49 protein-coding genes, 1 tRNA gene, 1 pseudogene and 2 riboswitches (1 of these 53 running past the window's edge) are annotated in these 57,671 nt (G+C 45.4%); of the genes and pseudogenes, 16 read left to right on the top strand and 35 right to left on the bottom strand.

Features of this window, described 5'->3' with window-relative positions:
* The 10 genes from NIE88_RS15550 to NIE88_RS15505 form a co-directional block, all read right to left on the bottom strand.
* A protein-coding gene (locus tag NIE88_RS15550) for a GW domain-containing glycosaminoglycan-binding protein (protein ID WP_253063495.1) crosses the window boundary here: on the bottom strand, positions 1-438 show its beginning. It extends 1,896 nt beyond the left edge of the window; the window shows 438 of its 2,334 coding nt (coding positions 1-438); the start codon lies at positions 436-438; its stop codon lies beyond the left edge, outside the window.
* Positions 439-733: 295 nt separating this feature from the next.
* A complete protein-coding gene (locus NIE88_RS15545) occupies positions 734-2,074 on the bottom strand; it encodes a C1 family peptidase (protein ID WP_253063493.1) in 1,341 nt (446 codons plus the stop codon).
* A gap of 112 nt (positions 2,075-2,186) precedes the next feature.
* Positions 2,187-3,182: a 5-oxoprolinase subunit C family protein gene (locus NIE88_RS15540; protein WP_253063491.1), complete on the bottom strand. Its 996-nt coding sequence runs from the start codon at positions 3,180-3,182 to the stop codon at positions 2,187-2,189.
* The gene (gene pxpB, locus NIE88_RS15535) at positions 3,173-3,898 is read right to left on the bottom strand and encodes a 5-oxoprolinase subunit PxpB (protein WP_253063489.1); all 726 of its coding nucleotides are present in this window, start codon (positions 3,896-3,898) and stop codon (positions 3,173-3,175) included. Before pxpB ends, NIE88_RS15540 begins: the two co-directional genes overlap by 10 nt.
* Before the next feature lie 67 nt (positions 3,899-3,965).
* A complete protein-coding gene (locus NIE88_RS15530; RefSeq protein ID WP_253063487.1) occupies positions 3,966-4,766 on the bottom strand; it encodes a putative hydro-lyase in 801 nt (266 codons plus the stop codon).
* Between the two features lie 5 nt (positions 4,767-4,771).
* Positions 4,772-5,545, bottom strand: coding sequence for a LamB/YcsF family protein (locus NIE88_RS15525; RefSeq protein WP_253063485.1), 774 nt, complete (start codon positions 5,543-5,545; stop codon positions 4,772-4,774).
* A 36-nt stretch (positions 5,546-5,581) separates the two neighbouring features.
* Positions 5,582-6,739, bottom strand: coding sequence for an NRAMP family divalent metal transporter (locus NIE88_RS15520; protein WP_253063524.1), 1,158 nt, complete (start codon positions 6,737-6,739; stop codon positions 5,582-5,584).
* 200 nt (positions 6,740-6,939) lie between these two features.
* On the bottom strand, positions 6,940-7,683 hold the full coding sequence (locus tag NIE88_RS15515; protein WP_253063523.1) for an amino acid ABC transporter ATP-binding protein: 744 nt from the start codon (positions 7,681-7,683) through the stop codon (positions 6,940-6,942).
* Between the two features lie 21 nt (positions 7,684-7,704).
* Complete coding sequence (locus tag NIE88_RS15510; RefSeq protein ID WP_253063483.1) at positions 7,705-8,397, bottom strand: amino acid ABC transporter permease; 693 nt, start codon at positions 8,395-8,397, stop codon at positions 7,705-7,707.
* Complete coding sequence (locus NIE88_RS15505) at positions 8,398-9,192, bottom strand: transporter substrate-binding domain-containing protein (protein WP_253063481.1); 795 nt, start codon at positions 9,190-9,192, stop codon at positions 8,398-8,400.
* Positions 9,193-9,457: 265 nt separating this feature from the next.
* Here NIE88_RS15505 and rpiA point away from each other — a divergent pair, with 265 nt between their 5' ends.
* From rpiA to NIE88_RS15485, 4 genes are all read left to right on the top strand, one after another.
* A complete protein-coding gene (gene rpiA / locus NIE88_RS15500; RefSeq protein ID WP_253063522.1) occupies positions 9,458-10,165 on the top strand; it encodes a ribose 5-phosphate isomerase A in 708 nt (235 codons plus the stop codon).
* A complete protein-coding gene (locus tag NIE88_RS15495) occupies positions 10,162-11,130 on the top strand; it encodes a Gfo/Idh/MocA family protein (protein ID WP_253063479.1) in 969 nt (322 codons plus the stop codon). The genes rpiA and NIE88_RS15495 overlap by 4 nt, the downstream gene beginning before the upstream one ends.
* Positions 11,131-11,265: 135 nt before the next feature.
* On the top strand, positions 11,266-12,762 hold the full coding sequence (locus NIE88_RS15490) for an aldehyde dehydrogenase family protein (RefSeq protein ID WP_253063478.1): 1,497 nt from the start codon (positions 11,266-11,268) through the stop codon (positions 12,760-12,762).
* Between the two features lie 201 nt (positions 12,763-12,963).
* Positions 12,964-13,068, top strand: a riboswitch (SAM riboswitch).
* 121 nt (positions 13,069-13,189) lie between these two features.
* Positions 13,190-14,494, top strand: coding sequence for an O-acetylhomoserine aminocarboxypropyltransferase/cysteine synthase family protein (locus NIE88_RS15485; protein ID WP_253063477.1), 1,305 nt, complete (start codon positions 13,190-13,192; stop codon positions 14,492-14,494).
* Between the two features lie 142 nt (positions 14,495-14,636).
* On the opposite strand, the gene NIE88_RS15480 is transcribed toward NIE88_RS15485, so the two are convergent.
* The 9 genes from NIE88_RS15480 to proV form a co-directional block, all read right to left on the bottom strand.
* Positions 14,637-15,839 (bottom strand): NAD(P)/FAD-dependent oxidoreductase, encoded by a 1,203-nt coding sequence (locus NIE88_RS15480; protein WP_253063476.1) that lies wholly within the window; start codon positions 15,837-15,839, stop codon positions 14,637-14,639.
* 170 nt (positions 15,840-16,009) lie between these two features.
* Positions 16,010-16,081, bottom strand: a tRNA-Glu gene (locus NIE88_RS15475).
* A gap of 108 nt (positions 16,082-16,189) precedes the next feature.
* A complete protein-coding gene (deoC, locus tag NIE88_RS15470; RefSeq protein ID WP_253063475.1) occupies positions 16,190-16,843 on the bottom strand; it encodes a deoxyribose-phosphate aldolase in 654 nt (217 codons plus the stop codon).
* A gap of 15 nt (positions 16,844-16,858) precedes the next feature.
* Entirely contained in the window at positions 16,859-18,157 is a 1,299-nt protein-coding gene (locus NIE88_RS15465; protein ID WP_253063474.1) for a pyrimidine-nucleoside phosphorylase, read from the bottom strand.
* Between the two features lie 16 nt (positions 18,158-18,173).
* The gene (locus tag NIE88_RS15460) at positions 18,174-19,367 is read right to left on the bottom strand and encodes a phosphopentomutase (RefSeq protein WP_253063473.1); all 1,194 of its coding nucleotides are present in this window, start codon (positions 19,365-19,367) and stop codon (positions 18,174-18,176) included.
* Between the two features lie 245 nt (positions 19,368-19,612).
* Positions 19,613-20,566, bottom strand: coding sequence for a ketopantoate reductase family protein (locus NIE88_RS15455; protein ID WP_253063472.1), 954 nt, complete (start codon positions 20,564-20,566; stop codon positions 19,613-19,615).
* A gap of 898 nt (positions 20,567-21,464) precedes the next feature.
* A complete protein-coding gene (locus NIE88_RS15450) occupies positions 21,465-22,325 on the bottom strand; it encodes a glycine betaine ABC transporter substrate-binding protein (protein ID WP_253063521.1) in 861 nt (286 codons plus the stop codon).
* A 25-nt stretch (positions 22,326-22,350) separates the two neighbouring features.
* Positions 22,351-23,199: an ABC transporter permease gene (locus NIE88_RS15445; protein WP_253063471.1), complete on the bottom strand. Its 849-nt coding sequence runs from the start codon at positions 23,197-23,199 to the stop codon at positions 22,351-22,353.
* The gene (gene proV, locus NIE88_RS15440) at positions 23,196-24,401 is read right to left on the bottom strand and encodes a glycine betaine/L-proline ABC transporter ATP-binding protein ProV (RefSeq protein WP_253063470.1); all 1,206 of its coding nucleotides are present in this window, start codon (positions 24,399-24,401) and stop codon (positions 23,196-23,198) included. Before proV ends, NIE88_RS15445 begins: the two co-directional genes overlap by 4 nt.
* Positions 24,402-24,732: 331 nt before the next feature.
* On the opposite strand from proV, the gene NIE88_RS15435 reads away from it, so the two are divergent.
* Positions 24,733-25,281 carry a GbsR/MarR family transcriptional regulator gene (locus NIE88_RS15435; RefSeq protein ID WP_253063469.1) on the top strand — a complete coding sequence of 183 codons (549 nt, stop codon included), beginning with the start codon at positions 24,733-24,735 and terminating at the stop codon, positions 25,279-25,281.
* 377 nt (positions 25,282-25,658) lie between these two features.
* Here the strand turns inward: NIE88_RS15435 and NIE88_RS15430 are convergent, their stop codons facing one another.
* Both NIE88_RS15430 and NIE88_RS15425 read right to left on the bottom strand, forming a co-directional pair.
* A complete protein-coding gene (locus NIE88_RS15430) occupies positions 25,659-26,684 on the bottom strand; it encodes an NAD(P)-dependent oxidoreductase (protein WP_253063467.1) in 1,026 nt (341 codons plus the stop codon).
* A gap of 525 nt (positions 26,685-27,209) precedes the next feature.
* Positions 27,210-27,980: an outer membrane protein assembly factor BamD gene (locus NIE88_RS15425; protein ID WP_253063465.1), complete on the bottom strand. Its 771-nt coding sequence runs from the start codon at positions 27,978-27,980 to the stop codon at positions 27,210-27,212.
* 184 nt (positions 27,981-28,164) lie between these two features.
* Here NIE88_RS15425 and NIE88_RS15420 point away from each other — a divergent pair, with 184 nt between their 5' ends.
* On the top strand, positions 28,165-29,040 hold the full coding sequence (locus tag NIE88_RS15420) for an SDR family oxidoreductase (RefSeq protein ID WP_253063518.1): 876 nt from the start codon (positions 28,165-28,167) through the stop codon (positions 29,038-29,040).
* A 248-nt stretch (positions 29,041-29,288) separates the two neighbouring features.
* A riboswitch (SAM riboswitch) is annotated at positions 29,289-29,391 on the bottom strand.
* A gap of 72 nt (positions 29,392-29,463) precedes the next feature.
* On the opposite strand, the gene NIE88_RS15415 is transcribed toward NIE88_RS15420, so the two are convergent.
* Positions 29,464-30,648: a pyridoxal phosphate-dependent aminotransferase gene (locus NIE88_RS15415; protein WP_253063463.1), complete on the bottom strand. Its 1,185-nt coding sequence runs from the start codon at positions 30,646-30,648 to the stop codon at positions 29,464-29,466.
* A gap of 233 nt (positions 30,649-30,881) precedes the next feature.
* Between NIE88_RS15415 and NIE88_RS15410 the strand changes: the two genes are divergently transcribed.
* Both NIE88_RS15410 and NIE88_RS15405 read left to right on the top strand, forming a co-directional pair.
* The gene (locus NIE88_RS15410; protein WP_253063461.1) at positions 30,882-32,468 is read left to right on the top strand and encodes an amidohydrolase; all 1,587 of its coding nucleotides are present in this window, start codon (positions 30,882-30,884) and stop codon (positions 32,466-32,468) included.
* Positions 32,469-32,510: 42 nt separating this feature from the next.
* A complete protein-coding gene (locus tag NIE88_RS15405; RefSeq protein WP_253063459.1) occupies positions 32,511-32,873 on the top strand; it encodes a DUF4181 domain-containing protein in 363 nt (120 codons plus the stop codon).
* Between the two features lie 5 nt (positions 32,874-32,878).
* On the opposite strand, the gene NIE88_RS15400 is transcribed toward NIE88_RS15405, so the two are convergent.
* Genes NIE88_RS15400 through NIE88_RS15385 form a run of 4 tightly spaced genes read right to left on the bottom strand, consistent with a single transcriptional unit; the run spans position 32,879 to position 35,562 of the window.
* The gene (locus NIE88_RS15400) at positions 32,879-33,391 is read right to left on the bottom strand and encodes a DNA-deoxyinosine glycosylase (protein ID WP_253063458.1); all 513 of its coding nucleotides are present in this window, start codon (positions 33,389-33,391) and stop codon (positions 32,879-32,881) included.
* Between the two features lie 23 nt (positions 33,392-33,414).
* Positions 33,415-34,140, bottom strand: a complete 726-nt coding sequence (locus tag NIE88_RS15395; RefSeq protein WP_253063457.1) for a bactofilin family protein — start codon at positions 34,138-34,140, stop codon at positions 33,415-33,417.
* A gap of 28 nt (positions 34,141-34,168) precedes the next feature.
* Positions 34,169-34,897: a hypothetical protein gene (locus NIE88_RS15390; RefSeq protein ID WP_253063456.1), complete on the bottom strand. Its 729-nt coding sequence runs from the start codon at positions 34,895-34,897 to the stop codon at positions 34,169-34,171.
* Entirely contained in the window at positions 34,894-35,562 is a 669-nt protein-coding gene (locus NIE88_RS15385; protein ID WP_253063455.1) for a YhbD family protein, read from the bottom strand. Before NIE88_RS15385 ends, NIE88_RS15390 begins: the two co-directional genes overlap by 4 nt.
* Before the next feature lie 191 nt (positions 35,563-35,753).
* Here NIE88_RS15385 and NIE88_RS15380 point away from each other — a divergent pair, with 191 nt between their 5' ends.
* Together NIE88_RS15380 and NIE88_RS15375 are read left to right on the top strand one after the other, a co-directional pair.
* Positions 35,754-37,103 carry an amino acid permease gene (locus NIE88_RS15380; protein ID WP_253063454.1) on the top strand — a complete coding sequence of 450 codons (1,350 nt, stop codon included), beginning with the start codon at positions 35,754-35,756 and terminating at the stop codon, positions 37,101-37,103.
* Between the two features lie 189 nt (positions 37,104-37,292).
* Positions 37,293-38,273, top strand: a complete 981-nt coding sequence (locus NIE88_RS15375; RefSeq protein ID WP_309247046.1) for a LacI family DNA-binding transcriptional regulator — start codon at positions 37,293-37,295, stop codon at positions 38,271-38,273.
* A gap of 23 nt (positions 38,274-38,296) precedes the next feature.
* Here the strand turns inward: NIE88_RS15375 and NIE88_RS15370 are convergent, their stop codons facing one another.
* The 3 genes and pseudogenes from NIE88_RS15370 to NIE88_RS15360 all read right to left on the bottom strand — a co-directional run bounded on the left by NIE88_RS15370 (position 38,297) and on the right by NIE88_RS15360 (position 41,491).
* Positions 38,297-39,538, bottom strand: coding sequence for a DUF2075 domain-containing protein (locus tag NIE88_RS15370; RefSeq protein WP_253063452.1), 1,242 nt, complete (start codon positions 39,536-39,538; stop codon positions 38,297-38,299).
* Positions 39,539-39,672: 134 nt separating this feature from the next.
* Positions 39,673-40,626 (bottom strand): annotated as a pseudogene (gene msrA, locus NIE88_RS15365) (peptide-methionine (S)-S-oxide reductase MsrA).
* A gap of 142 nt (positions 40,627-40,768) precedes the next feature.
* Positions 40,769-41,491: an LbetaH domain-containing protein gene (locus NIE88_RS15360; RefSeq protein WP_253063451.1), complete on the bottom strand. Its 723-nt coding sequence runs from the start codon at positions 41,489-41,491 to the stop codon at positions 40,769-40,771.
* A 383-nt stretch (positions 41,492-41,874) separates the two neighbouring features.
* On the opposite strand from NIE88_RS15360, the gene NIE88_RS15355 reads away from it, so the two are divergent.
* A complete protein-coding gene (locus NIE88_RS15355) occupies positions 41,875-42,996 on the top strand; it encodes an ROK family transcriptional regulator (RefSeq protein WP_253063450.1) in 1,122 nt (373 codons plus the stop codon).
* Between the two features lie 399 nt (positions 42,997-43,395).
* A complete protein-coding gene (locus tag NIE88_RS15350) occupies positions 43,396-45,780 on the top strand; it encodes a phosphoketolase family protein (protein WP_253063448.1) in 2,385 nt (794 codons plus the stop codon).
* 123 nt (positions 45,781-45,903) lie between these two features.
* Here the strand turns inward: NIE88_RS15350 and NIE88_RS15345 are convergent, their stop codons facing one another.
* The 3 genes from NIE88_RS15345 to NIE88_RS15335 are packed head-to-tail and all read right to left on the bottom strand — an operon-like array spanning position 45,904 to position 50,379.
* A complete protein-coding gene (locus NIE88_RS15345) occupies positions 45,904-47,526 on the bottom strand; it encodes a glycoside hydrolase family 13 protein (RefSeq protein ID WP_253063446.1) in 1,623 nt (540 codons plus the stop codon).
* An 11-nt stretch (positions 47,527-47,537) separates the two neighbouring features.
* Positions 47,538-48,401, bottom strand: a complete 864-nt coding sequence (locus NIE88_RS15340; protein ID WP_290446525.1) for an ROK family protein — start codon at positions 48,399-48,401, stop codon at positions 47,538-47,540.
* Between the two features lie 31 nt (positions 48,402-48,432).
* Positions 48,433-50,379 carry a sucrose-specific PTS transporter subunit IIBC gene (locus tag NIE88_RS15335; RefSeq protein WP_253063444.1) on the bottom strand — a complete coding sequence of 649 codons (1,947 nt, stop codon included), beginning with the start codon at positions 50,377-50,379 and terminating at the stop codon, positions 48,433-48,435.
* Between the two features lie 308 nt (positions 50,380-50,687).
* On the opposite strand from NIE88_RS15335, the gene NIE88_RS15330 reads away from it, so the two are divergent.
* Both NIE88_RS15330 and NIE88_RS15325 read left to right on the top strand, forming a co-directional pair.
* Entirely contained in the window at positions 50,688-52,196 is a 1,509-nt protein-coding gene (locus tag NIE88_RS15330; RefSeq protein WP_253063442.1) for a sucrose-6-phosphate hydrolase, read from the top strand.
* On the top strand, positions 52,177-53,169 hold the full coding sequence (locus tag NIE88_RS15325; RefSeq protein WP_253063440.1) for a LacI family DNA-binding transcriptional regulator: 993 nt from the start codon (positions 52,177-52,179) through the stop codon (positions 53,167-53,169). The genes NIE88_RS15330 and NIE88_RS15325 overlap by 20 nt, the downstream gene beginning before the upstream one ends.
* A gap of 23 nt (positions 53,170-53,192) precedes the next feature.
* On the opposite strand, the gene NIE88_RS15320 is transcribed toward NIE88_RS15325, so the two are convergent.
* Complete coding sequence (locus tag NIE88_RS15320; protein WP_253063438.1) at positions 53,193-53,357, bottom strand: hypothetical protein; 165 nt, start codon at positions 53,355-53,357, stop codon at positions 53,193-53,195.
* Between the two features lie 188 nt (positions 53,358-53,545).
* On the opposite strand from NIE88_RS15320, the gene NIE88_RS15315 reads away from it, so the two are divergent.
* Positions 53,546-54,070, top strand: coding sequence for a GNAT family N-acetyltransferase (locus NIE88_RS15315; protein ID WP_253063436.1), 525 nt, complete (start codon positions 53,546-53,548; stop codon positions 54,068-54,070).
* Between the two features lie 304 nt (positions 54,071-54,374).
* Here NIE88_RS15315 and NIE88_RS15310 read toward each other — a convergent pair whose 3' ends face one another.
* Both NIE88_RS15310 and NIE88_RS15305 read right to left on the bottom strand, forming a co-directional pair.
* Positions 54,375-55,190 (bottom strand): ABC transporter permease, encoded by an 816-nt coding sequence (locus NIE88_RS15310; RefSeq protein ID WP_253063434.1) that lies wholly within the window; start codon positions 55,188-55,190, stop codon positions 54,375-54,377.
* Positions 55,187-56,203, bottom strand: a complete 1,017-nt coding sequence (locus NIE88_RS15305) for an ATP-binding cassette domain-containing protein (protein ID WP_253063432.1) — start codon at positions 56,201-56,203, stop codon at positions 55,187-55,189. Before NIE88_RS15305 ends, NIE88_RS15310 begins: the two co-directional genes overlap by 4 nt.
* Positions 56,204-56,669: 466 nt before the next feature.
* On the opposite strand from NIE88_RS15305, the gene NIE88_RS15300 reads away from it, so the two are divergent.
* Positions 56,670-57,614, top strand: coding sequence for an aldo/keto reductase family protein (locus NIE88_RS15300; RefSeq protein ID WP_253063430.1), 945 nt, complete (start codon positions 56,670-56,672; stop codon positions 57,612-57,614).
* Positions 57,615-57,671 lie beyond the last annotated feature (57 nt).

Genomic DNA, 57,671 nt, shown 5'->3' with positions numbered 1-57,671 from the left:
TTTGTAATTCACATGATACATCTTATAGTTCAAATTGCTATCGGTTGTAATCTTTTTATTAATCGCTATCTTCCAAATACGCTGTTTGGACGCATCTCGACTTGAGTAGAGATAGGAGGTTTTGCGAATATACCGGGTCTTTGTCGTTCGCTTCGTCCACAAATTGGAGCGATACACATAACCGCTAAGTCCTCCATATGTAATCTTTACCATCTTACTTGATCGCTTGCTCGTCGTCTTCAATTTCGCGTTAATCGGTACATAACGTATAAACTGTTTGGACTTACCGGATGTCGTGTACAATTTTGAAGTCTTATGAACATAGTATGTATAAGATTTCTTTGCCTGCGCGGGATAATAAGATAAAAGGCTTAAAAGCATAACAACGACAAGCATGATTGAAAATTGCGTGTACTGAATGCGAGATTGACCGTTCACTGTGATAAACTCCTTTCGAGGTACCTGCTCCATGACGAGTGAGGTAAAAATGAGGAAGAACATTTAAACTGCATCTGTTCTATGTAAATTTTATGTTAATTTAAACTTACGATTAAGTATAACGCTATTACTGGACTTCAAACAATAGAATTTGCCTATTTTTCTCATCATTTTATTTTCAACGATTAAAAGCTGCGTCTTGCTCTTTATTACATTTTTGATCCGCTGCGTTCAAGCTGTGCACACAAAAAAGCATCTTTCAAAATCAGAAAGATGCTTTTTTAATATTAGGTTCTTATTGCATGACTGCAAGGGCACCCATCGGATCCCAAGGCTTCAGTTCAATCGGTTCTTGTTCAAAAGCTGCCTTTAATTCATCAGAAAGATATTTCTTATTGATCACGACTTGATAGGTATATTCATCCATCCACCGGTCGCTCATGACAAAGTAGCCTTTTGTGCCCCATTTCTCGCCCCAGCTGTTCTCCACTTTCCAGCGGTTCGGTTTGCCGTCAACAAGATTCACCCCGGTCAATACCATCGCATGCGTCAGACAGCTATGCTTGTAATCAAGTCGTTCCGCTTTCGTCATTTTAAATTTCGTACCGAATGCCGCATCAAAATCAAACAACGACGTGTCCATGATACCCTGTGTATTGTCCGAATATTGACCGACATCACAGCCGAACCATACGGATTCGTTCGCTTTGATCTGGCTGACAGCGAGTGACTTCAGCGTCTCCATATCAACATTCAGATATTTAATTTTATGGCCTCCGACCACGGTGCCGAGATACTGCACGGTATAGGTTTTCTTGTACGGTTTATCCTGGGTCGGAGCGTTAATAACGGCAACATAGTCATTCAGATCAAGTCCAATATATTTCTTGAAAAATTCTTGAGGCGTGATACCAAGGTCTCTGTGAAACTTCTTATCTTCGTCTCTATATTCAAAATCAAAAACTTTTGGCGGTTCGCCAAGAGAGAATGCGAGAATACGATAGATATCGCCCAGCATTTCCGTTTTCACTGCTTCAAGTGCATCCCTTGATTTTCCATCCGCACTCATTACGCGCAGGATGCCGGCATCCTCGCGCAGCCTGGCATTCAATAGCTGATTCAATACAGGTGTCCGGCTGCTCTGAAATGTTTCCGGCATCGCCTGCTTCGGCACCACACCGTACTTCTCAATAATCGCCACAAGCATATCCCATTGACCGCCGTCCTGCTGCGGTGTATCCATCAGCCAGGAAACCAGCCGCCCATCCAATGGCTCCGCAGCCGTATTCAAAATGCTTTCAAGAAAATAATTCGCCTTTTCAAATTTATCCCAGAAGAGCGTATAATTTTGTGAGAGTTCAAAGTCTTTAATATGAAACGCATCGCTGAATTTATGACGGAATGTATTTAGCGCGGCAAACATCCAGCATCTGCCGCTTTGCTTCTGATCGGTGACTTTGCCTGTCTCGATTTCTTCTGAAAATACCGGATTCATCGACACAACCGCATCGCCGTTTAAAGTCGCTGCTTTGATTCCGTTCTTCATGATCGCGTCCTGCATCACTTTGTTTTCAGCAGCACTACGGACTTTGTCTGAAAATGTGTCAATCATTGATGTCGAGATTTCTTTTGTCACATCCATGTCCCCCTTATAAATAAACCATAACAAACCTATTATAGGTCTAAAAGGGAGCCACGCAAAGAGCCACGCATGTTCATGTTATCTTTTTTGACACAATTCTATCCATTCAGCGCGTAAGTTTATCTAATTGTCCAGTAATCATGTTCCGAAGTAATTCAAGGCTTCTCGTCTGCCGCACGAGTTGTTGCTCCGCTTCTTTGTTCGAAATTAACTGAAAACGCAGCTTGCTTCTGGGCGGCAACTGAGAAAGCAGCGGCAGATCCACCGATGCTACTTGAGCAATTCTTGGATAACCGCCGGTCGATTGGTGATCGGTCATCAAGATAATCGGCTTGCCGTTTCTTGGCACTTGAATGGATCCGCTTGTTACTGCTTCCGAATACAGTTCGAGAGATTCATCAAGAGCTAATTCCGCACCTTCCAATCGATAGCCCATCCGATCTGAAGATGCAGTAATCTGATAGTCGGTGTTCAGAAATGTATGTCTGCTCTCTTCGGAGAATCGAGGCCATAAAATATCCGGCAGAACACGAATGACCTGAATCCCTTGATAAGTTCTCCGCATTGCAGCGAACCATCTGATCACAGACTTCTTTTCAGCCAATGAAGCAATGATACGTTTTGCTCTTTCAGAAGTTTCACCGACCGGAATTCGGTCATGCTCTTCCAACAAACGGCCCTTAAAACCTCCTTGACCGGCCCTTTCATAGGTTGATCGGCTGCCGAACCACAAAGGTGTGTTCACACCTCCGGATACAGCCAGATAACCTCTGCTCCCATAGGCTAGACCCCCGATGGTCAGAATTTGCCCTTCACGCGCGAGACACGGCCTTCCAATTCCGATTTCCTGTCCGTCGAGACTTGGATGGCAGACGGCTCCTGTCACAGCAAACAAGGTGTCTTCCGAAAAAAGAATACTGGGTCCGAGAAACGAATATTCAATAACCGCAGCCGATTCACCATTGCCAACCAGCCAGTTTGCCAGTTTTGCCGAAGGCGGGTCCATTACTCCGCCGACAATGATCCCGAATCGCTGATATCCGAACCTCCCCAGGTCCTGCACAGCAGAGGCAAACCCTTTTCGAATCAAAATCAGCCCCATAATGAGTGCTCCTCCTTAATACGTATGTACTCTTGCCTCGAGATCGGATCGAATTTTACTAGATCTCCGGCAGCGAGTAAGGTTGGCGGATCCGATTGTGGGGTGAAGAGGGGCAGCGGCGTTCTCCCGATAATCTGCCATCCTCCCGGAGAATCAAGTGGATAAGCACCTGTCTGTTTCCCGGCAATGCCGACTGATCCGGCAGCGATCTTCAATCGCGGAGTCGCCCTTCTTGGCGTAGCAAGTTCCTCGGGTAATCCGCCCAAGAATGGAAAGCCCGGAGCGAAACCAAGCATGTAAACCAGATAGTCCGGCGCAGAGTGCATGTCAATAACTTCATGGACACTCAAGCCATGAAGTTCGGCCACTTCGGCCAAATCCGGTCCGAAATTTCCCCCGTAACATACCGGTATATGCACCGTACGCCTATGCATTTTATGATTAATGTCTCCGTTCACACGCTTTGCCATGTTCGCTAAATAATTGATGACGTGCTGCTGTGCTGTGACTGCATGATAATTCACACCCAGTACCTTCACCGGATCATAATAAAAAACGACATTCGTGTATGAAGGTACATATTCAATAAAGCCCGCAAAAGGTGCCTGATCAAATTGCTCTGTAAATTGATTGATTTTCATTTGGATTTCAGGCGCGATTTGATTGCCAAAAATAACACGAACTGCTTGATCACCAAATGGCTCAATAGTTCTCATGATGCTGCCCCTTTAATAAAGAAACTTGCCGGATCGGCAAGTTTACACAATTTTTCATCATTACCATTCACAAAATACTGAATGCGGTATCCTTTTGATCGGTAATAAACATGTGCCCGGGTGCATGCGTTATAGCTATGTCCGGTCTGGAATCCATTACTGCCGCTTGCGGGGTCACCCCGCAAGCCCAAAAGACGGGAATTTCACCCTCGCGAATCGTAACGGCATCACCAAAATCAGGATGAGCAAGATCCCGAATACCTAATTTCTCCGGGTTTCCAAAATGAATTGGTGCGCCATGAACGGAAGGGTAACGACTTGTCACTTGAATTGCCCGGATGGCCTGTCGTTCTGTCATTGGGCGCATACTTACCACTACGGGTCCGCTGAAAATTCCTGCGGATTTGCAGGGGATATTCGTCCGGTACATCGGCACATTACGTTGTTCCTCTATCTGGCGGACCGGTATGCCATTTTCCAGCAGTGCCTGTTCGAAGCTAAAGCTGCAGCCAATGAGAAAGGAGACAAAATCATCTCTCCAATAGGCGCGGATATCCGTCAGCTCCTTGCTCAGTATTCCTTTACTATAGATACGATATCGAGGTATATCCGTCCGTATATCCGCATGATCCGCCATCGATTCAACGATCGGGTCTCCCGTATCCAGTACTTCCAGCAGAGGACAGGGCTGAGGGTTGCGCTGGCAGAACAACAGGAAGTCATAAGCATAATCTGCCGGAAGTATCACCAGATTTGCCTGTGTATGACCATTAGCAAGGCCGCTTGTCGGTTGATCCCATTGCCCCTTACGAATCATGTGCCGTACCTCCGACGGTGATTCTTGGGCGAGTGTTGCATAATCAATCATTCTGTTCATCTCCCAAATGATTCATGCCAAGCACCAATTTTAATCCCGCAACGCTGCAGTTCTTTTCGTATCGTCGCAACAAATGCCAATGCCTCGGTTCCATCTCCATGGACACAGATGGTTTCCGCACGTACTTTTGTTTTCTCTCCGACAGGTGTTGTCACTGTTCCCTCTTGAAGCATCTGCATCACCTGCTTCAGTGCCTGATCCGTATTGGTAATCAATGCATTCGGAAGCGATCTTGGGGTCAGTGAGCCATCCGGCTGATAGGTTCGGTCAGCATAAGCTTCATAAATAACATGAAGTCCTGCCTTCTCGCCGGCTGCTGTCAAAAAGGTTCCATCCATTCCAAATAAAAGCAGATCGGGATTCACATCGGCAACGGCTTGAACGACTGCCTTTGCATATTCTTCCTGGTCAGAAGCCATGTGATACAATGCGCCATGCGGCTTCACATGATTCACGCTAACGTTCTGTGCCTTGGCTACTGCCTGCAATGCACCAACCTGATATACAATCATGTCATAGACCTCCGACGGAGTGACCTTCATTTCCCGTCTTCCGAATCCCTCAAGATCCGGAAGACCCGGGTGTGCACCAATCGCCACGCCATTCTTTTTCGCGCGCGAGACCGTTCGATGCATTTCGGAAAAATCACCTGCATGAAAACCACACGCGACATTAGCAGATGAAATGAGCGGCAGTACTTGTTCATCGTTTCCAATGACATAATGACCAAAGCTTTCTCCTAAATCGCAGTTCAGATCAACTTGATCCATTGAAAATCATTCCTTTTATTCATATATCTTAATATCTCAAAATAAAGAAGAAAATCCCTTAATCATGGATTGAATACCCGCATAGGCCATAAACACAACAATGATCCATCCAAAAAATGTGAGCCAAAGAGGATGTTTATAAAATTCACCCATTATTTTCTTCTTCATTACAGCAACGAGCAAAATAGCCAAAGCAATTGGGAGGATTAATCCGTTAATGGCACCTACCATAACTAAAACCTTGGCAGGGCTGCCGATAAAATAAAAAATAGCCGTTGAAAAAACAATGAAGAAAATAATTAAGTAAGGCCGTATTTTATGATAGAGATTCGTTTTATCCTCTTGTTTAGAGTAATCCAAAAATGATACTGATGTAAAGGTAGAGCCTAATGTCGATGTCATTCCGGCTGCAAACAAGATTAAACCGAAGAACTTATAACCGAAATCTCCGGCCGCAGAACTGAAAATGCTCGCCGCAGGATTAAGCGGGTTAAGCTTATATCCTTCCGCAATGACAGCTAGAGCTGCGAGAAAAAGCAGAATGCGGATGATCGATGCAACGCCAATTCCCGTCAAGGCGCCGCCATTTATGTACCGAATGCTTTCTTTTCCTTTTAACCCGCCTTCCAGCAATCTGTGCCCGCCGGAGAAAGATATGTAGCCGCCGACTGTTCCGCCGACAATCGTCACAATCGAATAGAAATCAATGTGCGAAGGTGCAAAGGTATGAAGCGCTGCCTGCCCGACCGGAGGTGAACTGATTGCAACAATAAAAATAATGAGCAGAACCTTTACTGCAGCCAATATCTGTACCGTGCGATCCATAACGATCAGGGCATTGCGGACAAGGAAAATAATTAGCGCAATTGCGCCCCCAATTAATGCGCCGTTCTCCGGAGAAATACCAAATAAGACATTAAATCCGAGACCGACACCGCCGATATTTCCGATATTAAACGTCAGTCCGCCAATAACAATTAGAGCAGTTAGCAGATAGCCCAGACCAGGCAGCAATTCATTAGCGATCTGCTGCGCTTTTTTCCCGGAAACACAAATAATGCGCCAAATGTTTAACTGAACACCGATATCAACCAAAATACAAACCAATATTGCGAAACCGAAATCAGCACCAAGCTGAGACGTAAAAGCAGCCGTCTGGGTCAGAAACCCTGGTCCGACGGCCGACATCGCCATAAGAAATGCAGCACCCATTGCAACGTTAAATGCCTGATTCTCCTTTATCAATGCTTCTCCTCCTCAAGAAACTCAATGATAAAGTTGAGTATACAGCCCACCGAAATATTTTTCAAATTAATTATTTTCTGTAAATTAACGGCACAAAAATAGCAAACTCGATTCGTTTCCCTCGAGTTCGCTTGTAGCTTGCTGACTTCCTACACTCGCTGTAAAATTCGACTGAGAAAACGGCGCGTCCGTTCGTGTTTCGGATGCTGAAACAGCTGATCCGGATTTCCTTTCTCTAAAATAACACCCTGATCAATGAAAACAACCTCATCGGCAACTTCCTGAGCAAACTTCAGTTCATGCGTAACGATAACCATCGTCCACCCGTTTGCCGCCAAATCTCTCATGACCTTCAGCACGTCTGCAACAAGCTCAGGATCAAGCGCCGAGGTCGGTTCATCAAATAAGAGCAGCTTTGGTTTCAGCGCGACGGCGCGCGCGATACCCACACGCTGCTGCTGTCCGCCGGAAAGTTGAAAAGGGTATTGATTCTGATAATCGAACAGCCCAACATCATCCAAAATTTTTCTCGCTTCATCAATCGCTTGATTCTTGAGAACCTTTTGCACAATGACCGGACCTTCGATCACATTTTCCAGTACAGTTTTATGCGGGAACAAATTGTGGGCTTGAAACACCATTGCCGATTGAATCCGAATCTCACGAACCTCTTTTTTCGATAACCTTTTGCCGAAATCCGCGTGTATTCCGTTGATTTCAAGTGTGCCTTGTTCAGGAAGCTCCAGCAGATTCAAACTGCGCAGCAATGTCGTTTTACCAGAGCCTGAGGGTCCGATCATGACGAGCACCTTTCCCTCATCAAGGGACAAATCAACGCCTTTTAAAATTCGGCTTTCGCCAAATGATTTGTGAATATCCTTAGCCTGAAGCAGCATGCTTCTGTCTCCTTCCATTTAATGCCTTGCCACATAGCGATCAAGCCTATTTTCAATGTGTCCCTGAATCATAGAAAGAATGAAGCAGAAGATCCAATAAACAAGCGCCGCCTCTGAATAAAGCAGCAGAAAATCATAACTTGTAGCCGTAATTTCCTGCGCGCGCCGGAAAAGCTCCGTTACCGTAATCGTCGATGCAAGCGATGTGTCCTTCACTAAGCTGATAAATGTGTTGGACAGCGGAGGCACAGAAACACGCGCCGCCTGCGGAAGAATAATCCGGCACATCACCTGAGCATCATTCATACCAAGCGTATACCCTGCTTCCCACTGTCCCTGAGGCACAGAGAGAATCGATGCGCGGATCGTTTCCGCCGCATAGCCGCCCACATTCATCGACAGCGCGACAACAGCTCCGACAAACGGACTGACTTCAATGCCAAGATCCGGAAGCCCATAAAAAATAATCGCCAGCTGAACAAGGAGCGGCGTGCCGCGAATAATCGAAATGTAGACACGGGCAGCCCCTTGCGCTACGTTCACTTTGGACAGACGCAGAAGCGCCATTAGCATAGCAAGTGCAAGACCAAAAATAAATGATATGATTGCAAGCGGAATCGTGTAAATTAGGCCGCCCTGGAGAATCGGCCAGAACGAATGAAATGCAAGCGGCCAGTCAATCGTGATTTCTCCTAATACAAAGGGTGCCATTTATTTACTGATGTCCTTTCCAAAGTATTTCTCAGATATTTTCTTTAGTGTACCGTCTTTCTTCATCGCCTTGAGCTGCTTTGTAAATGCTTTATCCAGCCCGCTTCCCTTGAGCACAGGAAAAGCGATATCCGCTGCATTGGACTTAACGAGTGCCGCAATTTTAAGGTTGCTGTCGTTCGTTTCTTTGAAATATTGCAGTACCGCACCTTGATCATTAACGGTTGCTTCGACGCGTCCCTGGCTCACGAGTTTCAGCGCCTTGGACAATTCATCCTGACCAACAATGACAGCGCCTGCTTTTTTCGTCATTTCCCCATAGTTGCTGGAGAGGCCCTGCGCAACCTTAACTCCTTTTAGATCGCTCAACGTTTTAATCTTATTGTTGTTTTTTGGGGTTACGATAACGGACTGAGACGTTGAGTAAACACGCGAAAAGTCATATTTTTTTTCGCGTTCAGGCGTTACACCGACATCGTTGGAAATCGTATCGAATCGTTTTGCATTCAGACCCGCAAACAGCGAATCCCAATTTGATTCCTTAAATTGCACCTTTACACCCATTCGTTTGCCCACTTCACGAATCACATCAACATCAAAACCAACCAATTTGTTTGTTTTGCTGTCATGATAGGTATAAGGCGCATAGGTACCTTCTGTTCCAACTTTTAGTACACCTTTTTCTTTTATCTGGTTCAATGCACTTTTACTTTTTGATGAATTACCAGTTGCAGCGCACCCAATTAAGGAGAACGCAAGAGCTACCATTAATAATCCCATCAATAATTTCTTCATTATTTTTCCCCCTCGTCACTTATATCCCATACTTGATTCATCAAACCGTCTTCCATGTTGATACTTATTTGTTGTATATCCGAGTATATAAATATGTTTTAACGGACTACTATTCTAGCACCTTTTTGAAAAACAAACAACACAACTAAGTTCTGGTTCCTGCTTCTGCCAAGGATTATTGTTTGACAGTAAAATTGAGTAGGGTATACTTAAGCTATAAATAGCACATATTATTCGTTTTTGCACATATGTGCGAACTGAGGTGATGGAAACGAGCGCTTTTGATATAAAAAAAGAGTGCGCCAAAGAAGCCTTGGCAGTCATTCCAAATCATTCAATCATCGGCCTAGGCGGAGGCAGCACGATCAGCCATCTGATTCACTTTATTAAGGAAAAAGATAATTTTGAGGTGCAAGTTGTTACGCCCTCAATGCAAACAAAACTTCTTTGTCTCGAAAATGGACTGGATGTACTTCATACAGAGTGCGTCGATCATGTTGATTTGGCTTTTGACGGATGTGACCAAGTGGACGCGCAGCTCTGCGCATTAAAAAGCGGCGGAGGTATACACTCACTGGAAAAGCTTATCGGTTCAATGGCTGATGAGTACATCCTTCTCGTTGACGAATCTAAATATGTGCCGGCATTAACCTTTGACCAACCGGTTGTTCTGGAACTTCTGACCGAAGCCATGGCCTACGTTCGAAGCAGGGTTGAGCAGTTGGGCGGCAGACCGGTGATGCGCCGCAGCGCTGCAAAGGATGGATTCACAGTTACCGATAACGGTCATCTTTTAATGGATGTTTCTTTTGATCAAGTTCATGATATTCGTCAACTGGAAACCAATTTGCAGGCGATCCGCGGCGTTCTTGATACGTCTCTTTTCGTCGATGTCGCGACCAAAGCATTGATCGCCGGCTCAAGCGGTATGAAGTGGCTGAACAAAACAACCCACGAGGTGAGCCATTCATGAGTGAACGCAACTGGGCAATCATTGGTCCCGGGGCGATTGCCGCCGAATTTGCACAAACGCTACATGCCAGCGGCCGCAAAATATATGGTGTCGGTTCGCGCAGCTTGGAACGTGCTCAGGCTTTTGCCAACAAGAATCATATTGAAAAGGCTTACGGAAATTATGATGAACTTTTAAATGATCCTGCCATTGACATCATCTATCTCTCAACACCCCATTCCAATCATTACAGCTATCTGCTTAAGTGCTTGGAATCGGGAAAACACGTGCTTTGCGAAAAAGCAATTACAGTCAGCAGCCGGCAACTGGATCCTGTCATTCGTTACGCAAAGCAGAAGCGTTTGATTGTTGCCGAGGCAATGACGATTTATCACATGCCGCTTTATCAAAAATTGCAGGAGGTCGTCGAAAGTGGAGTCATCGGCAAAGTCAAAATGGTTAATGTTACCTTTGGCAGTCTGAAACCGCATGACGTGAATAATCGTTTCTTCAATATGAATCTTGCCGGAGGCGCACTTCTTGATATCGGCACATACGCCCTGTCCTTTGTGCGTTTCTTTTTAAGCAGCCAGCCTGATGAAATTTTAACCACAGTCAAGCCTTTTGAAACCGGCGTCGACGAACAATCGGGCATTATCTTAAAAAATTCGGATGATCAAATGGCTGTCATTACACTGACGATGCGGGCTAAATTACCAAAAAGAGGAATTGTCACCGGAGATAAAGCATATTTAACTGTGGACAATTTCCCAAGAGCTGATAAAGCAACCATTACCTATCCGGATGGCCGAACAGAAACAATTGAAGTCGGCAGTACGGCTAAGGCAATGGTCTATGAGTATGATTACATGAACGCTGTAGTAAACAAGGAATTTGATGAGCAAACGCTTCCGTTGACCGACAGTGTCATGAAAATCATGACCAATGTGCGTGATCAATGGGGTATTCGTTATCCATTTGAATAATTGCTGTATACGGACCCAATCTGCACTTTTCATTTCTTTTAAAAATAGAGAGCGTTTTCTTTTTCATTTTTGAAGGTCTGCATTACAATAGACATGTGATATTAATTACACCAAATTTTGAAGGGAAGATGTGCAATGAGTATTCAAGACACAGTCCTGGAACACGCAGTAGATGCTGACTACAAATTATATATTGGCGGCAAATGGGTTGAAGGCTCTGAGGGCAAAAAAATAGCAAGCTATAACCCAAGTACCAGTGAAAAGCTGACCGAATTCGTTGACGCAAGCCATGCCGATGTAGATGCGGCCGTGGAAGCAGCTACAAAGGCTTTTGAAACATGGAAAGATGTCAGTGTTCAAGAGAAAAGTACATTTTTACTCAAAATCGCTGACCTGATTGACGAAAATGCAGATCATTTGGCACTTGTTGAAACATTGGATAATGGCAAACCGCTTCGTGAAACGAAGAGCATTGATGTTCCGGCAAGCTCAGACCACTTCCGTTATTTTGCCGGCGTTATTCGTTCTGAAGAAGGCACCGCGAATGCGTTGGATGAAAATACATTAACGATCAATTTAAAGGAACCTATTGGTGTCGTTGGGCAAATCGTTCCGTGGAACTTCCCGTTGCTGATGGCGGCCTGGAAGATTGCACCGGCAATTGCCGCAGGAAATACTGTCGTTATTCACCCATCCTCTTCAACGTCACTGAGCTTGCTCGAATTGGCTAAGATTTTCGATCAGGTGCTCCCCGCAGGAGTTGTGAATGTCGTTACTGGGCGCGGCTCTGATTCCGGCGACTACATGCTGCATCATCCGGGCTTCGCAAAACTTGCGTTCACCGGCTCAACTCAAATCGGTTATGAAGTTGCCGAGGCTGCTGCGAAACGTCTGATTCCGGCAACGCTTGAACTTGGTGGCAAATCCGCAAACATCTTCTTTGACGATGCTCCATGGGAACGTGCCATTGAAGGGGCACAGCTTGGCATTCTGTTCAATCAAGGTCAAGTGTGCTGCGCCGGTTCGCGTATCTTCGTTCAGGAAGGTATCTACGACAAATTCGTAAGCGCTCTTAAAGAAGCCTTCGAGAAAGTCAACGTTGGTCTGCCTTGGGAAGATGGCGTTCAGATGGGCGCTCAAGTCAACAAACGGCAGCTGGAAAAGATTCTGGATTATGTTAAGATCGGCCAGGATGAAGGAGCAAAGCTTGTGACCGGAGGATGCCAGCTGACGGACAACAATCTTGAAAAAGGGGTCTTCATGGCACCAACACTTCTTGCGGACGCAAGCAACGATATGCGTATTGCTCAGGAAGAAATCTTCGGACCTGTTGCAACGGTCATTAAATTCAAGGATGTCGATGAAGTGATCAAGCTGGCTAACCAATCGGATTACGGTCTTGGCGGTGCAGTATGGACACGCGATATCAACAAAGCTCTCCGCGTGGCTCGCAGCGTGCGGACCGGCCGTATGTGGGTCAACACCTACAACCAGCTTCCTGCCGGCGCTCCATTCGGCGGTTACAAGAAGTCCGGTATCGGCCGTGAAACGTATAAGAGTATTCTTGACGCTTATACGCAAACGAAGAATATCTACATCAGCACAAAAGAAACAGTTGACGGTCTCTATTAATTAGCTTTGTCAGCAGTCAGGAGGAGACGAATGCATTCCGCATTCGTCTCCTCCTTTATTTTTGGTAATGTTAAACTTGAATAGCATCCGAACACCCAAATCTTTTCACACAGCTTTATTTTTTAATTAAACTCATCAAATTACTTGTATTTATGCTTGACAAATAAAACTCAGCACGATAAACTGTACACAATTAAATAAATCTTATCAAGAGTGGCGGAGGGACTGGCCCGACGAAGCCCGACAACCAGCACGTTTTAAGTGTATGGTGTTAATTCCAGCAGATTAAATTCTGGCAGATAAGAAAAGAATCGGCGAATAAGGCCGCTTCCCAATCTACTCTGCGGGAAGCGGTCTTTTAATCTGCACACCCCCTTTCTAAGATTTTATTTAATGTAAAACTTAAAGAACATAGGGAGAGATGAACATGGCAGAAGAAAGAAAATATGGTTTTGAGACTTTGCAGGTACATGCAGGACAGGCGCCAGATCCGGCAACAGGTGCACGTGCCGTGCCGATCTATCAAACAACTTCGTTTGTATTCAAAGATGCAGACGAGGCTGCTGACTTCTTTCAATTGAAGAAACCGGGCAATGTTTATGCGCGGATCATGAACCCGACCGAAGATGTCTTTGAACAACGCGTCGCCCAGCTCGAAGGCGGATCTGCAGCACTTGCCACTTCTTCAGGACTTGCGGCAATTACGTATTCTATTTTGAATGTTGCAAATTCCGGAGATCATATTGTTGCCGCATCTACCCTCTATGGCGGTACGTATGAATTGTTCAACGTTACCTTGAAAAAACTCGGCATCGATGTCACATTCGTTGATCCGGATGATCCGGAAAACTTTCGTGCAGCGATCCGCGATAATACAAAAGCGCTCTACGGTGAAACGATCGGCAACCCGAAAATTAACATTCTCGATATTGAAGCCGTTGCCGATATTGCTCACGAAAACAAGATCCCTCTCATTGTCGACAATACGTTCGGCACCCCGTATCTCATCCGTCCAATCGAATTTGGCGCAGATGTTGTTGTCCATTCTGCTACGAAATTCATCGGCGGTCATGGAACTGCTATCGGAGGCATTCTCGTTGACGGAGGCAAATTCGACTGGCGGGCCAGCGGTAAATTCCCTGATTTCACTACACCGGACAAAAGCTACGGCGGCTTAGTATACGCCGACCTCGCACCCGCTGCATTTGCTTCAAAAGCACGCGTTCAGCTGTTACGCAATACCGGTGCAACAGTCAGCCCGCAGAATGCGTTTCTGTTCCTGCAGGGCTTGGAATCTCTCTCCCTGCGCGTAGAACGCCATGTTCAGAATGCTCGTAAAGTTGCTGAATTTCTGAACAATCATCCGAAAATTACATGGGTGAACTATCCCGAACTGGATGGCAATCCATACAAAGAACTATCAAAAAGATACTTTCCAAAAGGCCCCGGCTCCATTTTCACATTCGGCGTGCGAGGCGGACTGCAGGCCGGGAAAGCATTGATCAACAACGTGAAGCTCTTCTCACTGCTTGCCAATGTGGCTGATGCCAAATCGCTGATCATTCATCCTGCAAGCACGACGCATGCCGAACTGACTCCGGAAGAACAAGCCGTAACCGGTGTAACACCTGAGTTGATTCGTGTATCCATTGGTATCGAAAGCGTTGACGACATAATCTATGATCTGGAACAGGCACTAGCAAAAGTTCCGGATGCCGTCGCAGCCAAATAAACAATAGAAAAAACATAGAGATAAATCTATCGGGGGTTATTAACGAAAAGGAGCCTGCAAAAGAATCATTTGCAGGCTCCTTTTTACTTTTTATACAAAAAGAAAGTATGGAAGCTAAGATTTAGCCCGCCAAGTTTTCTCTTTATTTGTTCAAGCTGAACCGTCCTTTCTTCATCATTGTTTCGACTCCACCTATTTTCGCCAGTGATCGGTTTTCAATCACTTTTTTCATAATGGATGCCGGACGGCCCTTGAGCTTTCTGCCCATGATTTCTCCGACCGCATCATTGCGGCCGAGCGAGCACACGGTGCCCATAAACTTAAAAACAAACGGTTTCGTCGGTGCATCCTCAAGCATCGCATTCAAGTTGTATGCTGCACAATCTGCTTGCTGCATGGCAATTTGTGCGGTGGTTGGGTAAGGGCGGCCGTCTTCCGGATTAATGACAGCCGAACAATCGCCGATAATCAGAATTTCCGGATGTCCGGGAACCGACAAGTCATCGTTAACCGCCACACGGCCGCGGCGCTGCGCAAATCCCGATGCACGCACAACGGAGCTGCCGCTTACTCCTCCGGTCCAAACAAATGTACCTGCCTGAAGTGTTTTCACTTGATCACCTGACCGATAATAGATTTGCCCGGCATCAATACCGCTGACCCTGCCGATCACAAATTCAACACCGCTCTCGCTCAGCTTATGCGCGCCGTATTCCGCCAATTTTCGATTGAACATTGGAAGTGCACGGGGTGTCGGTTCAATACACTGGATGCGTACGGAACTCGAATCCACTTGAAACTTTGTAATGAGTTTCGGAATACGCTGTGTCAATTCGCCCAAAAATTCAAAACTTGTGAATCCTGCTCCTCCGACTGCTACCACCAAGTGTTCCTGACGATGATCATCTTTCCATTTTTTAAATTCATTTTCAATATGTTTTTTTATTTTCGTTACAGAAGGAATATCCGCGATTGACAGGCCGTAGCGATCCATCCCCTTTATCCCGAAATACTCCGGTTCGAAGCCCAACCCTACGAGCAAATAGTCATAAGCCACCGGTTCATGATCCCGTAAAAAGACGCGTCTTGCTTCCTTATCCACATACTGGACCGTCCCCTGAATAAATGTTGTCTGTTTCCGATCAATGACAAGATTAAGCGAATAGCAGATTTCATCAGAATCTGCCGTTCCCGCCGCTACCTCATGCAGTGAGGTTGTTTCGCAATGATAATTGTTTTTATCAATAAGAATGAGATCTGCATTTGGTTTCATTTTTTGCAATTTCTTTAACGTGCGCAGCCCACCATATCCTGCTCCTAGAATAACCATTTGTTTCTTAGTCAAAATCATCCGTCCTTCCATTATTTTTATGATCAGCTCGGAAGTTGCTCATTGCATTGTCACACTTTGTTCACAATTACCTTCTTTATTGTAGCCCAATATGTAATCGCTTACAATATAAAAATAAAATAAATACCATCCGACCAATTCGGATGGCAACCTTTCGTTTTATAGAGGGCGTACGGGAATTGAACCCGCGATCATGGAATGAGAATCCATTGGCTTAACCACTTGCCCAACGCCCTATAATCATCGTGCAACAGTTGAGCAGAATCTTTCCGCTCATTCGGCACGACAAACAGTATACCACACTCGATACAATTATTTCAAGCCTTTAATGGCGCGTTTCTTTCTCAGTCATCTTCTGCGATGATTTTCACCCCGGAGCTTGCACCGATTCGAGAAGCACCGGCAGCGATCATTGCTTCAGCATCTGCTTTCGAATGAATTCCCCCTGCTGCTTTGACCCCAACATCCTTACCCACCGTTTGACGCATCAGCGTGACATCGTCAACAGTCGCTCCTCCGGTGGAAAATCCGGTTGACGTCTTAACATAATCCGCCCCCGCTTTCACCGCCAAACGGCAGGCGCTCACTTTTTCATTATTGCTTAACAAACAGGCTTCAATAATTACTTTAACAAGTGCATGTTTTCCGGCTGCCTGCACAACAGCATGAATGTCTGCCTGTACGTTCTCTTCCTGTCCGCTTTTTAAAGCGCCGATATTGATCACCATGTCTACTTCCTCAGCACCTTTGGCAATTGCATCCTTGGTTTCAAAAACCTTTGCTTCACTTGTCGCTGCTCCCAGCGGGAAACCGATAACGGTACATACCTTTACTTCAGAATCCTTCAATTGTTCTGCCGCGAGCGCAACCCAGCAGGGATTCACGCAGACAGAGGAAAAACCAAATTTCTTTGCTTCCTCGGTAAGTTTTAAGATATCCTTCTCTGTTGTATCCGCTTTAAGTGCTGTATGATCAATATAGCTTGCGAGATGATTCATGTCTGTCTCTCCCTTTTACTGAATGATTCTACGGATGAGTACCGGTTTGTCCGCATGGTCGGCAATCATTATATTTTGATTCAGCTGCCGCGCAACTTGGTCAATATGCTCAGAATCCGAGTGAATAGTGAGCAGAGCCTCACCCCTAGCCACTGAGTCGCCGACCTTTTTGTGCAAAACAATGCCTGTTGCATGGTTGATAGTGTCTTCCTTCGTTGCTCTGCCGGCACCAAGCAGCATCGCTGCAAGACCGATCTGGTCTGCCTTCATTTCAGCGACAACTCCGGATGATTGGGCGGGAAGCCGGAGTTGATATTTGGCCTTCGGCAAATGCTCCGGATGATTGGCAATACTCGGATCTCCACCTTGATTTTTAATGAATTGCCTGAACGTGTCAAATGCCTTGCCCTGTTCCAGTACTTGTTCAAGCAATTGTCTCGCTTCATCCAATCGCTCGGCTTTTCCGGCAAACAGGACCATACGGCTGCCAAGCTCAAGCACAAGCTCCTTCAGGTCATCTGGTCCATGCCCCTGCAATGTATCAATAGCTTCTTTCACCTCAAGCGCGTTGCCGATTGCAAAACCGAGTGGCTGATCCATATCTGTAATCACCGCCGCCGTCTTTCTGCCGACATGTTTGCCGATCTGTACCATTGTTTCCGCAAGACGAACAGCATCTTCTTCGTTTTTCATAAACGCTCCGGAACCACATGTCACTTCGAGAACAATTGCGTCGGCACCCGCCGCAATTTTTTTGCTCATAATTGAGCTGGCAATCAACGGAATGGACTCAACCGAGCCGCTGACATCCCGCAAAGCATAAAGCTTCTTATCTGCCGGAACGAGGTCGCCGCTCTGGCCAATGACCGCAATCCGGTCACGATTCACATGATTAACAAACTGCTTCCCGTTCATTTCAACAGAAAACCCGGCAATCGATTCCAGTTTGTCAATCGTTCCCCCGGTAAAACCCAGACCGCGTCCGCTCATCTTAGCCACCGGAACGCCGACTGCTGCTACAAGCGGTGCCAAAACCAATGTGGTTGTGTCGCCGACACCGCCGGTTGAGTGTTTATCGACTTTAATTCCGGCAATTGCAGACAGATCTACTGTTTCGCCCGAGCTGACCATTGCACGTGTCAGTTCAGCAATTTCCGGATCGGTCATATCTTTGAAATAAATGGCCATGGCCAAAGCACTTGCCTGATAGTCAGGAACGCTTCCATTAACATAACCATCGATAAAAAAACGGATTTCCTCCGGAGACAACGCAAGTCCATCCCGCTTTTTCGTAATAATGTCGACCATTCTCATTCGGCTCACCTCGGAATCATTTTAGATCATTTAAAAAGCTTGACCCCACTTTTGGCTTCTCCGTGTCAAAGTTATCAGCGACCGTCGCGCCAAGATCCGCAAAGGTTTCGCGAACAGGAAGCGCTTTGCCCGTTGTAAAGGAAGGTGAATACACAAGCAGAGGAACGAACTCGCGTGTATGATCTGTTCCGCGGAAACCGGGGTCATTGCCATGATCCGCGGTGATCACAAGCAGATCGTCAGCTCTCAATTTATCAAGTGCCTGACCGAGCTGCCGATCAAAAGACTCCAGCGCTTTGCCGAAGAGTACCGGTTCACGGCGATGACCGTATTTCGCGTCAAAGTCGACAAGGTTGGTAAAGTTCAGGCCATGAAAGTCTCGATCCAATAGCGTGATGAACCGTTCCATGCCGTCTTCGTTGCTTTCCGTATGCCAGCCTTCATTGATTCCTTTCCCACTGAAAATATCGTTGATTTTGCCAATTGCTAAGGTATCTATACCTGCGTCCTGTAAAAAGTTGAGCACCGTTTTTTCCGGTGGCACCAGCGTGAGGTCGCGGCGATTGGCCGTACGCTCAAAGTTGTCGGCATTGTCGCCAACATAGGGACGAGCGATCACGCGCCCGAGATGATACGGCTCAGGAATCGTCAGCTCACGTGCATATTCGCAAATTTTGTACAATTCCTCAAGCGGAATAATTCTCTCATGAGCGGCAATCTGCAGCACCGAATCACCGGACGTATACACGATCAGCTCGCCTGTCTTCATCTGGCGCTCACCAAATTTTTTGATAATCTCTGTACCGCTCGCCGGTTTGTTCCAGATCACTTTTCGGCCGCTGAACGCTTCGATTTGCTGAATCAATTCATCGGGAAACCCTTTTGGGAACGTATGCAGCGGTGTAAGCACGGGCAGTCCCATCATTTCCCAATGGCCGTCCATACTGTCCTTGCCTGCCGACACTTCATGCATCTTCGTATAATAGGCGAGTGGTTTTTTCTGAACATGTACACCTTGGATGGGCTGTTCAGGACGAATATTGGCCAGTCCCAATTTCTCTAAATTGGGGAGTGTCAAACCATTCATTGCGGCCGCAGTATGTCCCAGCGTATCGCAGCCTTCATCATTATATTTTGCTGCGTCAGTTGCTTCGCCAACGCCTACCGAATCGAGCACAATAATATGAACACGCTTAAATCTTTCCGTCATTTTATCCTCCAGATCACACGAACGATCATACCGCTCATTTTTATCTATACAAAATCTATAGTCCATTTTACCGCAACCAATTAAGAGCCGTAAAGAAAACTCGGTTTAGCCCTAGTTTTTTTATACCGGCTGCCTCTAATTATTGGTGTGCAAAAAACTCCGGGGCATGCGCGAGGCTGCGCCCTATTCCGGAGTTTTTATCTTATTTAACTGTTTATCTAGGCAAAAAGTCGATCCGGTCTTAATTATTCTTCATTATATTTTCTTGATTCTTCTTTAAGATGCACAAGGTCGACAAGTATTGAGTGATAAGGTGCCTTTAAGCCATGCTTTTCGGCAAGGCGGACAATGGCTCCATTGATGTAATCCACCTCTGTCGGACGGTTCGTACTCATGTCCTGATGCATCGAAGGATAGTGCAGCGGATTACTGACCTCGGATACGTACATGACTTCATCAACCAGCTCATCGCGTGTCACTTCAAGTTTGAATCCTTCCGCGTCAATTGCATCATAGGCTTCATAGATTAGTTTACGTGACATTTCCTTTGCATTCTTATATGCTGCGAACTGGCCCATCTTAATATTCATAAGTGTACACAGCGTATTCACAACAGAATTGAAAACAAGCTTCGTCCAGACAGTGCCCATATAGTCCTTCTGGACAGTCGGATGCATCCGTGCCTTTTCCATTTCATCGGCAACTTTATAAATAAAGTCGTTCGGCTCACCTTCTACGCGAACAATATGCACATGACCAGCGCCGCGCTTACCGATAAAATCGACTTTTCCAGGCCCTTTCATAACAGTTGCGATCATCGCTGTTCCTGCAATAATACGCGTGCGGGGCACAAACTGGGCAATGTATTCGGCGCCGCCAAAGCCGTTCTGATTGGTCATGACATACGTATTCTTGCCGATGAAATGCTTGCACCTTTTCATTGTCTCAACCGTGTGCATGTCTTTAACAAACACAATCGCAAGTTCAGGCTCTTCATGATAATCTTCCGGGTAGCTGACACTGACTTCGACAAATCGCTCGTCTTTGCCGTCGCGCCACACATGAACGCCGCCGTTTTTCCTGATCTCTTCAACATTCGGTTCCCACGTGTCGACAAAATGAATATCATTCCCCGCTTCCTGCAGCAGCACTCCATACCTCAAACCCATAGCTCCTGCTCCGATCACAACAATCTTCATCCTTCTCGTCTCCTTTTTCTGTACATCTGTCTCATTTTTTGTCTTCCATGCCCTTTCTGATAGGCAGCATGATCACTTCTCGCCCAAATGAAAAGCCCCATCCAGTTGGTTCTGAATGGGGCTTGCCTCAAGTCCCATTCAGTACGAAAAGGACTCAAGGCACATATGATCGATTAAACGATTGATGCACCTGAGTCCTAGCTAATCAAAATGACGACTACTTCGTTACCTTCTGAATGGAACATTATAGTTACCTTCTTGGAAGAGTTTTTTTAGTGAGTGCTGTCAGTTTACACGATCAATTTATCAATGTCAATAGAATTTTAAGAATATTTATATTTAAAAATCAGCGCTAAAAACTTACAATAACTGAGCAAACCAAATCTTTATCCCAATTCATAAAAAACCGGACAAAAAGCGCGCAGTCCTTACTTCCGCAGGATACGGTGGCTTTCCCGTTGCATACAGGACGTACGTGTACTTAGCAAACGTTCCTTTGCTCCAAATACCGTTTTAAATTATCATCTTTCTACTTTTCATAAATCATTTTGATCCTTCATTAAGTAACGAGTAAAATAAGCGAAAATTTTCCGGTTATATGCATCATGGCGCTTGATTCACAGGTACATAAGGGTAATTTTTCCGCTTATGTACAGAAAAAGTCCTCCATTTTCTCGTTTTGCATTCGATAAGCGGAATTTCTCCGTCTATTTAAGCTGCTTTTTTGTTCATTTTCTAATTAAGCGGAATTTTTCCGGTTATTTCTCAGATTAGACACCTACCTTATCCCAATCGAATCTTTCGACGCTCATCATTGTACCGGCAAGGAACAACGCTAAATTTTATAATCTCTTGTAAAAAAAACGCCTGCTCAAATGTGAGCGGGCGCTTTTTGGCATCAGTCTTTCAAGTCGTCAATCGAATTAATCTTTACATAGGACGGAACAACAAGTCCGAGCTTTGTCCCCTTTAAATTAGGACCAAGATCGGTCACTTTATTTTTAAATTGTTTCATGTAGTCGGCATGTGTTGACGGAAGCCATGCGGCAACAATAGCATCATCGCTGCCCTTTGCCAGCCCCGCCCACATTTGCCCGGCTCCAAGCTGTTCGAGCGTTACATTGTAACCGAGATTCTCAAGCACCGTTGCCACAACATTAGTGCTGGCAATTTCAGAGGCCCACGCGACATAACCGAGCTTAATGTTCTTGCCGCTGACTTTGTCGGCGCCTTTCGTCCATGTGCCGACTTTGTCTTCATTGTCTTTGACCCACTCTGCTGCTGCCTTTTTCGCGTCGGTACCCTTTTGGATCGACAGCATCACTTTTCCCATGTCATCAGCCGTCCAAGAAAATTGATCCAGAACCTTCGTTGCATTCGGATCTTCCTTTTCGAAGCCCTTATGAACCACCGTATGAATGTTCTCAGACGCTCCGTAAGAGCCTTTTGGATCTTTCAGATATTTCAAATCATATTTTTGAAACATCCAATGTGGCGTCCAGCCTGTGACCACAATGGGTTCTTTTTTCTTAATTGCTTTATCAAGCGCAGCAATCATTGTCGATTCTGAACCGGACTGTACGGTCCAATTATTCAGCTTGTAATCCTTAATGGTTGTATCGGTCAGCTTCATTAAACCGGCACCCGGATCAATTCCAATGATTTTGTGATCGACTTGATTTCCGAACGAACCGGCGTTTCCTGAGCTTTGGCTTTGGCATCCGGCCAGCGTCAAGACGGCCAAAAGGAACATGCTCATAATAATACGATTAATTTTTTTCAAGTTAGGATCCCCCCGTTTTTTTATTTCGAGTATTTTGTGAAATACGGTCCAACATGATCGCGATGATTACGATTGCCAGACCTGCTTCAACGCCTATGTCTGTGCGCAGCGACGTTACCGCAAGATAGACATCAGCGCCAAGTCCCGGTGCGCCAACCAATGATGCAACGACAACCATCGACAGTGAGAGCATAATGCTTTGATTAACACCGGCCATAATTGTCGGCGTTGCGATTGGAATCTGCACTTTAAAAAGCTTCTGCCATGTGGTCGATCCAAAGGCATCTGAAGCTTCGATCAAGTCCGACGGAACCTGACGAATGCCTAACCCGGTCATACGAATCGTTGGTGGCATGGCAAACACAATCGTCGCCACAACGCCCGGAGGCATGCCGGTACCAAAGAGAAAAATGGCCGGAATCAAATAAACAAATGAAGGCATAGTCTGCATAAAGTCAAGAATTGGCGTCAAGACGCGGTGAAAAGTCTTATTGATTCCCGATAAAATGCCAAGTGGAAGACCGATAATGATGGACAACACAACCGAAGTCACGACAAGCGCGAACGTCTGCATGGCGTGTCCCCAGTAGCCTAAGTCATAGATAAGGATTAGACCAATCAGTGTGAATAATGCGACGCCGATACCGCGGCGCCAAAAAGCGATCGCTGCTAAAAGAAGAATAAAGACAATGGGAGTCATAAAAGCAAAAAGCCAGACCAGGCTATCGACAAAGCTTTGTATTCCCGCAGCAATATAACCAAAGAAGCCTTCAAAATGATTTGTGATGAATTGAACCAGCAAATCCGCCCAATGGCCAATTGGTATCTTTGGTAAAAAAGTCTCACTCATAGGTTCTGCACCTCCGTTTCTTTCGTTAATGGTGTGTTCCCTGCGAGCGCATTAATGATTGCCCCGCGACGAACAAGTCCGAGCAGCCTGTCTTGTTCATCGACGACAGCAAGCGGAAGGGGCGATTTTGAGATGTCGTCAAATAAATCACTCAGATGTGTATTCACCTGTACCGACTTCACGTTTTTTATAATTTCGCTCAAAGGTGTCTCCGCCTTAATGGCCGCCGCCGCATCATCCGCATCTGCCACACCGAGCAGCTTTTTACTGCGGTCGACCACGAAAATGCTGGAGATGTCATTATCATTCATTAGTTTCAACGCAACACGTGCTCCGCGGTCATTGCCGACGGCCTCAGCGCGCGTCATAATATGACCCGCAGTAATGACCTTGCTCAGATCGACATCCTCAACGAAGTGTTCGACATAGTCATTGGCAGGATTCATCAGTATTTCTTCCGGAGTGCCGATTTGAACAATCTGTCCGTCCCGCATCAACGCAATACGATCACCAATGCGCAATGCTTCGTCCAAGTCATGGGTAATGAACACGATCGTTTTTTTCATGTCACTCTGCAAGTCCAGCAATTGATCCTGCATTTCTCTGCGGATCAAAGGATCGAGCGCACTGAAGGCCTCGTCCATAAGCAGGATATCCGTATCACTTGCTAAAGCTCGTGCCAAACCGACACGCTGCTGCATTCCCCCGGACAGTTGGTTCGGGTAGCTGTCCTCATACCCTTTAAGTCCGACGCGTGAGAGTGAATAGTGTGCACGTTCGATTTGTTCTTTTTTATCAACCCCTTGAATTTCCAGACCAAAGAACGTGTTCTCGAGAATGGTTCGGTGCGGAAACAACGCAAACCCCTGAAAAACCATGCTAATTTTTTTACGGCGTACCTCGCGCAGATGCTCGGCATTCATTCGCGTAATATCTTCTCCATCAATCAGAATTGTTCCGGAGGTCGGATTGATCAAACGGTTTAAGAGCCGAACCAATGTCGATTTTCCGCTGCCCGAAAGGCCCATAATCACAAAGATTTCATTAGCTTCCACGTGAAAGCTTGCTTCGGAAACTCCGACATTCAAATCTGTCTTTTTCTTGATTTCTTTTTTGTTCAACCCTTTTTTCAAAAGCTCCAAGCCACGTCTCGGATTTTTTCCGAATATTTTTGTCGCTTTTTTCACTTCAATCTTTTTCATTGAAACACCTCGCTCGTATCTTATTGCAAAAGCTCTTAAAAACAAAAAATCAGAGCTTCCTCAGTTCCTCAAAGATCTGCATCTATTTGTATTTGGTACACCGCAAGGGCCGGCAGGTACCGTATCAGAGCGGACATGATCACAGAGCCTTTTCATGTGCTGCTTTCAATAGTATCATGTTAACATAGTTGTTTATACAGTTCAAACTGTACAAACAGATAAAATCCTGTATACTGAATAAATAGATGTTCAATCAATTTCATCTTTTCAGAGAGAATGGCAAAAGGTACAATGAACTATAGTTAATTTTACAATGAAGTTGGTGAATGAAATGGAACACGCTGAGATCGTTGATAATATAAGGGAACGCGTCATTGAGTCGGTGTCGCAAAATATGTATCTTTACGGTGTTTCGCCCTCTATCGGACGGCTATACGGCACTTTGTTCTTTAACGGCAAACCCATGACTTTGGACGATATGAAAGAAGAATTAAAAATGAGTAAAACGAGTATGAGTACTTCCGTTCGCACCCTCATGGAACTGAATATGGTTGAACGTGTCTGGAGAAAAGGCATTCGAAAGGACTTGTACGAAGCACAGGAAGATTGGTATCAGATCTTCATTGATTTTTTTACGAATCAATGGCGAAAAGTAACCGCGATGAATACAAAGGCTGTACTGCAATCTGTGAACGAACTAAACCAACTTATGAAAAGCTCGGAGCTCTCAGAAACTGATCGCGAACTGATCCAAAAGGACATGGATAAGTACCGCTATATATTGGACTACTACAACTGGCTGAATCACCTTTTTGATTTTCTTGACAGCGATGAGTTGTTCCAAATTGTGAAGAAGAAAATGGATCAGGAAAAAAAATAAACTCCTGCCGATTTTGGCGACTTGTATCACCATTTGCACAGAATTTAAAAGAGAGTATCTTAAAATCAAAGGCAGACTTTTGAGATACTCTCTTCTTTCTTGTATCCATTTCTGATCATGACACTGTCAGACGCATGTTTTATTTAAGAAAGACCGGGCAAAAAACGCCCGGTCCTGAATCCACGCCTGGTTTTGAATACACTCCGGTTGCTCGCGATCAACTGGTGCTGGTGCGCTTGCGGGCAGTCCGGGAGCCTCCTCAAACAAGCTGCGGGATATTCCCTGACCTGCACATTTGTTCCATGACCTTACTTTCTTAACTTGTCAAAAAAACAGCCCCGCCATAAAAGGCGAGGCTGTTCTATTTAAACTAATAATTATTTCGCAGCCGACTGCGGGAGTTCAACTTCAGCGCGGCCAAGGCTTTCACCTTTAATCACGGCATTGAAGTTATCGTAGCTTGTTGAAATCATGTTGGAAACAGCTACGTCGGTCATTGCAGCTACGTGCGGTGTGATCAATACTTTAGGATAGAGTTCGATTAATTCTTTGATCGTAGCATCCGGAAATTCGGTGCCGTCTGAGAAGTCCTTGCCAAAGAAGCGTGCTTCGTCAGTCAATACGTCGGCACCGAATCCTTCGAGCTTGCCGCTCTTGATTGCTTTAACAACAGCAGCTTCATCAACAAGTTCGCCGCGGGCGGTGTTAATCAGGATTGCGCCATCTTTCATTTTGCCGATGAAGTCGTCACCAACAAAGTTTTCATTTTTGCCAGGGAAATATGGAAGGTGCAGGCTGACGATATCAGATTCAGCAAGCAGTTCGTCCAATTCCTTAAATTCAACCAGTTTCTTGGCGAAATCACTTTGGAAAATATCATAGCCAAGCAATTTCGCACCAAGACCTTTATAAAGTTCTGCTTCAACGCAGCCGATATGGCCCGTTCCGACAATACCAACGGTAACTTTATGAACTTCGTGGCTGAAGTTTGTTTCCGTTACGGTAAAGTTCAGTTTCGATGTACGAGCAGTTGTATAAACCGTATGGCGGAGAAGTGCTGTTCCAAGATAAACAGCCAGTTCAGCAATCGCGTTCGGTGAGTAAGCAGGAACGCGGGCAACCTTCAATCCGAGATCGGAAGCTGCTTGCAGGTCGATATGGTTAAAGCCGGCAGTACGTGTAAATACGTATTTGATGCCGTATTCACTGAATTTTTCAAGGTTTGCGCGGTCTGCGAGGCAGTTAACAAAAAGGAGTACGCCGTCGTGACCCTTTGCAAGATTGCCATTGTCGGCAGTCAGCAAGTCATTAACGAGAGTCAATTCATAACCATATTTGTTCAATTCACTGTACAAATGTTCTTCGTAAGGTTCTACACCATACGCAATGATTTTAAAAGCCATGCTTAAACATCCTCCTAAAGAAAGTTTATTCTACATCCGGTATTTCTGAACACCGGGGTTGTAACCTGAACCGCTTGATTCGTGATTCGTTTCACAATAAAGAAAAAAGTTTTCTCCTCACTCATCACATACCCTTCCAAGAATCTTAGTTTAACCACTTTTATGTGAATGAGCAGGAAAACTTATTTCACGTTAAAAGTATAACATTGCCTTGGTAATGTCACAATTAGAAAAAAATGATTTTTTTGTGAAAACTATACGTCCGCCTGTTCTTCAGATGCTTTAACACCATCATTATCATTAGAGATACCCTAAGAAATGAGTGATAAACAATTATTTGCCTCAATCGCGATACAACAAGGTGCGGCAGCGAAAAGATCAGGAAATGTCTTTCCAACCTCCTTTTTCGCAGACTTTAAAATTTCACATGCACACACGATTGGCACAAAATAAAGGACCCACAGACGCAGCTTATGAGTCCCAAAAAAGTGATTAAATTTATGCCGATTCATTTTCGAAACAAATTCATTTAATTTCCTTGTACGTATTGCTGAGCAGATCAAGCTGAGCAACCTTTCCCGAGGCCTTATAGTATCTGAAGAATCCTGCGGACGGCGCAGTTTCCGGATCTGCCGCACTGTCATTCGAATGGTTCTCACGCAGTTCCATCGAGTAATAAGTACCGTTGTCTGTCGTATCGACATAAACTTCGTCCGGTGTATATCCTGCTGCTTTAATCACAGCTGCTTCTGCCTGTTTCTGTGTCACCGTGTCACTAGCGGCGCCTGCCGATGAACTGCTGCCCGATGTTGCTGCAGAAGTAGACGAAGACGATGATGAATCCTCCGCACTGCTCGCTACAGCCGTTGAGCTGCTTTCCGACGATGTCGTTGATGAGGTCTGAGAAGTCTGATTAGATGAAGTTCCTTCAGCATTTTGTTTTTTTGCCGCCATCACTTTGTCTCTTAGCTCCCTTGCGTCTTTTCTCAAAACACCCGAACCGTTTTTTTGAAGAATGACCGGGTTTAACGCTTTAATCGCTTGATCCGGATGATCCATCATTGATTTTGCAGCCAGAAAATTATTGGTTTGAGTCAATAATGTGGTTGCCTTTTTATCTTTTTTCTTATGACTTAATGCCTTTTTGAAATAACTTGCCGCAGCATCATAATCTTTTGAAACAAGAGCAGCCTGTCCTTTTTTCATTGCCTGATCATAGGCTTGATTTTCCTGATTGGCGCAGCCGCTCAAGGCAAGGGCTACAATCATCGCTAAAATTAACAGTATTTTTTTCATATCTGCCTCCGGCTTCATATGACGTTGTGTCTCTTATATAGTATCATTTTTTCTTTGTTTTTTGACCTCTTTCTCTTATTATCGGCAGATTTCGGGAATTAATCAGTAGATCAAGAAAGAATAGGCACTCATCCCATACATTCGCATATACTGTGTGAAAATCTTTAGGGAGAGGATCTAAATGATGAAACCCGTTATTCCGTATTATGGTTCAATGACTGACTGTAAAGATGTCCCAATCACCTTCCCGCCTCAATATCAGGCTCAGCAGCCCGGAATGGAATACCTTATGAATCCGCTGCCGATTTTCGACAATCCTAACTACGTTGGCACGGGAAAATTGACAAATAAAATTGCCGTCATAACCGGCGGGGACAGCGGTATCGGACGTGCCGTTGCTGTTGCATTTGCAAAGGAGGGCGCCGATCTGATTTTGGTCTATCTGAATGAACATCAAGATGCAGAAACAACTCAGAAGGCGGTACAAAAAATCGGTCGGAGATGCCTGCTGCTGTCCATTGACCTGCGCGAGCGAAATGCCGGCGAACGAATCGTCACGAAAACACTTGAAACATTTGGGCACATCAATATTTTAATTAATAATGCCGGCGTCCAATTTCCCCAGCCCTCACTTGAAGCCATTTCGGACCAACAGCTCGAAACAACGTTTGATGTCAACATCGAATCGTTTTTTCGACTCTCGCGGACAGTTGCACCGCATCCTCACAGCGGAGACAGTATTGTCAACACGACTTCCGTGCAGGCAAATATCGGAAACAGTCAATTAATTGACTATGCATCGACAAAAGGCGCGATTGTCAGCTTCACACGGGCACTTGCCCACAATCTCGCTGAAAAAGGTGTGCGCGTGAACGCTGTTGCTCCGGGACCGATCTGGACTCCTCTTCAACCTGCTTCATGGCCGGCGGACGTCGTCAAGACTTTAGGCGCAGATACACCGATGAAACGTGCGGGCCAGCCTTTTGAGCTTGCGCCTGTTTACGTTTTACTTGCATCCGATGACGGATCCTATATTACCGGGCAGACGATGGCTTCTTAACTTAATTCTCCACTTTAAAAAGGTACTATTATATAAACTGAAAAAAGGTGAGCGGTGGAAGCCTTCCCATCTGATTCGCAGCGAATGTTCTTTCTTGAATGTTCTCTGTCATTTTGTGTCTTCTTTTCCGTTTACTCGATACATATTCAGATGCTGCCCGGATTTGAGACCAAAACGCCAACTAAAAAACCCTCCTATGAACGCAGTGCGTGCCTAAGAGAGTTTACGTTTCTGGTATTCATAAACATTGCCTATCTTCCAGATTCGCACCTGATGGATTCAGCACCCTCCACTTTGGGCAAGGTTGCTGAAGCTTCGTTGGGCCAGCCCATCCACTTCTCTCGCTAAACAATTAAGTCATTATATGATCATAACGAATGTTAACAATTGAAGCAGCCGAACACTCTATGCAAAAGCAATGAATCATTGATAATCTTTAGCAAGTTTTTCAAACGCCGTGAGCGAGCGTTCTACCTTTTCCGTCGGGATACAATAGGCCATACGGAAATAGCCTGGACAGCCGAAGCTGTCTGCCGGTACAAGGATCAGATCATACTTTAACGCATGTTTGCAGAAGGCGACGGCATCATCCTCCAACGCCTTCGGAAAGATATAGAAGGTTCCGCCCGGTTTCACGCATGAGAAGCCGAGTTTTGTCAGCCCGTCATAAAGAATGTTCATATTTGTTTCGTAAACTGACAGATCAGCGGTCATGTCGAGCACTTGGGCAACGGCAAGCTGAATCAGCGAAGGCGGACAATTGTGACCGATGCCGCGCGAGATTTGTCCGCACATAGTAATAATCAACGCCGCATCCGGACAATCCGGATTGACGGCGACATAGCCGATGCGCTCGCCCGGAAGCGACAGTGACTTGCTGAAGGAATAGCATGTAATTGTATGTGTGTAGTATTGGGCAGTGTAAGGTGCGTCCACGTGCTCAAAAACAATCTCGCGGTACGGCTCGTCCGAAATTAAATAAATATCATGTCCGTATTCTTTTTCTTTTTCCGATAGAAAGGCGGCGAGCTTCTTAATCGTTTCCGTTGAATACACGGCTCCCGAAGGATTGTTCGGTGTATTAATCAATACGGCAGCAACCTTCGACGAGAACATTTTCTCAAAAGCCTCGAAGTTGATTTGCATCGTTTCTGTATCTGGCGGAACAACCTTCAGGACAGCGCCAAGGCCGTGCACATAAGGCGTATATTCCGGGAAAAACGGTGCAAAAGTAATCACTTCATCGCCTGCGGTCACAACAGCACGCAATGCATGAGCCAGTGCGCCTGCCGCTCCGGATGTCATAAAAATATGTTCTTTCTTGTAATTAAGGCCGAATCGCTCAGAAAGCGAAGCAGCAACCTTTTCACGAACAGAGGTGATTCCAAGGCTTGGACTGTATCCGTGAACGGCCATTGAATCTTCGCTTGATGCAAGTTCGATCAGCTTATCGGTAAATGCGCGGGGAACCGATACTGACGGATTACCTAAACTATAATCAAAGACGTTTTCATAACCTACTTGTTTCGCTCGTTCGGCAGCATACTCCGACAGTTCACGAATCACCGACTTCTGACCGAGCATTTGTTTAAATTCCTCAGCAATCATATATAAATCCCTCACTTTTTTCGAGACAGTTCTGTTGCGACCGCCATGCAAGTCGTCACGTTCTTATCTACAGTACTGCTATTATACCGATCTTAGCAGATGATTTCTATCCTATCGCAAAATCATTTCGTAAATGGACGGGTAAAAGGAACGTTCAAGGTTGTGTATCGGCGGTTTTTCCCTTATGGTTGAATAGAATAAATACCAGACAGTATCAGAGCGAGGTGCCATCAATGAAACTATGGATGAACGGGAAATTTTACATCATGAACAAACCCGGGCAGACTGCGACACACGTACTCACCGATAAAGAGAAGATCATTGCTTTAGATCAGGACGCTGCCGCTATTGCTCAAGAACGGAATGCGGAAATGGTTGATCTTCAGGGTGGAATCGTTTTCCCCGGATTTGTTGACAGTCACCTGCACTTGCTCTGGTACGCACAGGCATTAGATCGCTTGAATCTTTACGGCTATCCAACGAAAAAAGCATGTTTGGAGGCAATTAATGAACGAGCTGCTCAGTTAAAAGACAAGGAATGGCTGTTTGTCGAAGGCTATGACGACAACAATTTAAGCGACAGCACGCAGTTGCTGACGCGGCGCGACTTGGACACGATCAGCGATGTGCATCCGATTCTCGTGCGCCGGATTGACTATCATACCGTAAGTATCAATACTCCGTTCATAAAAGAAATAGGGCTCAAGCGCGGCCAAGTATTTGAAGGCGGCGGAATGATTGACTTGGACGGAGATGGAATACCGACAGGAGTCCTGCGCGATGAGGCTTCGATGCTTGCCATTGATCAATTTCCTACTGAAAGTCAGGAAGAGCTGGAGCGGCTGATTAAGCTAGCCGTGAAAGATTTATGGAAAAAGGGGCTTGTTGGCGCGCATTCGGAAGATCTCCATTATTTCAATGGGTTTGAAGGCACCGTGCGCGCATTCCGCAGCACCATCAATGAAGATTTTCCATTCCGAGCGCATCTGCTGGTTCATCACAGAGAATTAGATGCTTGCCTTCAAGCGCCGCAAGAACTCAGGACATCCGGACCATTTGTCGCACTTGGCGCGATGAAAATCTTTTATGACGGTACGGTCGGCTCTCACACTGCATTGATGACGAAACCCTATGCCGGAGAACCCGGTAATTACGGTTTAAAATTCCATCAGGACGATGCGTTTGAGCATCTTGTTCGCCAGGCGCGCGCAGCGCAGCTGCCGGTCGCGATTCACATCATTGGCGACCGCGCCTTTCAGAAGGTAATCCATGTCTTAAAAAAATACCCACCGCTTCCGGGGCAAAAGGATCGCATGATTCATACGCCATGGCTGCGCCCGTATATGCTGGACGCGGCGCAAAACATGCCACTTCTTTTTGATATTCAGCCGCAATTCATGAGCAGCGATCTGCCATGGGCGCTTGACGTTCTCGGACCGACCTTCCCGCCGCTCGCTTTTGCATGGAAAACAATCCGGAAAAAGGGATTCACAGTTGCCGGCGGCAGCGACGCGCCGATTGAAGTACCTAACCCTTTCTTGGCCATTCATGCGGCGGTAACCCGTACATGTAATATAGACTTGAATGGAAAACGCTATTTTCCGGAAGAAGCATTGAGTATTTTTGAAGCCATTTCTCTCTACACCACAGGGAGCGCCGCCGCATGCGGTCAGGATGTTGCACACGGTACGATTGAGATCGGCAAAGCCGCTGATTTCACCGTTCTCGATCAAGATCCTTTTTTCATTGATCCGGCCGACCTGCGCAGCATCATCATACGCAAAACGATTGTGAACGAACGAATTGTTTTTGAAAAATAAACAGTTGTTTTATATTTTCTGACTCAATAAGAGGTGCTCCTTATGAAAATTCTTCCTTTTGTCTTTACCGGGATCATTTTTTTCGCAGTAAATTTGCTCGTGGATCGCTACCTTAAAAAAAAGTATAACATCGCGGAAAGCAAAGGCTGGATCTATCGGCCGATCAACAGAATTCATTCCAGCTTAGAAGCTGTTTTGTTCCTTTTATTCCTCATTGCTCTTTTTTTCTTCAATGCTGCGCCCATGGTCGTCATCATCTATGTAGCGCTGGCCAATGCGCTGCGCGCTCTAATGGAATGGAAGTACGATCGCGAGAAAAGACGATATCTGTTCTCACTCTCCTCAGTTATTTTTCTGACTGTCTTTTTCGGAGTTGTCACTGCTTTACAAATCCTTCCAAACTAAACGGTTTATAAGTAATTTTTTATTTTCGACCAGTCCTCGATCTTCTCATCCATTGTTTTTGGATATCGGGAAGGTGTCGGACTGGTCGACGGCATTTTAATCAAGTCTATACGGGATGGGATCCCCGATTTAAAATGCTTCTTGAATACCGCGAAAGACTTGCTTCCGTTAAAAGCAATTACTCGGATGTCCGGATGCTCGCGAAGCAGGCTGGGAATATCGTTGGGTTCTTCGTCTTTAATTGCAGAGTCCAGGCTGCCCCTGCGCTTGCAGTAGTGGATTGAATCCCACAGAGCAATTTGATGCTTCTTAACAAATTCCGTTTTCTCGGCATAGGACGGATTCGAATATTCTTCGTTAAAAAGTGCATACATGATCCTCCAGAATTGATTCCGCGAATTGGCATAGTATTGCTGCTTCGCCAGGGATTGAGCGCCGGGCATTGACCCCAAAATCAGAACATGCGCATCTTTTCCAATCATTTTTGGCATCGAATAAATGGGCTCATTTGTATTCATTAATTCCCTCCTTTCTGATTCTGTTATTCCTTAACTGCCGACCGCACAGTCGCCTTATCATCTTTTTTGTATTCACTCTTATAATAGACACGCCCGATGGAACAGCCTGCGCCAATTGACACGTGATTTCCTCTTACGACTTTTGCTTCCGTATCTTCAAGAGCGATATGGTCGCCTTCAATCGTGTCGGCAATCAGTTTTTTTCTGCCGAAAGCGGTCAAAAGCGGTTCGAGCAGGGCGGGCACAAATCGGCGTCGCACGGTCAAGATCCCGCATCCGATTTCCTTGATATGGGAAGCCATGCCGGACAAGGTCATGTCAATGCGCTCAGCGCTGCATAATCCGCCGATTTTCACCGGACCTTCCGCAACAAATTCCTCTGCCTCTAAATCACCGTCAACCGACAAAATTCCTGAAACCGTGCACCTTTCACTATGAATGGCTCCAAGTACCTTGGCTCTGCCGCTGATCTGAATCCGTTCCCCAGAGACATCTCCTTTTGCTTTGCATGAACCATTGACGGTAATTGACTCAGCAATGAATCGCTTTTCTATAACGGCCGATCCGCTGATCACAACATCTGCCGCTTTTACATCGCCGCCGATGAGGCCTGAACCGTTAATCGTCACACTGTTACAAATTAAGTCGCCCTGAATTTTACCGCTGCCGCTGATCTTCACATCCTCATAACAACCTCCGGACGCACTTCCGGAACCTAAAATGGATAAATTCTTCTTTTCCTCAGCCATTCTCATTCATCTCCATTTCAAAATGAATTTAATTTGTCTTATGATCTAAACGAACTACCTGACCAACATCAAAATGACCACTTGTTTTATAGAATCCGGAGTACTCAACGCGGCCAATCGAACAGCCGTCCGCAATTTCCACATCGACACCGCGAACAACTTTGGCTTCAGTAAACTCTAAAGAAACATGGTCGCCTTCAATCGTTTCCGCACGAAAATGCTTTGTCGGTGCGGCACTGAACAGCGCATGTTTTCGCTTTATCGAGACACGTCCGGCGCCGATTTCATTCACATAATGATCTGTGTTAATTTTCAGCGTAATGGAAACATCATCACAATTAAGCATCCCTTCAACATATATTCCGCCGCGCATATCAAGAGTCTCCAGAGACACATCGCCTGCCACGTGAAGCATTCCGCGCACCGTCAAGTCTTCACCCGTGAGATTCCGTCCGGCAAATAATTCTCCGTAGATGGATGATTTCTTCAACGCGCAATCTCCTTTGACACGTGTCTCGCCCATAAACCGAGACTCTGCAGCTGCCAGCCTGCCATCAATGGCCGCTTCGCCCATATTACGGAAATAATCACTGCAAAGATCGCCTGACACCACGCATTCGCCCATCACTTTACATGAATTCGCTTCAACGGAACCGGTAATCGTGCACTCACCCATAATGCGTACTTGGTCAAACACACCGCCCTCCGATTGTGTCTCACCCATAACTTTCATATTCTGCCTTGATTTTTGGTTCATGACTGCGCGTCCCCCTTTGAATTCTCATCCTGATCGGATTGTTCAATACACGCTTTGAGTACCTCAACACTCGCAGAAATCAGTTGCCTGTCAATAACCTTCACGCCCCCGTCAAAATAAAGTGTCACATCATCTGCGGCAATGAATACTATGGAAACGCCCATCTTTCGAATAAAATAGAGACAACTGTTCTTGTCGTAAATTTTATGGCTGCTTTCCTTCAGTACATTCAGCAAATCATTTGCTTCGGCGCGATTCATTTGACCCGCTTTCAGCAAGTGATCAAGAAGGAACATGGCCAGCAAGTCATGAAAATCGAAAGAATGCCGCGCGGAGCCGAATTCCTTGAAAATAGCGAGCGTCATTTCCGAAACAATGTTTCGATCAAGCAATTCTACTTCGGATAAAACTATTTTTGTAACCGACTGTGGGGAAAAACGTTCAGCAAGCTCATCAAGTGACAGTGTATCCTTCAACTCTGAAATGGATTGGACACGCTTCAGAATCTTAGCTTTCGGAAAAAAGGTCTCCTGACCGGTAAACGTGGCTTTACGGATGAACCACGTTTCCGGAATCAGCTTCTTTCTTTTCCAGCGATATAGCTGCCCATATGAAATTCCGGTTATTTCCAGTAAATCTTTCTTGGCAATCAATTCATCTTCCATAAATGATTCCCCATTTCCCTAATACTGAAGTCAGTATAACATAACACTGTTTTATTACAAAGAAATTCTTACGTTTAAACTTCCAGTTAATTTTGACATTCAATTTGCTATAATAAAAAAACACTGTCTGCACACAAATAATCGTTGGAAACACAAAAAATAGAGACTGTAAACAGGAAGGAAATGAAGAAGTGACACAACAACTGGAAAGAAAGCTGAAAAATCGCCACATTCAATTGATTGCAATTGGTGGTGCCATTGGTACCGGACTATTCCTCGGATCGGGAAAAGCAATCCATTTAGCCGGACCGTCTATTCTGTTTGCCTACTTGATCATCGGAGTCGCACTATTTTTTGTTATGCGCTCGCTGGGTGAACTGCTGCTGTCAAATACGGCCTATACATCGTTCACAGATTTTGCTGTAGAATATCTTGGTCCATGGGCCGGCTTTGTAACCGGCTGGACCTACTGGTTCTGCTGGATTATGACGGCTATGGCTGATATTACTGCGGTTGGTAAGTACATACAATTTTGGTTTAACGTGCCTCAATGGCTTCCGGCTTTTCTATGCCTTATCGTTTTGACACTATTGAACTTACTTACAGTAAAAATGTTTGGTGAGATCGAATTTTGGTTCGCTATTATAAAGGTCATTACAATTATTGCCCTTATCCTTCTTGGATTAATTATGATCATTGTCGGATTCAAAACTGATACCGGACATGCCTCCATTCAAAATCTCTGGTCGTACGGCGGATTGTTCCCGCATGGCATTAACGGTTTCTTCCTCGGTTTCCAGATGGCAGTCTTTTCCTTTGTCGGTATTGAACTTGTCGGGGTAACCGCTGCTGAAACCGCTGACCCAGAAAAGAACATACCGCGCGCAATTAACAGCCTGCCGATCCGTGTCCTGCTCTTTTACATCGGCGCACTGTTTGTCATTCTCTGCATCATTCCGTGGACACAGCTGAACGCGGATAACAGTCCCTTTGTTAAGGTTTTTACACTTGTGGGTATTCCTGCCGCAGCCGGCATCATTAATTTTGTTGTGCTCACTTCGGCTGCCTCCGCATGCAACAGCGGCCTGTTCTCGACAAGCCGCATGCTTTTCTCACTCGGACGCGTTGGCAATGCACCAAAGAGCTTTTCCGTCCTGGGCAAAAGCGCCGTTCCAAGTACCGCACTCATGAGCTCTACACTCGCTCTCTCGGTTGGCGTTATTCTTAATTACTTCCTGCCCGATATTGTGTTCACACTTGTCACCAGCATTAGCGCTATTTGTTTTATATGGGTGTGGGGCGTTATCTTGGTGGCTCATATTATTTATTTGAAAAAGCGTCCGGATCTGTCCCGTGCTTCAAAATTCAAAGCGCCGTTCGCACCATTCATCAATTGGGTCATTCTCGCTTTCTTTATCTTTTTGCTTATCTTGATCGGTATGGCTGCCGACACACGTGTTGCGCTTTTTGTCACTCCGGTCTGGTTCCTGATTCTTGCCATCGCCTACTTGCTTCATCGCAAGAAAAAAGCCGACATCTGACTCACAAAGCATTAAAAAAATTCCTGCCCTCACCACGGCAGGAATTTTTCTTTTGTTTTCAATCATCGGAAAGTACGCGACAAACCCTTTTTTAATAAAAAAATGCGCTATACTAGTAAAAGAAGGAAATTTATCCATTTATTTAAAGAAATCACAAGAACACCCATGCCAATGAGGAGGACTTCGATTGTGACAGAAAAACCAAAACTAGAAGACGTGGCGAAACTCGCTGGCGTCTCACCGACAACCGTTTCACGTGTGCTCAACAACCGAGGTGCGATCAGTGATAAGACAAGGCAGCGTGTGAATGAAGCCATCGAGCAGCTAAACTATCATCCAAATGAAATCGCACGCTCGCTCTTTGTCAGCAAGACACATTTCATCGGGCTCATTTTCCCGACAACAGGTCACCCCTTCTATGGAGAAATCGTCTTTCATATTGAAAACATATTATCTGAAAAAAACTATAAAGTCCTTATTTGCAATACAATGGATCAGGCAGATAAAGAAACGAAGTATTTGAATATGCTGCTTGCCAACCAAGTGGACGGAATGATCGTCGGTGCCCATAATGTCGGCATTGACACTTATCAGCGCGCGCACCTGCCCATTGTTGCTATTGACCGCAAAGTTTCTGACACCATTACGGTTATAAGCAGCGATAATTACCAAGGGGGACGAATCGCCGCGGAGGAATTGCTGCGTCAAGGTCGGACCAAGACGATCCACATTAACAGTGCACCGCAGCATGAGGCACCGTCCAGCTATCAGCGGCGAAAAGGGTATGAAGATGTACTTGCGGAGCACGGACTGCCTTTTAAAACATATACAGTGGAACTTCCTTTTGACACGGAAACCAAACAACAGATGCTTTCATCAATTTTAGACGAACATCCCGACCTTGACGGCATGTTTCTCAGCGATGATATTACCGCCGCAATCGCACTCAGTATGGTCAGAAACCGAAAAAAGGATATTTTTATTATCGGCTATGACGGAACGGAAACGGTTACAACCTGTCTGCCCGAACTAACGACCGTCGTTCAGCCCATTCGGGCCATGGCCCAATTAGCCGTCGACCTGCTCTTAAAAGAAATAAACAATGATTTCACCGACATCAAAAAAAATTACATGCTGCCGGTGAAACTGAGACGAGGGGAGCAGCTTTAAACACGGCATCTGAGCTGACTTAATTATGTACGATTTCTTTTGGTCTGCAGCTCCACCAGCCTGCCTCTCAATTTCAAATCGCTTGCATAGAGATACAAGCCATGGACTGCCCGTGTCATCAGCACATTGATCGAGTTTAAAATGATCTGCTCCTTAACATTATCCAAATGGGCTACATCGTTTCGCTTTATGAACGCGGCGCCGTCCTGATACCTTTCCGGACGAATCACGATCCGATCACTTGTCTCGTCATAGGAGACCGACGGGTCAAGGATCACACCGGCGTAGTTCAAATCAAAGCCTTGAATCGTGTACACCGATCCCACTTCGTCAATCGTATCGGCACGCTCCGCCCACGCCTGTTTCTCTGCCGTTTTCGAGCGGTCCCAACGCAGATGAAAATTCGGTTCGTCGATGTAGTAATCGCTGCCGTCCAGCGTGTAAGGATAATCATAGGTTGCGATCAGCCGTGAAAGATGATATTGGCTGTTTCGCGCCTTGATGACTTGGTACAGGACGCCTGCATCCGCAAAGATGCGAAAATCGAACGGCTGTTTTTTAGGAAACGGCAAAATTTTTTTATGTATAAATGCATCAATCCAATTGAGAACATCAGTCTGAGCACGCATACGAAACTGATTGGTCAAATAGAAATGTTCATGCGGCACGCGTTTCATGAATGCCTGAACATTGCTTTCATTCCAATAGCTTTTCAGTTTCAGCACTTGCTTTTCATCAAAGACCATAACCACCGCGCGGCTGCGTTTTAAAATTTCTTCAAGTTGATTGGCCTGATAAAACCGATTGTAACGATCGCTCTTGGTCAAGAGAAGATGCGCCTCATCAATCAACACCACATCGGCGCGTTTCCCGGATTTCCGCATTTGATTAATAAAGGAGGTTGGCCGAATAAAGTCTTTTTTGCGCACATTCGGCAGCTGCTCGGCGATTTCTTTGTACAATTTGATCATTTCCGAATGATTGACAATCAGGTAATTTCTCGTATTCGCAAGCGAATCATCAGCGTTCCCCGCACGCGCAGCTGTCTGAATTTCATTGAATACCGAATTGAGCACAACACTTTTCCCCGTTCCCGCGTCCCCTTGGATAACAAACAAGGACGTTTGGTCATTGGGAACATGCACTCTGCAGAAACGGATGATTTTCAGCCTCAGCTCCAGTTGCTGCTGCGAGAGCTTTTTGAAGGGTGATAATTTAAAAATGGCTTGATTATGATCATGATTAGCACTCGTGGCTTGTATCATCTGCAAAACCTCCTCATTCTATGATACCTTGAACCATAAAGAAAAACTTCCCAATTGGCAAGCCTTTGGTTCAATCAGAGATTTAGTTTTTTTTTGCATTGAAAAAGTGATCCGAGGATCACTTCACCGTGTGTTTATTTAAATAAATCAGCATACTCGCCGTAACCCTCCGCCTTCAAATCATCCTTTGGAATGAATCGCAGTGCGGCTGAATTGATGCAAAAACGATGCTTTGTCGAAACAGACGGCTCCGGGAAGACATGGCCTAAATGGGAATCGCCCAGTTTGCTTCTAACCTCAGTGCGAATCATGCCGAAAGAATCATCTGAGTGCGTTGTGATTTGATCGGTACTGATTGGCCGAATGAAGCTCGGCCAGCCGCAGCCTGCGTCATATTGATCGATCGTCGAAAACAACGGTTCACCAGAGATCAGATCCACATAGATACCGGGTCTCTTGTTGTCCCAATATTCATTTTGAAACGGCGCTTCTGTTCCCTTCTGCTGTGTGACCTTATATTGAATCGGTGTCAGCTGTTCTTTTAATTGCTCGCGATTCTTTTTTTCTCTCCAATGCTCCGCGATAAAATCAGCGCGTCCCGAGCTCTGACGATAACGTCGATAGCTGATCGGGTCCTTCCGATAATAATTCTGATGCGCAGCCTCGGCCGGATAAAACGGTCCCGCCGGAACGATTTCCGTCACAATTGATTTCCGGAAACGTCCGCTTTGTTCAAGCGCCTGCTTTGACGTTTCAGCAAGTCTTTTTTGTCGGTCATTATGATAAAAAATAGCCGTTCAATATTGACTGCCTCGATCATGAAACTGTCCTTTGCGATCCGTCGGATCAATCTGCTGCCAATAGAGCTCCAGCAATTTTTCATAAGGAAAGACATCCGGATCAAAAGTAATCTGCACCGCTTCCGCATGACCGGTCTTCCCAGAACATACTTCACGATAAGTCGGATTCTCCGTCCGGCCACCCGTATAACCCGACACGACTTCAACAATGCCCGGCTGCTGATCGAAAGGCTGTACCATACACCAAAAGCATCCGCCCGCAAAAGTTGCTTTTTCCGTTCGACTCATTCTAATCCACTCCTTTAATCTATGTATGATTCTATCATTTTGCCCCTTTTTCAAAAAATTTGCGGCTTTCTCACTGCCAATAATTGGCACGAAAAAGGAGCACCCCTCTGTCGGAACGCTCCTCTCTCTATTCAGCTCCTGTTTACGGCTTCAGCTTCATTTTTTTATTCGGGGTCAGCGTAAGCTCTTTGCCGCCCGTCGCTACGCGTGTTTCTTTTGGAATAAATCCATGTACGCGTGTCAGTGGAAATACCCATGTATACGGTCCGATACAGGTTCCCGGAAGCGTCGCCGAGTTAGCGCCGATGCGGCTGTAATCACCGAGCACGCAACCGAAGAAATCCGTATCGAACGGTGTATAGGTTCCACCCACCTTGACACCGATAATCCCTTGATCGAAACGCCTGTTGGCGATGATTGTACCTGAACCGACACGGGCGCCCCGTCCGATGATTGAATCACCCGCGAACGTGAAGCTCTGTACCTTAGCGCCATTACTGATAATCGCGTGCTTTATTTCGCAGCCATGACCGATGACGCAGTTGTTGCCAATCATCGTGTACGGACGAATCAGTGCACCGGATTGAATCGTCACATTTTCACCGATAATCACCGGACCTTCAATCGTTACCTGCGAATGGATCTGTGTCCCTGCACCAATCGAATAATTGCCATGCAGATAGCTGCCCTCAGCAAGTTCTCCGTCGTTCTTTTTCAGATTATTTTTTTCCACACGTTCCTCAATAATCTCCGTCGCTTTTTTCAGTGCTTCCCAAGGATACACAACACCTTGAAAAACTTCGGGAACATAGAAGCTCTCCGTATTTTCAAAAAAATAGCTAAGCTTCAGTTGTTCTTCACTCATTCAAATAACCTCCATTACTTATGATGAGACCGGCCTTCTTCTGTATTTTCCAGAAAAACTTGGCTGGGTCTGAGTCCTCGGAAGTCAGCCAGGCATTAGTTTTTCATTTCTTTTTGTATAAAAAATGCGGCCATTACTGACTTGAGCCACTCAGGCAGATCCTTCTCCATTATATCCATAACGCGGATCGTTTTATAGTGGAGTCATGCCATAATCTTCGTAATCATTTGAGCTGATTGATTTAAATTGTCTCAAATTAATGAAACCGTTTTATATTATTCATTGAAATCCCTTTTTGTAGATGCTAAAGTGAAACTGAAACTGCCGGCCACATGATTTTATCGGCGTGCATGAGGAATATCCGAATAAATAGGTGACGATAAATGGATCGAACGACCATTAAAAATATGAAACAAGTAAATAAACGAGACATCTTCCATCTTCTGTATAAACAGCGCAAGCTTTCGAAACAAGAGATTGCCGATAAGCTGCATTTAAGTCTGCCAACCGTAACGCAAAATCTGATGCACTTACTTCATGAGGGCCTCATCATTACTCAGGGCAAACTCGATTCTTCAGTGGGGCGAAAACCGACTGCTTATGGGATCCGCTCACGCGCAAAAATAACTATTGGTGTCGAGGTTGCACATGATTCGGTTATTTTGTCCATGGTCGACTTGTATGGCATGGCAATTAACGAAAAACGAATGGACCTTCCGTTTGAAAACACAAGCGACTATGTAAAAAAGCTTTGCACCCGGCTTCACGCCTTTATTGCCGAAACAGACATTCTCAGATCCGACATTCTGGAGATCGGCATTGCATTTCCGGGTCTGATCTCATTTGACGGTACAACGGTCATCTATGGAAAAATTTTAAATAATACCGGAATGAGGATCGATAAGTTTCAAGCCAGCATGGACATTCCATGTCGTTTCTTTCATAACGCTTCTTGTGTGGCAACAATTGAGCATTGGGCCAATCCCACCGTACAGGATGCCATTTTTTTGACAATCAGTCACCATCTTGGCGCAGCGATCATGATTAATCGGAAAATATATTCCGGTAAAAACGGACGCAGTGGTACGATGGAGCATACTACCATTAATCCGAACGGCCGCCTCTGCTACTGTGGTAAGAGAGGTTGTCTGGAAACTTATTGTTCCCTCAATTCATTATTGGTTGAAGGAGAATCTGCAGAACAATTCTTTAGCGATTTACGCGCCGGGAAAACAAGTACGGGAAAACGCTGGCAGGCCTATATGGATTATTTAGCCATTGCCGTAAACAATCTGCATATGTTTATTGACAATAAAGTGATCCTATGTGGAAAAATTGTGCAATATATGAATGAAACAGATATTGAGTGCCTGCATCAATTGGTTCAACAAAAAACCGCTTTCCCAGACCATGACCATTATATTGAACTTGGTGCTGTAAAAATCAATCCCGTATCACGTGGTGCGGGGTTGTCGGCGATTCAGCGCTTTATCGATTCCATTTGATGAATAGGGAAGGATACTGGGTATCAAAAATTATGTCCTCTGCAGCGGTGAAGCAATCAACAGCATGATTTTAACAACATTGTGCGGATCAATGAGGGCCTATTTTAGCACAGCAATTTTATAAAATAGTTTTATAAAATGATTTACGTTTTATTCAGTATGTGTTATGATGCATTCGAAAGCAAATGAATGCGTTTTCTATAAAGCGGATTCAAAGAAAGGGGAAATGGTTTGATCTTTGGTCTCTGCATTTAAACAGGAGCATATCGTTACGTTCAAAGTGAAACATTTCACAAAAATTCATACTAGCCTTTAATTGTATTTCATACTTTTACTCATACTAGGATTACATGTCATTTAAGACTATAATAAATTTAATTTTGGAAGGAGTCTTTTCAAATGATCGAGTCCACAGAAAAATCAATGGATTATTCTTCAAAAGCCTATCTGAGTCTGGTGGATCGCTATTGGCGTGCTGCGAACTATCTGTCCATCGGTCAAATCTACTTAAAAGATAACCCGCTGCTTGATCGTCCGATTGTACCAAGTGATATTAAAAGGCATCCGATTGGCCACTGGGGGACCATATCCGGGCAGAATTTCATCTACGCTCATCTTAATCGGATTATCAATAAATACAATTTAAACATGTTTTACATTGAGGGACCTGGTCACGGCGGACAGGTGATGGTATCAAATGCCTACCTTGACGGCAGCTACAGCGAAATTTATCCGACTATCTCGCAAGATAAAGCCGGTATTCAGCGTCTCTTCAAACAATTTTCCTGGCCCGGCGGCGTTGCGTCACATGCGGCTCCTGAAACACCGGGATCAATCCATGAAGGCGGCGAACTCGGTTATTCAGTGTCTCATGCGATTGGCGCAATTCTCGATAACCCGGATCAAATTGCCGCAGCTGTGATTGGTGACGGTGAAGCAGAAACCGGTCCGCTTGCGACCTCTTGGCATGCCAATCATTTCATTAACCCAATCCATGACGGTGCCATTTTGCCCATTCTCTACATCAATGGTTACAAGTTAAGTAATCCGACTATTTTCTCTAGAACATCGGATCAGGACTTAGCAAAATACTTTGAAGGTATGGGCTGGGAAGCTTATTTTGTCGAAGGCAGTGATCCGCAATTGGTTCATCCGGCAATGGCGCAGGCTTTGGATCAAATCGTTGAAAGGATTAAAGACATTCAAAAAAATGCGCGAGAAAATAATGATACGACCCTTCCTAAATGGCCGCTGTTGATTTTCCGAAGTCCGAAAGGCTGGACCGGTCCGAAATCTTGGGAAGGAAAGCCGGTCGAAGATTCCTTCAGATCACATCAGATTCCGATTCCGGTTGACCAGCAGCATTTAGAGCATGTGGATGCATTAATCCACTGGCTTAAGTCTTACAAACCGGAAGAACTTTTCAATCAGGACGGCTCTTTGAAATCTGATATAAAACGGATCATTCCTAAAGGAACGAAACGTATGTCTACGAATCCCATTACCAACGGCGGCGTCGATCCGCGTGACCTTCGCCTGCCGAATTACCGCGATTATGCGATTGATTTTAAAGAACGCGGAGAAAAAACAGCTCAGGATATGCTGGTTTTCGGAAGCTATGTGCGTGATATTATTTCCTTGAATCCTGATAATTTCCGAGTATTCGGTCCGGATGAGACCGCATCCAATCGTTTAGGCGCTGTCTTTGAAGTGACCAATCGCCAGTGGCTGGGTGAGGTTGATGAACCCCGTGACGAATTTGTAGCGCCGTCGGGACGCGTTCTGGATGCGCAGCTTTCCGAACATCAGGCAGAAGGCTGGCTTGAAGGGTACACCTTGACCGGCCGCCACGGTTTCTTTGCCAGCTACGAATCATTCTTGAGAGTTGTTGATTCGATGCTCACGCAACATTTCAAATGGCTGCGCAAATCAAATGAGCTTTCCTGGCGAAAATCTTATCCATCCTTAAATGTCATTGCTTCATCCACAGTTTTTCAACAGGATCACAATGGCTATTCCCACCAAGATCCGGGACTGCTCTCACATCTTGCTGAAAAAAAGCATGAATATGTTCGCGAATATTTACCGGCAGACGCCAACACATTGCTCGCTGTCACAAATAAAATGTTTCACAGCCGGAATAAGATTAACCTGGTCATTGCGTCAAAGCATCCGCGTCAACAGTGGTTTTCGATTGACGAAGCTTCGGAACTGGTCGATAACGGACTCGGAATCATTGATTGGGCAAGTACCGATCAGGGAACTGAGACTGATCTCGTCATTGCGAGCTCCGGTACGGAACCGACTCTTGAAAGTCTCGCTGCAATTCAGCTGCTTCATCAGGCATTCCCCGAAATGAAAATTCGCTTCGTTAATGTAGTGGATGTTTTGAAGCTGAAAAGTCCGAGAAAGAGCCCGCGCGGATTAACCGATGAAGTGTTTGATCACTATTTTACAAAAAGTAAGCCGATACTCTTTGCTTTCCATGGCTATGAAGATTTAATTGAAGACCTGTTCTTTGGCCGTCACAACACCAATCTGACCGTCCATGGCTATCGTGAAAACGGTGATATTACCACTCCGTTCGACATGCGTGTGCTGAACCATCTGGATCGTTTTCACCTTGCCAAAGCGGCAGTTATGCTGCAGCCGAACTACGCAGAGAAAAGCGATGCGTTCATCGCGCAAATGGATCACATGATTGCCAAACACAATCGCTACATTCGCGAGGAAGGTGCAGATTTACCTGAAGTGGCAAGTTGGAAATGGACGCCATTAAACTAAAGGAATTTCAGCAAGAAACCCGCCTCGATCATTTCATTTAATGATCGAGGCGGGTTTTAATTATAGTTCGCAAAAGCACTGCAGCATTCATATAAAATTTAAGCTGTATCAACCTACAGTACTTCACCTGTGCTGCAATTTATAAATAACCGCTTCATAAGGACGCAGCGTGCAGGTCTCTAACTGATGCGGTGAATCCGGATAATTACTGATTAAAATATGAAGATCATAAGCACCTTCCACAGAGTAATTAAATACCGCCGGCTGTTCATAAAAGTTGCATACAACGAGCAGTTCCTGATCATCCGACGCGCGTTTATAAGCGTATACATTGGGATGGTCACGATCGATTAATTCGTAGGATCCCTCCGTGAAAATGGCGTGTTCCTTCCTAAGCGCGATCAGCTTCTGATAATGATAAAACACGGAATTTGGATCATTTAGGCTTTGTGAAACATTAATTTGGCGGTAATTAGGATTGACCTTCATCCAAGGACGCACGGATGAAAATCCTGCGTAGTCGCTGTCATCCCACTGCATCGGCGTCCGCGCATTGTCCCTCGCCTTCATTTGAATGGAGCGCATGATGTCCTGTTCGGCATACCCTGAGGCAAGCCGCTCATGATACATGTTCTGCGTCTCAATATCCGGATAATCTTCAATAGACGTAAATTTTACATTGGTCATCCCGATCTCTTCACCCTGATAGATATAAGGCGTGCCCTTCATGCCATGCAATAAAGTAGCGAGCATCTTCGCGGATAACTCACGATAAATTCCGTCATTCCCCCAACGCGAAACAATGCGCGGCAGGTCATGATTGTTCCAAAACAAGCTGTTCCATCCACTCGAAGCAAATGATTTCTGCCACTTGGTCATCACATCTTTGAGATCAACCAAGTCCAGTCTTTTCAAATCCCATCGATGTTTGCCCGGTTGTTTGTCTAAATTCATTGGTTCAAATTGAAAAACCATACTCAACTCGTTGCGCTCTTCATCCGAATACAGATGGCCGATCTCCGGTGTCGCCCCCCATGTTTCACCCACGGTCAGCAAATGCTTCGCCCCAAAGGTTTTCCTGTTCATTTCTCTCAGATAGTCGTGCAGCTTGGGTCCGTTCTCCTTGATTCCTTTGTCGGGCTGCTTGCCGATTAAATCAATCACGTCCATCCGAAATCCGCTCACGCCTTTATCGATCCATTGATTCATCATCTTATAAATCGCTTCACGCATGTTTGGATTTTCCCAATTCAAATCGGGCTGCTGTTTACTATAAAAATGCAAGTAGTACTGACCGGTCCGTTCATCGTATTCCCAGGCTGATCCGCCGAAATTTGACGTTAATTCATTCGGTTTATCCCGCCAAATGTAAAAATCACGATACGGATTATCCTTTGATTTTCTTGATTGAATAAACCACGGATGCTGATCCGATGTATGATTGACGACCAGATCCATAATCAGCTTTATACCTCGCACGGTACATGCCTGAATCAGATTTTCCATGTCGTTCATCGTGCCGTACAGCTCGGATATTTGCGTGTAATCACTGATGTCATAGCCGTTATCGACCTGCGGCGACTGATACACCGGACATAACCAGAGCACATCCGCGCCTAATTTTTGAATATAATCGAGTTTGCGAATAATGCCGTTTAAATCTCCGATTCCGTCCTGATTACTGTCCAAAAAGCTCTTAGGATAAATTTGATAAACGACACTGCGTTTCCACCAATTTTTTTCCATGATAAACTCCTTTAGTCCGTTAGCTCTTTTCTTGCGAGCAGGAATCCGCCGATAATCCCTGCCTGGTCATTGAGTCCGACCGGCTGAATATAACGCTCTAAATCCAGAACCGCAACGTAATCATTGAGCAGTTGTCCAAATTGTTGACGAATCAACTGAAAAATCTGCTTCTGCTTCATAATTCCGCCGCCTAAAATAATACGTTCCGGACGCAGGACGAGCGTGTAGCTGACCAATGCCTGTGCAAGGTAGTAGGCCTCTAGCTCCCAAACTTCAAATCGCTCGGCCAGCTTGATACCCTTTTTCCCCCAGCGTTTTTCAACAGCAGGGCCGGAAGCCATACCTTCCAGACAATCCTTATGGAACGGGCAATTACCCACATACATGTCGTTGGGATGCCGTCTGATTAAGAGATGGCCCATTTCCGGATGGCTGTACGCATTCAGCATTCGTCCCTGATTGATAAACCCGCCGCCTATTCCGGTTCCAACCGTTAAATACAGGCAGCTCTGCGTTCCTTTCGCATTCCCCAAAATATATTCCGCATAGCCCGCCGCATTCACATCAGTCGTCCAAGCAATCGGTACATCAAAGTGCGTCTTCAGGCTGCCGACAAAATTGAAATCTTTCCAAAAGGGCTTTGGTGTCGATGTGATATAACCATAGGTCTCAGAGTTCCGATTTACATCGATTGGTCCGAATGAACCGACTCCGATCGCATCAATCGAATACTGATTAAAGAACGCGATGATTGGCTTCATCGTTTCTTCAGGTTTCGTCGTCGGCACTGTGAGCGTATCGATAATCCTTATTTGCTCGTCACCGACCGAGGCGATAAATTTTGTACCGCCTGCTTCAATTGAAGCTAATATCATGAAATTCCACTCCCGAACGCGATTTAAAAAGTTACTTCCCTGTCACAGCAATTAGTGGGCTGCCCGGCACCACATGCTCATGAGTAATCCGCTCAACCGAAGCATAGGCCGCCGTATTGGTCACCACCGTAATAATCGTAGGATCATAGCCAAGGGCTTTTATTTCATTCAGATCAAACGTGCAGAGCTTCGTACCCTTTGTAATCTGCTGATTTTGTGCCACATAGCCTTCAAAATGCTGTCCGTTTAAGTTTACCGTATCAATACCAATGTGCACGAGTATCTCCGCGCCAGTTTCCGTTCTGAATCCATACGCATGGTGCGTCGGATACGCGACCGTCAACACACCGTCACAAGGCGCAAAGACATCCCCATTCTCCGGAATAACCGCAGCTCCTCTTCCCATGAATTCAGATGAGAAAACTTTATCCTTTACTTCTTTAAGGCTGATCGGTTCACCTGTCGCGGGCGCATAAATGATTTCATCTTGAACAGCTGCCTTTACTGAATCTGCCGCTTCAAATTCCTCAACCTCAGCACCATCCGCAGTGGTGACTGCTTCAATCGTCATCGCACGCTTGCCATAGATATAAGTCGCCGCGAAAGCAATCACAAAGCTGATCAATCCGCTTAATAAGAAGGAAGCAATTGATTGAGAACGAATACAGATGAATCCGATCACACTCGCCGGTCCCATGGAAACTGACAGGACATGAAACAATCCAACAAAAATCGAGGCGATACCTGAAGCAATCATTGCGCAAAAGAATGGATATTTCAATTTAAGATTTACACCGAAAATTGCTGGTTCGGTGATTCCGAGCATTGCTGAAATACTTGATGAGGATGCCAGACTTTTTTGTTTCTTACTCTTTGTGATAAAGAACACAGCAAGACATGCCGCCCCTTGCGCAATATTAGCCATCGATGCAATTGGGAAAACAAAAGATCCTCCGGTTTTCGCTACATCTGCCAGCAGCTGCGTTTCAATAGCCGGAAAGCTTTGGTGAAGTCCGGTAATGACGATAGCGGAATAGAAAAAGCCGAACACCATTGTTCCAATCGGACCTGTTGTATTATAAAGCCACATAATGCCGTTCGTTAAACCGTCGCTGACATTTCGCATTACCGGTCCGACAAAAATAAAGGTTAGGAATCCTGTAATAATAATGGCAAGCATCGGTGTAAAGGTGAAATCAAATGCTTTTGAGATACGTTTATGAAAGAACTTCTCAAGCTTAGCCAAAATAAAAGAAACGACGAGAACCGGAAGCACTGTCCCCTGATATCCGGCCTGAGCAACGTTTAATCCAAAGAGATTCCAAAAAGCAAGCTTTCCGGAGGCGGCCGCACTCACGACTTCATAACCGCTTGTGAGCGCCGGTGAAACCATGATCATTCCCATCGCCGCGCCAAGATAGGGATTTCCGCCAAAGCGCTTGGTCGCTGAGAAACCAATCAGAATAGGTAAGAAAGTAAATGGGGCTGCCGACAATGTATTAATAAAAGCAGCAATATCCTTTAGACCCGGATAAATCTCAACAATCGACCTTGCTGTGAACAGATGCTCCGCCGTTAAAACATTGTTCAGGGCCATCAGCAAACCGCCGGCAACAAGTGCGGGAATAATTGGAACAAAGATATCGGAAAGCACTTTGACAAATCGCATAAACAGATTTCCTTTTGCTCCGGATGATTCCTGATTAACATCTTCTTTTGTCATGTCAGGGAGGTCCGCCTGCTTAATCAACGCATCATACACCTTATCTACATCACCGGGACCGATAATAATCTGAAACTGACCATTGGTCTTAAACGTTCCTTTAACATCAGGATGCTCATCAAGTGCCGCTTGATCAATCTTAGTCTCATCTTTAATGACCAGACGCAGCCGAGTAGCACAATGAGCAGCCGCTTGAATATTCTCCTTACCGTTAAGTGCGTTCAATACATCCTGAGCAACTTTTTCGTGATTCATGTTGAACACCCTTTCAGAAAAATGAATTCGCATTAATTGAAAACGCTTTATTTATAATATACTCCATTTTTTCAATATGTCAATCGTACGTCATAAAAAATACAAATTATAATTAAGTTATTATTTTAATGGCTTATATCCTGCAATACGTTTGACACAAATAGATATTTAAGGTACATTTCAAGTAAAGATAACCTTTCTTTGCAAAGTATAAAAATTTAGAGGAATTTAGTGTACGTGCAGCTAAGTCTTCGCCTTCGCTAGAGGCTTGGCGAAGCCAAGTTTTCTAATATTAGGGGGTTCATGGCATGACGGAATGGGATCGAGCACTAAGATATAAGAAGTTCGACGACTGGTCCGAACAGGAGAAATTTGCTCTGGTGGATCAAGTGCGGCACTCACCATGGAGAATGGACGTTCATATACAACCGAAAAGCGGTCTTTTAAACGATCCTAACGGATTTTCTTATTACAACGATCAATGGCACCTATTCTATCAAAATTATCCGATGGGACCCGTTCATGGCTTGAAGGCGTGGTACCATCTCACATCAAGCGATCTCACGCATTGGGAAGAGCATGGATTGGCGATGATTCCGGATACGCCCTACGACAGCCATGGCTGCTACTCTGGGTCCGCACTGCCGGTCAATGACAAACTTTTCATTATGTACACCGGCAATGTTCGCGACAAAGGCTGGCAGCGCTATCCTTATCAGATCGGCGCTTGGATGGATAAGAATAATAAAATTGAAAAAATAAAGTCACCCATGATCGCGCATCAGCCGAATCACTATACCGATCATTTCAGAGATCCGCAAATCATTCGCCATAATGATCATTATTACGCGCTTATAGGCGCTCAAAATGATCGGCTGGACGGCGAAATTGTAGTCTATAAGTCGGATGACTTATCTCAATGGCGCTTTCTCGGAACCCTGCCGCTTACTGATCAATCGCTCGGTTATATGATCGAATGTCCTAATCTCCTATTTATTGATGAAAAACCCGTACTCATTTTCTGTCCACAGGGGCTAGATGAACAGATTCTTAATTATAAAAATATTTACCCTAATGTTTTTCTTGTCGGTGACCAAGTTAATTTAGATAGGCCCACATTCACTTCAAAGCATCCGCTTCATAACCTTGATGAAGGATTCGATTGCTACGCGACTCAGGCATTCAACGCACCGGACGGCCGCGCACTTGCCGTCAGCTGGGTGGGTTTGCCTGAAATTGGCTATCCGACGGATCAATATGGCTGGGCACATTGCCTAAGCTTTGTTAAAGAATTATCGATTAAAGACGGACGTCTCTATCAAAACCCGGTACGCGAAACAGCAGCTTTGCGCACAGAACACAACCAGTCTCACGGGACGCTTAGCAGGCAATCTCAAGTGATCGCCAAGGACTGCATGCCCGCCTATGAACTCGACATTGATCTGTCCGGCACAGGAGGCTGCCGATTAGCATTAGCAAATAACGGAACACAATCACTTGACCTGACTATTGATTTTGAAAACGGTATACTGACACTTGATCGTGGGCATTCCGGGGTTCTTTTTGCTGAAGAATACGGAACAACGCGCACGACGACGATTCCAAAGCGCCAACCTGTGCACCTTCAAATCTTTATTGATCACTCGATTGCCGAAATCTTCGTGAATCACGGGTTTAAAGTACTGACCGCCCGTTTCTTTCCCGACGACAATCAAACGCAAATATCCTTGGAGACCGACTCTCATTTAGATTATAATTATGATTATTGGAGACTAACACGGAAAAGGATAATCAACAGTGAGGCCAAAACTAAATGATGTTGCCCGAGAAGCCGGTGTTTCTCCGACAACCGTATCTCGTGTGATCAACAACCACGGATACCTAAGTGAAAAAACAAAAAACAAAGTATTTGAAGCAATGAAGGAGCTGAACTATCAGCCCAACTCTATTGCACGCTCACTTCATGGGAAGCAAACCAATCTGATTGGTGTGCTCTTTTCTTCAGTAAGCAACCCCTTCTTCGGAGAGCTCGTCGAAAAAATTGAGAACAAGCTCTTCAAATTAGGTTATAAAACCATTTTGTGTAACAGCGCAGATAATAAAGAAAAAGAACGCGTTTATTTGAATATGCTGATCGCCAATCAAGTTGATGGAATCATCGCCGGCGCACATAATCTCGGAATCAAGGAATATGAAAAGGTCGGTCTTCCGATTATTTCTTTTGATCGGTATTTGTCAGACACCATTCCGATTGTCAGTTCCGATAACTACCAAGGAGCAGTGCTGGCTACTCAGGAACTTTATCAAAACGGCGCGCGTACGATTTACCTTTTTGCCAGCAGCAAGACGCCAAACAGTCCAACCGACAGACGGCGCACCGGTTACCTGGAGACCATGGAACGACTAAACCTGACTGCCCATGAAAAAGTAATCTCATCTTCAATGACGGCAACAGTTAAAGCGCTTCTGATTAAACAAATTTTAACAACTGATTCCATCGATGGTATCTTTTGCACCGATGATCTCACTGCGCTCATTGTTTTACGGCAGGCAAGGGAACTGGGTCTGCGCGTTCCCCAAGATTTAAAAGTCATTGGGTACGACGGCACTCAATTTATCCAAAATTATCACCCCGAATTGACAACCATTGCTCAGCCAATAAACGACATGGGTGAACTGCTTGTTGAGCTTCTGCTGCAACGCATTGAGGATGAAAAAACCGAATTGAAACATCACTATGTACTGCCTGTGAAACTCATTCGCAATCAATCCAGTTCACAATTCGATTAATCGACACAAAAAAGATCCGGTTGCTACTCCCGGATCTTTTTTTGCTTCTGGGTCAGCATGACCGTGATGATCGCCGACACTAGGATACCTGACACGAGACATGGATACACCGTTTTAAAAACAAAGCCGGTGATCAATCCACCGATGACTCCAATACCCATTATGGTCGCACGTTCTTTTTTATCCACATTCATTCCTCCGTTTTTTCTAAACGCTTATTGACGGACCCGGCGTTTACTGCAAGTTCTGCCGCATTTCACAAGATCATTGCCTCGCCGAACACGGGCGTATCCATTGCCACTTACTGAACCTGTATCCTATAATGAGCATACACGAACTTTTTTGCAACAGGCATGAATCGATAGGGGGACCACGTTTGACTACTTATTTACGTAAAGCGACCAGCCATGATTTCCCAGAGATCAAAAAAATTATTGATCAGGCGAAACGCTTGTTAAAGGATGACGGAATTGATCAATGGCAGGACGGGTATCCGGACGATGCAACCTTGCAAGAGGATATAGCCCAGGAAATCAGTTATGTGCTGATTGTTAACAGACAAGTTGCAGGTACCGGAGTCATTTTCAAGAAAATAGAGCCCGCTTATGAGGCCATTGAGTCAGGCTCGTGGATTCAAACGCACGCATCCGCCTATGTATCCATTCATCGAGTAGCGCTTTCTTCTGATTTTCGCGGCCGTCATTTAGCTTCTCCGCTCATGGAATTTCTCATCACCGCGGCGGCTCTGATGGGCTATAGCGACATCAGAATTGATACGCATCCCGAAAATCCCCGCATGCAGCATATCATCAAACAAGCAGGATTCGCGTATCGCGGCATCGTTCATCTGGACATGCCGAATGGAAAGCGATGGGCCTACCAGCTTTTGTTAGATGCATAACACCAAAGGAACAAAAGCAGCCGGTGACACTCCGACTGCTTTTTATTAATGCTTCTTATCCGCAGGACTTGCTATTTCCGAATCATCCGGCAATACCAATTTGTAACTATATATTTTATTAGTGACTATCCATGCGATCACTACGAACATTTAAGCAGGAAGCCCAAAAAATCAGTGGTAAAATAGCAAGAATAATCCAAGTAACTCCGGCGCAAACCAATCGCCCTTTTGCAGCAAGTAATGGTACGCCATGAATCTTGATGAGTCATGAGCATCCGGCGTATTGATTATAAAACCTATGAACTCATGTCCGGCGCATGTATGCACGAACAGTAAGCGGCGCAAAAATGATCACAACCACCGCCGCTCCTATCAGGGTAGCGGCGAAATCCCAGCCGACCGAACCGGAATTTGTTAAATGACGGACCGCTGTAATGAGATGCGAGACCGGATTAACATTTGCAAACCACCGAAGCCAGCCGGGCATCGTCTTTACGGGCACAAATGCATTGGAGAGAAACGTAAGCGGGAACAGAACAAGCATTGAGATTCCCTGTACGCTGGAAGCTGTACGTGCGATGACACCGAAGAAGGCAAAAATCCAGCTCATTGCCCATGAACACACAATCACAAGCACTCCGGCAAAAATGACATTGCCCAGGCCGCCGTCGGGACGATAACCCATGATGTACCCCATCGCAAATGTGAGCACCGTTGCAATCGTGTAGCGGATAGTATCCGCCAGCAATGCACCGGCTAATGGAGCAATACGTGCGATCGGCAGCGACTTGAATCGGTCAAATACACCTTTATCCATATCCTCGCGCAGCTGCACACCGGTAACAATCGACGTTGTAATGACCGTCTGCACAAGAATGCCGGGAATAATGACCGGCAAATAGCTCTGTACGTTCCCGGAGATCGCGCCTCCGAAGATATAAGTAAACATTAAAGTAAAGATGATCGGCTGTAAAGTGACATCGAAGAGCTGTTCCGGTGTGCGCCGAATTTTCAGCAATCCTCGATAAGCCATTGTTAATGAATTGCGCACAGTCTGACCGAGACCTGAATTTTTTTTCAACTGCCGCTTAGAAACAGGCACCATTGAATTGTTTATCATTGTTTCATCTCCCCACTTTTCTCCAAAGATTCCGTTTTCTGCGACGCCTCAGCTTTATGGCCGGTGATGGTCAGAAAAACTTCATCAAGTGAAGGTTTTTGTACACTCACTTCAGCAAGTTTAATCTCTGCTTCACGCATGGCGATAAGAAGATCAGTAACCCGGTCAGCCTCCGCCATCGGTGCGGTAATTCTTCCCGCCTCAGGCAGTATAACCGATGGTGCCTGAAGTACTTTTTCAACAATCTGGCGTGCCGAGTTCAGAGCCTGCCGATCCTTAATCCTAATTTGCAGCGACGCATTACCAACGGACATTTTCAATTCATCTACCGTACCTTCCGCAACGACTCGGCCGCGGTCGATCACCGCAACTCGGTCTGCCAATTCATCGGCCTCCTGCAAATATTGAGTGGTCAAAAGAACCGTTGATCCCGATTTAACCAATCGGCGAATGGTCTCCCACATTTGGTTGCGCGTTCGCGGATCGAGCCCGGTCGTCGGTTCATCGAGGAAAATCAGCGGCGGCTGAGCAATGAGACTCGCTGCCAGATCCAAACGGCGGCGCATGCCTCCCGAGAAATTTTTCAACGGACGTTTTGCTGCTTCAGTTAAACTGAATTCTTCAAGTAGCTCAGATGATTTTTTCTTTGCCTCCGCACGTCCTAAGCCGAGAAGCCGAGAAAAAATTACCAGGTTTTCCGTTGCTGTGAGCGATTCATCAACTGAAGCGTACTGTCCGGTTACTCCGATCAATTGACGCACAATTTGCGGATCTTTTACCACATCATATCCAAATATTTTTGCCGATCCTGCATCAGGCCGCAATAAAGTCGCAAGCATCCTGATAGTTGTAGTCTTTCCTGCTCCATTTGGCCCAAGCACACCGTAAATCACCCCCGGACGCACATGCAGGTCAACACCGTCAACAGCATGGTTGTTACCGAATTTTTTTACTAATCCTTGTGCTTCAACAGCCCATTCGTCGTTGCCCGACATATTTTTCTTTACATTCATTTTCATTCCTCCTCGTATTTCCTACTATAATTGGAAACCAAATTTTTTATAATGAACGCGCGACGGGAATGCTCTCCACCCACAGACGGATTTTTTTACTGCTGCTTCAAAAACAGATAATAATGGCTATTGATGAACAGAAGATGAACACAAGGCAAGCTTACGTGCCGCAGAATTAAAAGAAGCGGGATCATAGCCTTCCCGCTCCTTTCTCCACTGTACATAAGGTTCACAACCTGATCTTTATTAAATTTCATTCACTATTTGTTCCGGAGATTCAGCATCGGTGACGACGAAAAATCAGCCGATTATTCGAAATCGTATCTTGCTGATAGAGATCTTTTAATGCCCCGATACGCTTCCCGAACAAGAGGGACCTCTATTAATAGACCTTATAAATCTATAGGACTATCATATAATTGTACATTGGGTTGCTATCATCGAATATGGCTTGAGGAGGGTTTCCATGAACTATCGACGTCTCGGCAACACCGGCCTTAAGGTCAGCACGGTCAGTCTTGGCAGCTGGCTGACCTACGGAGGCTATGTCGTAAACGAAAACGCGGTGAACACGATTCTAAAGGCATACGATCTCGGCATTAATTTCTTCGATACGGCAAATGTCTATATGCGCGGGGAAGCAGAAAAAGTGGTTGGCAAAGCAATCAAGGCCCTTCCACGTGAATCGATTGTGCTTTCAACAAAGGTTTATTTTCCAATGGGTGACGGACCGAATGATCACGGGCTGTCCCGCAAGCACATCATGGAGCAGGCGAATGCCAGCCTGAAACGGCTGGATGTCGATTATATTGATCTTTACTACTGCCACCGGTTTGATCAAGATACACCGATCGAAGAAACCTTGCGCGCATTCGACGACCTGATTCATCAAGGCAAGGTCAACTACATCGGGGTCAGCGAATGGACCGCAGCACAAATCACCGAGGCTGCGCAGATTGCCGATCAGAAGCTGCTCAACCATTTTGTCGCCAATCAATCGAAGTACAATATGCTTGCACGAAAAATTGAAGATCAGGTCATCCCCGCGAGTCGGGCGCACGGAGTCAGCCAAGTATGCTGGTCTCCGCTCGCCCAAGGTGTTCTGACCGGAAAGTACACGTCACTAAACGATTTCCCAACAGGAAGCCGAGCAGCTGAAAACAAAGGCGGCATCCGCGAGTATCTGACAGAAGAAAATTTGAATAAAGTCGCCGAACTTAAGAAAATTGCTATCGAACTCGGCATCAGCATGGCGCAATTGGCACTGGCCTGGATTCTTCGTCAAGACAATGTTGCCAGCGTCGTTGTCGGCGCCAGCAAACCCGACCAAATTGTTGATAACGCTAAAGCTGCCGATGTCACGCTTGATGCAGGGACATTAAATCATATTAAAAACATATTAAACGCTTAATAGAACAAGCACACTGTACCAGCCGTGTTCAGAAATTGGAACACGGCTTTTTAACAG

The organism is Sporolactobacillus shoreicorticis (genome assembly GCF_024125445.1).
GTDB lineage: Bacteria > Bacillota > Bacilli > Bacillales > Sporolactobacillaceae > Sporolactobacillus > Sporolactobacillus shoreicorticis.
Note: the sequence above shows the minus strand (reverse complement) of the source record. Positions and strands in the feature narration are given on the sequence as shown.

Bases quoted from the DNA above. Each gene is read 5' to 3' on its own strand.
- NIE88_RS15300 (WP_253063430.1), top strand. From the start codon at position 56,670: ATGAACTATCGACGTCTCGGCAACACCGGCCTTAAGGTCAGCACGGTC.
- NIE88_RS15495 (WP_253063479.1), top strand. From the start codon at position 10,162: ATGAGTGAACGCAACTGGGCAATCATTGGTCCCGGGGCGATTGCCGCC.
- NIE88_RS15450 (WP_253063521.1), bottom strand. From the start codon at position 22,325: ATGAGCATGTTCCTTTTGGCCGTCTTGACGCTGGCCGGATGCCAAAGC.
- NIE88_RS15305 (WP_253063432.1), bottom strand. From the start codon at position 56,203: ATGAATGTAAAGAAAAATATGTCGGGCAACGACGAATGGGCTGTTGAA.
- NIE88_RS15390 (WP_253063456.1), bottom strand. From the start codon at position 34,897: ATGAACCAAAAATCAAGGCAGAATATGAAAGTTATGGGTGAGACACAA.
- NIE88_RS15485 (WP_253063477.1), top strand. From the start codon at position 13,190: ATGGCAGAAGAAAGAAAATATGGTTTTGAGACTTTGCAGGTACATGCA.
- proV (WP_253063470.1), bottom strand. From the start codon at position 24,401: ATGAAAAAGATTGAAGTGAAAAAAGCGACAAAAATATTCGGAAAAAAT.
- NIE88_RS15510 (WP_253063483.1), bottom strand. From the start codon at position 8,397: ATGGCACCCTTTGTATTAGGAGAAATCACGATTGACTGGCCGCTTGCA.
- NIE88_RS15370 (WP_253063452.1), bottom strand. From the start codon at position 39,538: ATGATACAAGCCACGAGTGCTAATCATGATCATAATCAAGCCATTTTT.
- NIE88_RS15525 (WP_253063485.1), bottom strand. From the start codon at position 5,545: ATGGATCAAGTTGATCTGAACTGCGATTTAGGAGAAAGCTTTGGTCAT.
- NIE88_RS15505 (WP_253063481.1), bottom strand. From the start codon at position 9,192: ATGAAGAAATTATTGATGGGATTATTAATGGTAGCTCTTGCGTTCTCC.
- NIE88_RS15335 (WP_253063444.1), bottom strand. From the start codon at position 50,379: ATGAATCACGAAAAAGTTGCTCAGGATGTATTGAACGCACTTAACGGT.
- NIE88_RS15435 (WP_253063469.1), top strand. From the start codon at position 24,733: ATGGAACACGCTGAGATCGTTGATAATATAAGGGAACGCGTCATTGAG.
- NIE88_RS15415 (WP_253063463.1), bottom strand. From the start codon at position 30,648: ATGATTGCTGAGGAATTTAAACAAATGCTCGGTCAGAAGTCGGTGATT.
- NIE88_RS15340 (WP_290446525.1), bottom strand. From the start codon at position 48,401: ATGATATTAGCTTCAATTGAAGCAGGCGGTACAAAATTTATCGCCTCG.
- deoC (WP_253063475.1), bottom strand. From the start codon at position 16,843: ATGAATCATCTCGCAAGCTATATTGATCATACAGCACTTAAAGCGGAT.
- NIE88_RS15385 (WP_253063455.1), bottom strand. From the start codon at position 35,562: ATGGAAGATGAATTGATTGCCAAGAAAGATTTACTGGAAATAACCGGA.
- NIE88_RS15350 (WP_253063448.1), top strand. From the start codon at position 43,396: ATGATCGAGTCCACAGAAAAATCAATGGATTATTCTTCAAAAGCCTAT.
- NIE88_RS15425 (WP_253063465.1), bottom strand. From the start codon at position 27,980: ATGAAAAAAATACTGTTAATTTTAGCGATGATTGTAGCCCTTGCCTTG.
- NIE88_RS15465 (WP_253063474.1), bottom strand. From the start codon at position 18,157: ATGAGAATGGTCGACATTATTACGAAAAAGCGGGATGGACTTGCGTTG.
- NIE88_RS15520 (WP_253063524.1), bottom strand. From the start codon at position 6,739: ATGGCGATGTCGGCCGTCGGACCAGGGTTTCTGACCCAGACGGCTGCT.
- NIE88_RS15310 (WP_253063434.1), bottom strand. From the start codon at position 55,190: ATGATAAACAATTCAATGGTGCCTGTTTCTAAGCGGCAGTTGAAAAAA.
- NIE88_RS15460 (WP_253063473.1), bottom strand. From the start codon at position 19,367: ATGACGGAAAGATTTAAGCGTGTTCATATTATTGTGCTCGATTCGGTA.
- NIE88_RS15345 (WP_253063446.1), bottom strand. From the start codon at position 47,526: ATGGAAAAAAATTGGTGGAAACGCAGTGTCGTTTATCAAATTTATCCT.
- NIE88_RS15455 (WP_253063472.1), bottom strand. From the start codon at position 20,566: ATGAAGATTGTTGTGATCGGAGCAGGAGCTATGGGTTTGAGGTATGGA.
- NIE88_RS15420 (WP_253063518.1), top strand. From the start codon at position 28,165: ATGAAACCCGTTATTCCGTATTATGGTTCAATGACTGACTGTAAAGAT.
- NIE88_RS15395 (WP_253063457.1), bottom strand. From the start codon at position 34,140: ATGGCTGAGGAAAAGAAGAATTTATCCATTTTAGGTTCCGGAAGTGCG.
- NIE88_RS15490 (WP_253063478.1), top strand. From the start codon at position 11,266: ATGAGTATTCAAGACACAGTCCTGGAACACGCAGTAGATGCTGACTAC.
- NIE88_RS15360 (WP_253063451.1), bottom strand. From the start codon at position 41,491: ATGAGTGAAGAACAACTGAAGCTTAGCTATTTTTTTGAAAATACGGAG.
- pxpB (WP_253063489.1), bottom strand. From the start codon at position 3,898: ATGAGAACTATTGAGCCATTTGGTGATCAAGCAGTTCGTGTTATTTTT.
- NIE88_RS15405 (WP_253063459.1), top strand. From the start codon at position 32,511: ATGAAAATTCTTCCTTTTGTCTTTACCGGGATCATTTTTTTCGCAGTA.
- NIE88_RS15430 (WP_253063467.1), bottom strand. From the start codon at position 26,684: ATGGCTTTTAAAATCATTGCGTATGGTGTAGAACCTTACGAAGAACAT.
- NIE88_RS15410 (WP_253063461.1), top strand. From the start codon at position 30,882: ATGAAACTATGGATGAACGGGAAATTTTACATCATGAACAAACCCGGG.
- NIE88_RS15355 (WP_253063450.1), top strand. From the start codon at position 41,875: ATGGATCGAACGACCATTAAAAATATGAAACAAGTAAATAAACGAGAC.
- NIE88_RS15400 (WP_253063458.1), bottom strand. From the start codon at position 33,391: ATGAATACAAATGAGCCCATTTATTCGATGCCAAAAATGATTGGAAAA.
- NIE88_RS15540 (WP_253063491.1), bottom strand. From the start codon at position 3,182: ATGGGGCTGATTTTGATTCGAAAAGGGTTTGCCTCTGCTGTGCAGGAC.
- NIE88_RS15330 (WP_253063442.1), top strand. From the start codon at position 50,688: ATGACGGAATGGGATCGAGCACTAAGATATAAGAAGTTCGACGACTGG.
- rpiA (WP_253063522.1), top strand. From the start codon at position 9,458: ATGGAAACGAGCGCTTTTGATATAAAAAAAGAGTGCGCCAAAGAAGCC.
- NIE88_RS15445 (WP_253063471.1), bottom strand. From the start codon at position 23,199: ATGAGTGAGACTTTTTTACCAAAGATACCAATTGGCCATTGGGCGGAT.
- NIE88_RS15530 (WP_253063487.1), bottom strand. From the start codon at position 4,766: ATGATTGATTATGCAACACTCGCCCAAGAATCACCGTCGGAGGTACGG.